Origin of the sequence: Paenibacillus sp. N3/727, from assembly GCF_022637315.1 — a bacterium.
Classification (GTDB): Bacteria; Bacillota; Bacilli; order Paenibacillales; family Paenibacillaceae; genus Paenibacillus_AQ; species Paenibacillus_AQ uliginis.
Genome location: NZ_CP093336.1, coordinates 4,032,672 through 4,090,342 on the forward strand (window position 1 = coordinate 4,032,672; position 57,671 = coordinate 4,090,342).

At 43.9% G+C, this 57,671-nt stretch carries 61 protein-coding genes, 2 pseudogenes and 1 riboswitch (2 of these 64 cut by a window edge); of the genes and pseudogenes, 10 read left to right on the plus strand and 53 right to left on the minus strand.

All coding sequences use genetic code 11. The annotated features are described in order from the left end of the window. The 4 genes from MNQ98_RS18460 to MNQ98_RS18475 all read right to left on the minus strand — a co-directional run. Positions 1 to 1,358 carry the 5' portion of an amidase family protein gene (locus MNQ98_RS18460; protein WP_241929574.1) on the minus strand. The gene continues 133 nt to the left of window position 1, outside the view, so 1,358 of the gene's 1,491 nt are visible here — the first part of the coding sequence; its start codon is at positions 1,356 to 1,358; its stop codon lies off the left edge, out of view. A 245-nt stretch (positions 1,359 to 1,603) separates the two neighbouring features. Beyond that, positions 1,604 to 3,394, minus strand: coding sequence for a DUF4091 domain-containing protein (locus MNQ98_RS18465; protein WP_241929575.1), 1,791 nt, complete (start codon positions 3,392 to 3,394; stop codon positions 1,604 to 1,606). 290 nt (positions 3,395 to 3,684) lie between these two features. Beyond that, positions 3,685 to 4,095 carry a DUF4183 domain-containing protein gene (locus MNQ98_RS18470; protein ID WP_241929576.1) on the minus strand — a complete coding sequence of 137 codons (411 nt, stop codon included), beginning with the start codon at positions 4,093 to 4,095 and terminating at the stop codon, positions 3,685 to 3,687. 349 nt (positions 4,096 to 4,444) lie between these two features. Further along, positions 4,445 to 4,987 (minus strand): hypothetical protein, encoded by a 543-nt coding sequence (locus tag MNQ98_RS18475; protein WP_241929577.1) that lies wholly within the window; start codon positions 4,985 to 4,987, stop codon positions 4,445 to 4,447. Between the two features lie 44 nt (positions 4,988 to 5,031). On the opposite strand from MNQ98_RS18475, the gene MNQ98_RS18480 reads away from it, so the two are divergent. After that, positions 5,032 to 5,349 carry a DUF4183 domain-containing protein gene (locus tag MNQ98_RS18480; RefSeq protein ID WP_241929578.1) on the plus strand — a complete coding sequence of 106 codons (318 nt, stop codon included), beginning with the start codon at positions 5,032 to 5,034 and terminating at the stop codon, positions 5,347 to 5,349. A 220-nt stretch (positions 5,350 to 5,569) separates the two neighbouring features. On the opposite strand, the pseudogene MNQ98_RS18485 reads toward MNQ98_RS18480, so the two are convergent. The 7 genes and pseudogenes from MNQ98_RS18485 to MNQ98_RS18510 form a co-directional block, all read right to left on the minus strand. Further along, positions 5,570 to 5,807, minus strand: a pseudogene (locus MNQ98_RS18485) (IS5/IS1182 family transposase); the annotation flags it as partial. Between the two features lie 181 nt (positions 5,808 to 5,988). After that, positions 5,989 to 6,387, minus strand: coding sequence for a VOC family protein (locus MNQ98_RS18490; RefSeq protein ID WP_208919258.1), 399 nt, complete (start codon positions 6,385 to 6,387; stop codon positions 5,989 to 5,991). Positions 6,388 to 6,474: 87 nt separating this feature from the next. Continuing rightward, complete coding sequence (locus MNQ98_RS29770) at positions 6,475 to 6,591, minus strand: hypothetical protein (protein ID WP_347272220.1); 117 nt, start codon at positions 6,589 to 6,591, stop codon at positions 6,475 to 6,477. 252 nt (positions 6,592 to 6,843) lie between these two features. Next, positions 6,844 to 6,963, minus strand: a pseudogene (locus tag MNQ98_RS18495) (RbsD/FucU domain-containing protein); the annotation flags it as partial. A gap of 14 nt (positions 6,964 to 6,977) precedes the next feature. After that, positions 6,978 to 8,486 (minus strand): rhamnulokinase, encoded by a 1,509-nt coding sequence (locus tag MNQ98_RS18500; protein WP_241929579.1) that lies wholly within the window; start codon positions 8,484 to 8,486, stop codon positions 6,978 to 6,980. 26 nt (positions 8,487 to 8,512) lie between these two features. Next, the gene (locus tag MNQ98_RS18505) at positions 8,513 to 9,172 is read right to left on the minus strand and encodes a class II aldolase/adducin family protein (protein WP_241929580.1); all 660 of its coding nucleotides are present in this window, start codon (positions 9,170 to 9,172) and stop codon (positions 8,513 to 8,515) included. 27 nt (positions 9,173 to 9,199) lie between these two features. Beyond that, positions 9,200 to 10,990, minus strand: coding sequence for an L-fucose isomerase (locus tag MNQ98_RS18510; RefSeq protein WP_241929581.1), 1,791 nt, complete (start codon positions 10,988 to 10,990; stop codon positions 9,200 to 9,202). Between the two features lie 156 nt (positions 10,991 to 11,146). Here MNQ98_RS18510 and MNQ98_RS18515 point away from each other — a divergent pair, with 156 nt between their 5' ends. After that, a complete protein-coding gene (locus tag MNQ98_RS18515; RefSeq protein WP_241929582.1) occupies positions 11,147 to 12,010 on the plus strand; it encodes an AraC family transcriptional regulator in 864 nt (287 codons plus the stop codon). A 254-nt stretch (positions 12,011 to 12,264) separates the two neighbouring features. Here the strand turns inward: MNQ98_RS18515 and MNQ98_RS18520 are convergent, their stop codons facing one another. The 5 genes from MNQ98_RS18520 to MNQ98_RS18540 form a co-directional block, all read right to left on the minus strand. After that, on the minus strand, positions 12,265 to 12,675 hold the full coding sequence (locus tag MNQ98_RS18520) for a VOC family protein (RefSeq protein ID WP_241929583.1): 411 nt from the start codon (positions 12,673 to 12,675) through the stop codon (positions 12,265 to 12,267). Positions 12,676 to 12,971: 296 nt separating this feature from the next. After that, positions 12,972 to 13,364 carry a 2Fe-2S iron-sulfur cluster-binding protein gene (locus tag MNQ98_RS18525; RefSeq protein WP_347272221.1) on the minus strand — a complete coding sequence of 131 codons (393 nt, stop codon included), beginning with the start codon at positions 13,362 to 13,364 and terminating at the stop codon, positions 12,972 to 12,974. Positions 13,365 to 13,395: 31 nt separating this feature from the next. After that, a complete protein-coding gene (locus MNQ98_RS18530; RefSeq protein ID WP_241929584.1) occupies positions 13,396 to 14,343 on the minus strand; it encodes a phosphotransferase family protein in 948 nt (315 codons plus the stop codon). A 123-nt stretch (positions 14,344 to 14,466) separates the two neighbouring features. Further along, entirely contained in the window at positions 14,467 to 14,940 is a 474-nt protein-coding gene (locus MNQ98_RS18535; protein WP_241929585.1) for a C40 family peptidase, read from the minus strand. A gap of 4 nt (positions 14,941 to 14,944) precedes the next feature. Continuing rightward, positions 14,945 to 15,076, minus strand: a riboswitch (cyclic di-AMP (ydaO/yuaA leader). Positions 15,077 to 15,229: 153 nt separating this feature from the next. Next, complete coding sequence (locus tag MNQ98_RS18540; RefSeq protein WP_241929586.1) at positions 15,230 to 15,688, minus strand: hypothetical protein; 459 nt, start codon at positions 15,686 to 15,688, stop codon at positions 15,230 to 15,232. Between the two features lie 267 nt (positions 15,689 to 15,955). Between MNQ98_RS18540 and MNQ98_RS18545 the strand changes: the two genes are divergently transcribed. Then, complete coding sequence (locus MNQ98_RS18545) at positions 15,956 to 17,023, plus strand: Mrp/NBP35 family ATP-binding protein (RefSeq protein WP_241929587.1); 1,068 nt, start codon at positions 15,956 to 15,958, stop codon at positions 17,021 to 17,023. 79 nt (positions 17,024 to 17,102) lie between these two features. Here the strand turns inward: MNQ98_RS18545 and MNQ98_RS18550 are convergent, their stop codons facing one another. Together MNQ98_RS18550 and cdaS are read right to left on the minus strand one after the other, a co-directional pair. Further along, entirely contained in the window at positions 17,103 to 17,342 is a 240-nt protein-coding gene (locus MNQ98_RS18550; protein ID WP_208919247.1) for a ferredoxin family protein, read from the minus strand. Positions 17,343 to 17,637: 295 nt separating this feature from the next. Further along, positions 17,638 to 18,258: a sporulation-specific diadenylate cyclase CdaS gene (gene cdaS, locus MNQ98_RS18555; protein WP_241929588.1), complete on the minus strand. Its 621-nt coding sequence runs from the start codon at positions 18,256 to 18,258 to the stop codon at positions 17,638 to 17,640. A gap of 144 nt (positions 18,259 to 18,402) precedes the next feature. Here cdaS and MNQ98_RS18560 point away from each other — a divergent pair, with 144 nt between their 5' ends. Further along, a complete protein-coding gene (locus tag MNQ98_RS18560) occupies positions 18,403 to 19,257 on the plus strand; it encodes an SDR family oxidoreductase (protein WP_241929589.1) in 855 nt (284 codons plus the stop codon). A 137-nt stretch (positions 19,258 to 19,394) separates the two neighbouring features. Here MNQ98_RS18560 and MNQ98_RS18565 read toward each other — a convergent pair whose 3' ends face one another. The 19 genes from MNQ98_RS18565 to MNQ98_RS18655 form a co-directional block, all read right to left on the minus strand. Then, a complete protein-coding gene (locus tag MNQ98_RS18565) occupies positions 19,395 to 20,132 on the minus strand; it encodes a LutC/YkgG family protein (protein ID WP_241929590.1) in 738 nt (245 codons plus the stop codon). Next, entirely contained in the window at positions 20,129 to 21,637 is a 1,509-nt protein-coding gene (locus MNQ98_RS18570) for a LutB/LldF family L-lactate oxidation iron-sulfur protein (RefSeq protein ID WP_241929591.1), read from the minus strand. Before MNQ98_RS18570 ends, MNQ98_RS18565 begins: the two co-directional genes overlap by 4 nt. Further along, positions 21,634 to 22,362, minus strand: coding sequence for a (Fe-S)-binding protein (locus MNQ98_RS18575; protein ID WP_241929592.1), 729 nt, complete (start codon positions 22,360 to 22,362; stop codon positions 21,634 to 21,636). The genes MNQ98_RS18570 and MNQ98_RS18575 overlap by 4 nt, the downstream gene beginning before the upstream one ends. A 142-nt stretch (positions 22,363 to 22,504) precedes the next feature. Then, the gene (locus MNQ98_RS18580) at positions 22,505 to 23,281 is read right to left on the minus strand and encodes a DeoR/GlpR family DNA-binding transcription regulator (RefSeq protein WP_241929593.1); all 777 of its coding nucleotides are present in this window, start codon (positions 23,279 to 23,281) and stop codon (positions 22,505 to 22,507) included. Positions 23,282 to 23,555: 274 nt separating this feature from the next. After that, on the minus strand, positions 23,556 to 25,625 hold the full coding sequence (locus MNQ98_RS18585; RefSeq protein ID WP_241929594.1) for a bifunctional aldolase/short-chain dehydrogenase: 2,070 nt from the start codon (positions 25,623 to 25,625) through the stop codon (positions 23,556 to 23,558). Between the two features lie 179 nt (positions 25,626 to 25,804). Beyond that, positions 25,805 to 27,082 carry a class II aldolase/adducin family protein gene (locus tag MNQ98_RS18590; protein ID WP_481856652.1) on the minus strand — a complete coding sequence of 426 codons (1,278 nt, stop codon included), beginning with the start codon at positions 27,080 to 27,082 and terminating at the stop codon, positions 25,805 to 25,807. Positions 27,083 to 27,288: 206 nt separating this feature from the next. Next, the gene (locus MNQ98_RS18595; RefSeq protein ID WP_241929596.1) at positions 27,289 to 27,579 is read right to left on the minus strand and encodes a DUF4176 domain-containing protein; all 291 of its coding nucleotides are present in this window, start codon (positions 27,577 to 27,579) and stop codon (positions 27,289 to 27,291) included. Positions 27,580 to 27,585: 6 nt separating this feature from the next. Further along, on the minus strand, positions 27,586 to 27,786 hold the full coding sequence (locus MNQ98_RS18600; RefSeq protein WP_241929597.1) for a hypothetical protein: 201 nt from the start codon (positions 27,784 to 27,786) through the stop codon (positions 27,586 to 27,588). A gap of 32 nt (positions 27,787 to 27,818) precedes the next feature. Then, positions 27,819 to 28,694: a WXG100 family type VII secretion target gene (locus MNQ98_RS18605; RefSeq protein ID WP_241929598.1), complete on the minus strand. Its 876-nt coding sequence runs from the start codon at positions 28,692 to 28,694 to the stop codon at positions 27,819 to 27,821. A 236-nt stretch (positions 28,695 to 28,930) separates the two neighbouring features. Continuing rightward, on the minus strand, positions 28,931 to 29,281 hold the full coding sequence (locus MNQ98_RS18610) for an LSm family protein (protein ID WP_241929599.1): 351 nt from the start codon (positions 29,279 to 29,281) through the stop codon (positions 28,931 to 28,933). A gap of 105 nt (positions 29,282 to 29,386) precedes the next feature. Further along, positions 29,387 to 29,956, minus strand: a complete 570-nt coding sequence (locus MNQ98_RS18615; RefSeq protein ID WP_241929600.1) for a peroxiredoxin family protein — start codon at positions 29,954 to 29,956, stop codon at positions 29,387 to 29,389. A 21-nt stretch (positions 29,957 to 29,977) separates the two neighbouring features. After that, positions 29,978 to 30,658, minus strand: coding sequence for a hypothetical protein (locus MNQ98_RS18620; protein ID WP_241929601.1), 681 nt, complete (start codon positions 30,656 to 30,658; stop codon positions 29,978 to 29,980). Positions 30,659 to 30,762: 104 nt separating this feature from the next. Further along, positions 30,763 to 30,918, minus strand: coding sequence for a hypothetical protein (locus MNQ98_RS18625; protein ID WP_241929602.1), 156 nt, complete (start codon positions 30,916 to 30,918; stop codon positions 30,763 to 30,765). A gap of 214 nt (positions 30,919 to 31,132) precedes the next feature. Continuing rightward, the gene (locus tag MNQ98_RS18630; protein WP_241929603.1) at positions 31,133 to 31,777 is read right to left on the minus strand and encodes an alpha/beta family hydrolase; all 645 of its coding nucleotides are present in this window, start codon (positions 31,775 to 31,777) and stop codon (positions 31,133 to 31,135) included. Between the two features lie 61 nt (positions 31,778 to 31,838). Continuing rightward, positions 31,839 to 32,594 (minus strand): class I SAM-dependent methyltransferase, encoded by a 756-nt coding sequence (locus tag MNQ98_RS18635; protein WP_241929604.1) that lies wholly within the window; start codon positions 32,592 to 32,594, stop codon positions 31,839 to 31,841. Positions 32,595 to 32,606: 12 nt separating this feature from the next. Beyond that, complete coding sequence (locus tag MNQ98_RS18640) at positions 32,607 to 33,134, minus strand: GNAT family N-acetyltransferase (RefSeq protein ID WP_241929605.1); 528 nt, start codon at positions 33,132 to 33,134, stop codon at positions 32,607 to 32,609. 452 nt (positions 33,135 to 33,586) lie between these two features. After that, the gene (locus tag MNQ98_RS18645; RefSeq protein WP_241929606.1) at positions 33,587 to 34,438 is read right to left on the minus strand and encodes a hypothetical protein; all 852 of its coding nucleotides are present in this window, start codon (positions 34,436 to 34,438) and stop codon (positions 33,587 to 33,589) included. A gap of 424 nt (positions 34,439 to 34,862) precedes the next feature. Next, positions 34,863 to 35,816 (minus strand): phosphotransferase enzyme family protein, encoded by a 954-nt coding sequence (locus MNQ98_RS18650; RefSeq protein WP_241929607.1) that lies wholly within the window; start codon positions 35,814 to 35,816, stop codon positions 34,863 to 34,865. A gap of 395 nt (positions 35,817 to 36,211) precedes the next feature. Beyond that, positions 36,212 to 36,589 carry a YmaF family protein gene (locus MNQ98_RS18655; protein ID WP_241929608.1) on the minus strand — a complete coding sequence of 126 codons (378 nt, stop codon included), beginning with the start codon at positions 36,587 to 36,589 and terminating at the stop codon, positions 36,212 to 36,214. 335 nt (positions 36,590 to 36,924) lie between these two features. Between MNQ98_RS18655 and MNQ98_RS18660 the strand changes: the two genes are divergently transcribed. Beyond that, entirely contained in the window at positions 36,925 to 37,314 is a 390-nt protein-coding gene (locus MNQ98_RS18660; protein WP_241929609.1) for a DoxX family protein, read from the plus strand. A 76-nt stretch (positions 37,315 to 37,390) separates the two neighbouring features. Here MNQ98_RS18660 and MNQ98_RS18665 read toward each other — a convergent pair whose 3' ends face one another. The 4 genes from MNQ98_RS18665 to MNQ98_RS18680 form a co-directional block, all read right to left on the minus strand. Then, positions 37,391 to 37,591, minus strand: a complete 201-nt coding sequence (locus tag MNQ98_RS18665; RefSeq protein ID WP_241929610.1) for a hypothetical protein — start codon at positions 37,589 to 37,591, stop codon at positions 37,391 to 37,393. Between the two features lie 245 nt (positions 37,592 to 37,836). Continuing rightward, entirely contained in the window at positions 37,837 to 38,580 is a 744-nt protein-coding gene (locus tag MNQ98_RS18670; RefSeq protein ID WP_277883668.1) for an amino acid ABC transporter ATP-binding protein, read from the minus strand. A gap of 16 nt (positions 38,581 to 38,596) precedes the next feature. Continuing rightward, the gene (locus MNQ98_RS18675; RefSeq protein ID WP_241929611.1) at positions 38,597 to 39,256 is read right to left on the minus strand and encodes an amino acid ABC transporter permease; all 660 of its coding nucleotides are present in this window, start codon (positions 39,254 to 39,256) and stop codon (positions 38,597 to 38,599) included. A 75-nt stretch (positions 39,257 to 39,331) separates the two neighbouring features. Continuing rightward, complete coding sequence (locus MNQ98_RS18680) at positions 39,332 to 40,099, minus strand: amino acid ABC transporter substrate-binding protein (RefSeq protein ID WP_241929612.1); 768 nt, start codon at positions 40,097 to 40,099, stop codon at positions 39,332 to 39,334. A gap of 255 nt (positions 40,100 to 40,354) precedes the next feature. Between MNQ98_RS18680 and MNQ98_RS18685 the strand changes: the two genes are divergently transcribed. Further along, complete coding sequence (locus tag MNQ98_RS18685) at positions 40,355 to 41,092, plus strand: DUF1707 domain-containing protein (protein WP_241929613.1); 738 nt, start codon at positions 40,355 to 40,357, stop codon at positions 41,090 to 41,092. A gap of 97 nt (positions 41,093 to 41,189) precedes the next feature. Here the strand turns inward: MNQ98_RS18685 and MNQ98_RS18690 are convergent, their stop codons facing one another. From MNQ98_RS18690 to MNQ98_RS18730, 9 genes are all read right to left on the minus strand, one after another. After that, positions 41,190 to 41,708: a hypothetical protein gene (locus MNQ98_RS18690; protein WP_241929614.1), complete on the minus strand. Its 519-nt coding sequence runs from the start codon at positions 41,706 to 41,708 to the stop codon at positions 41,190 to 41,192. A gap of 288 nt (positions 41,709 to 41,996) precedes the next feature. Continuing rightward, on the minus strand, positions 41,997 to 42,926 hold the full coding sequence (locus MNQ98_RS18695; protein ID WP_241929615.1) for a manganese-dependent inorganic pyrophosphatase: 930 nt from the start codon (positions 42,924 to 42,926) through the stop codon (positions 41,997 to 41,999). Between the two features lie 125 nt (positions 42,927 to 43,051). After that, positions 43,052 to 44,074, minus strand: a complete 1,023-nt coding sequence (locus tag MNQ98_RS18700) for a UDP-N-acetylmuramate dehydrogenase (protein ID WP_241929616.1) — start codon at positions 44,072 to 44,074, stop codon at positions 43,052 to 43,054. Between the two features lie 363 nt (positions 44,075 to 44,437). Continuing rightward, the gene (gene rpoD / locus MNQ98_RS18705) at positions 44,438 to 45,388 is read right to left on the minus strand and encodes an RNA polymerase sigma factor RpoD (RefSeq protein ID WP_208919196.1); all 951 of its coding nucleotides are present in this window, start codon (positions 45,386 to 45,388) and stop codon (positions 44,438 to 44,440) included. Positions 45,389 to 45,697: 309 nt separating this feature from the next. Next, positions 45,698 to 47,005 (minus strand): beta-N-acetylhexosaminidase, encoded by a 1,308-nt coding sequence (gene nagZ / locus MNQ98_RS18710; protein ID WP_241929617.1) that lies wholly within the window; start codon positions 47,003 to 47,005, stop codon positions 45,698 to 45,700. 109 nt (positions 47,006 to 47,114) lie between these two features. Next, entirely contained in the window at positions 47,115 to 47,270 is a 156-nt protein-coding gene (locus MNQ98_RS18715; protein WP_241929618.1) for a hypothetical protein, read from the minus strand. Positions 47,271 to 47,485: 215 nt separating this feature from the next. Continuing rightward, positions 47,486 to 48,334 carry a DegV family protein gene (locus MNQ98_RS18720; protein WP_241929619.1) on the minus strand — a complete coding sequence of 283 codons (849 nt, stop codon included), beginning with the start codon at positions 48,332 to 48,334 and terminating at the stop codon, positions 47,486 to 47,488. A 338-nt stretch (positions 48,335 to 48,672) separates the two neighbouring features. Continuing rightward, positions 48,673 to 49,029 carry a GIY-YIG nuclease family protein gene (locus MNQ98_RS18725; RefSeq protein ID WP_241929620.1) on the minus strand — a complete coding sequence of 119 codons (357 nt, stop codon included), beginning with the start codon at positions 49,027 to 49,029 and terminating at the stop codon, positions 48,673 to 48,675. A 29-nt stretch (positions 49,030 to 49,058) separates the two neighbouring features. Further along, entirely contained in the window at positions 49,059 to 49,814 is a 756-nt protein-coding gene (locus MNQ98_RS18730; RefSeq protein ID WP_241929621.1) for a DUF2087 domain-containing protein, read from the minus strand. 202 nt (positions 49,815 to 50,016) lie between these two features. Here MNQ98_RS18730 and MNQ98_RS18735 point away from each other — a divergent pair, with 202 nt between their 5' ends. Continuing rightward, complete coding sequence (locus tag MNQ98_RS18735; RefSeq protein WP_241929622.1) at positions 50,017 to 51,291, plus strand: MFS transporter; 1,275 nt, start codon at positions 50,017 to 50,019, stop codon at positions 51,289 to 51,291. 154 nt (positions 51,292 to 51,445) lie between these two features. On the opposite strand, the gene MNQ98_RS18740 is transcribed toward MNQ98_RS18735, so the two are convergent. Further along, positions 51,446 to 53,194 (minus strand): M28 family peptidase, encoded by a 1,749-nt coding sequence (locus MNQ98_RS18740; RefSeq protein ID WP_241929623.1) that lies wholly within the window; start codon positions 53,192 to 53,194, stop codon positions 51,446 to 51,448. Positions 53,195 to 53,463: 269 nt separating this feature from the next. Here MNQ98_RS18740 and MNQ98_RS18745 point away from each other — a divergent pair, with 269 nt between their 5' ends. The 3 genes from MNQ98_RS18745 to MNQ98_RS18755 are packed head-to-tail and all read left to right on the plus strand — an operon-like array spanning position 53,464 to position 56,788. After that, positions 53,464 to 54,177: a polyphosphate polymerase domain-containing protein gene (locus tag MNQ98_RS18745; protein ID WP_241929624.1), complete on the plus strand. Its 714-nt coding sequence runs from the start codon at positions 53,464 to 53,466 to the stop codon at positions 54,175 to 54,177. A gap of 3 nt (positions 54,178 to 54,180) precedes the next feature. Further along, complete coding sequence (locus tag MNQ98_RS18750) at positions 54,181 to 54,882, plus strand: DUF4956 domain-containing protein (protein ID WP_241929625.1); 702 nt, start codon at positions 54,181 to 54,183, stop codon at positions 54,880 to 54,882. A gap of 19 nt (positions 54,883 to 54,901) precedes the next feature. Continuing rightward, positions 54,902 to 56,788 (plus strand): CotH kinase family protein, encoded by a 1,887-nt coding sequence (locus MNQ98_RS18755; RefSeq protein ID WP_241929626.1) that lies wholly within the window; start codon positions 54,902 to 54,904, stop codon positions 56,786 to 56,788. A 409-nt stretch (positions 56,789 to 57,197) separates the two neighbouring features. Here MNQ98_RS18755 and MNQ98_RS18760 read toward each other — a convergent pair whose 3' ends face one another. Both MNQ98_RS18760 and MNQ98_RS18765 read right to left on the minus strand, forming a co-directional pair. Further along, a complete protein-coding gene (locus MNQ98_RS18760) occupies positions 57,198 to 57,521 on the minus strand; it encodes a hypothetical protein (RefSeq protein ID WP_241929627.1) in 324 nt (107 codons plus the stop codon). 32 nt (positions 57,522 to 57,553) lie between these two features. Further along, positions 57,554 to 57,671, minus strand: the 3' portion of a protein-coding gene (locus MNQ98_RS18765; protein ID WP_241929628.1) for a TVP38/TMEM64 family protein. 497 nt of this gene lie beyond the right edge of the window; only the last 118 of its 615 coding nucleotides appear in the window; its start codon lies beyond the right edge, outside the window; its stop codon occupies positions 57,554 to 57,556.

Below are 57,671 nucleotides of genomic sequence, written 5' to 3' on the forward strand. Positions count from 1 at the left end.
TAACCTTCAGATGCAATAACTCCTTCCTGCGCATAACCGCCGGGAACGGTGATAGCAGGATAACCCATTTGAGCAGCAAGATCGTTGCAGTCTTCATCTCCCAGAAACATAATCGCATCTAACTGGTATTCTCTTAAAACAAAATCGATCCCTTGTTCACCTGCAAGCTCCAAATTCTGCTTGATACTGTCCAAATACTCCTGCTCTGTAAGTGTACCGTTCGTTTCTTCACACATTATCATGAGATTTTGCCCATATTTCAGAGCTTTGTCAGCATGCTCTTCATTAAAAGCGATCACGTCCGCCAATGAATGCACAGGAATGGATTTTTCCAGTTTGCCTAAATAATCATTGAGGTACTTTTTAAATTCATACTTAAGCACGACCGAATCCCATTGTGTTTCTTGGCTTGGAAGGTCTACCGGATCAATGATGGTTGCCCCCTGCTCCTTCAATACCTCTATGGCTGCCTCAATGACCTCGAGTCTGTCCTTGTCCAAATCCTTGTAATAGTGGCGGGGGATTCCTATTCGTGCCTGCTTCAAATAGTCTTCATCCAAATACGCCGTATAGTCCTGATTCACATGCACCGCACTTGCCAGCGTCTTCTCATCACGGTCATCCACGCCTGTTAATGCACTAAGGATAATGGCCGCATCGCTAACCGTTCTCGTCATCGGTCCAGGAGAGTCCTGAGTGTATGTAATCGGAATGATACCGGTACGGCTGACTAAACCAACCGTTGGCTTGATTCCGACAAGGCAAGTCTGACTAGCCGGACTAATGATGGAGCCGGATGTTTCGGTACCTATGGCAGCTGCGCACAAGTTAGCCGCCGCTGCCGCTGCTGGGCCCGAGCTTGACCCGCCAATGAATAAATCCCCGGGACCATACGGATTTAACACCAGTCCTCCACGCGAACTGTAGCCTGCCCACATGGTCGTTGACATAAAATTGGCCCATTCGGTCATATTGGCCTTTCCGAGCAGTACTGCCCCAGCAGACCTGAGCTTAGCGGCAACAAAAGAATCCTCAGAAGCATATGAATCAGCTAATGCAAGCGACCCAGCGCTCGTATGCATCCGGTCACCTGTATCGATATTATCTTTTAACACGATAGGTATTCCGTGCAGCTTGCCCCGGCTTCCTTTTTCCCGGCGTTCCATATCAAGGCTTCTGGCAATCTCGGCAGCATCCGGGTTAACCTCAAGGATGGAACGGAGCTTCGGATCATACTGGGTAATGCGGTCTATGTATAACTGAACTATTTCTTCTGAAGTGATCCAGCCATTCCCCATCGCCTGCTGCATATCGGTGATGGTTGCTTCAACAATCCAAGTCTCTTTATCTAGTAGCATATATTTGACCTCCTGATTATACGATTCATAAGATTTATCATGACAAATTAACGTTTCATAATTTCAACGCCATTAACAGATTATGTTACGGATTCGAGAACAGAGGACAAAAACCCTCTAAACCGTTAAAAAAGAATGAACTAAGAGGACAGAAGAAACAAACGGACCACCCGAGGATACATTCTCGGATGGCCCGTTATAATCTCATGATCTGAAGCCTCTTGCTTTCCAACCGAATCCTCAGGCTAATGAACTGCACCGATCAACTGTTTGGATGCGTCATCCAAAACAGCCTTCAACCGGTTTACCGTTTGGGGAATATTAACCTTGCCCGGATCTTTTACACCATTATAAGGATCAACTGCGAAACCGACGGCTTCCATCTTCCAAATCTCCTTTTCAATGGCTTCACCCAAAGCACTATCTTGTTCTGTGATGTAATTCACCTTAATAGCATCCCGGATTCCTTCCTTCATCCGTTCAAATCTAACAGTGCTTAATACCCCCGGATACACCTGGGCTGAATCCCCTGATTCCCATGTTTTAAAGTCGGTCGTTTCGAACGGATTCTCAACAAAGGAGTCGAAGGCCCACCTCAGATAACCATCTGTTTTGTGGCGCATTGTATACCACATAACCCATACCGATTCTGCAGGATTAGAACGGATAAAGCTGTTCGGATAATGTCCTACACAGTTATAGATGGTAGTGATTAACCCGAGTGATCTCCGGTGTTCGGATACCGAATATAATTGTTTACTGTCGTGTTCAATGTAGATAAGTCCTACAGAAATATTATGAATGCGATCCAGTCTCGGATCGTTTAGATTATTGTAGTTCATGGCGGCCGACATTTTCAATCTGCCTCCGGACACTTCCTCAATTAAATCCGCGGCCTTGATCATTTCGTCTAGCGAGCGTTCATCATTCGCCATGTACGTAATATCCAACCATCCTTTTTCCTCCAGATGGGGCACGAATGCTTCCAGGAAAGTTCGCCATATACCGGACCAGCTGGGATCGGTGACCGATACGATTTCAGTGATTTCTTGATTCTGTAATTCATCATAATATTTAATTTTACTTGCCCATGACACCATGCTGTAGGCATCAATCTGTTTATTGATTCCCAGATCCATCATGAACTGAACCCACTTATCGAATATATCAAAATCAAACTCATAAGTGCCGTCAGCTTTTTTTGTCCATTTCACCATCGTGTCATAGATATCATACGTTTGTGCATTCCAGGGATCATAGGTTACGGTGGTTGTAATTACTTTTTGACCGGCTGCAGCTAACATTTCATAATGCGGTTTCATGGCATCAAAATGGGCTTTTATCCACAGCTGATCTGACGATATATTGTTCACCCTGGCTACGGCATACGGATTTTGCCATAAATCAAGAAAAAAGACCCAATCCTTTATATCTGGCAAGGTCAAATCAAGCACTTCCAGCTCACAGTTGAAGGTCACGCTGTCACCGGATGCCGAGGTTGCTGTTACATGACCCTTGTACCATCCAGCAGCTGTGTCTTTTGGTACATCAATGGAAATCCAAATAGGCTGTACGCTGAAGGGTTCGATGTTTACAGGATCTGTAGAACCCAGAATATCCGGTATGATCTCCTGCGGATTCCCCTGGGAGGGATTTCCTCTTGCCGCTTTGGTCGTTTTCACACAGTGAACAGACATTCGGGAGCCGTCAATATTATGATTGTTCTCCCCTTTCAAATCTCCTGCGGATAAGGTAACTTGCTCCTGTCCTTGGTTAGTCGACCATAATACCAGCTGTGCATTTGCACGGTCACCCTTCCATGCATTTCCTCTCCATGTTTTCTCCGCCATCTGAACAATCTCGTTATAATCGACTCTCTTATAATCATCAAATAAGTTCTCTACTACATAATGCATATCCGTCGATCCTACAGCGCCTTTCAAGGACTCTCTACCTTCTGTGGCTTCGATTTCCCGAACCGATTCGCTACTTCCATCTTCCGACATTGCCGTAACGCTTAATCGCTCGCTGTTCAAATTTTTTATCCTCCTCTCTTGTCAATTCGAGCCAAGGTCGTAATCGTAATGACTAATGAATCGTGTCAATCTCTTCCTTCGTAACAGACAGTTTACGATGCCTATTAGAAAGATCTTTCTTTCCTTCAATAGCATTTTCCTGCTCCGCTTTACCCAATAATTTTTTATGTCACAAACTATCTCTCTAGCCCTTTATGTAAACGCAACAGACATAAGTTCATTCTTTTGAAAAAATGCAAGGGCTGTCTCCATTGTCGATGAATCATATACTTATGGAACAGCCCTTACGCTTAACTAATAGTAATAATTGGTGCAGAAATCGTCGGCTGTGTTGTTATTGTTGATGTTGTGTCCGCAAAACTAGAAATTTCCACAAGAATCGGAACACCTGCTGGAACTTCTGTTGTATCCAGAACTAAATCGGCAGTCGTAAGTGTTGAGAGAGAGCTTTGCTGCAGCACTCCATTGATATAAACATTGGAATAATCGGACCCTGTTAAGGCTGGAAATGCGGTAATCGCTGCATTTGCATCATCTACAAAGCTGGTTGCAGGCATCGTTGTTGAAACCGCACCTATCATATCAGCAGTGATTGAAGCAAAGTAACGTGTTACTTCAGGCGTCACCGAAGTGCTAATTGTTCCTCCAGTTGCTACGGGAGCAGAGGCAACTGCAGTATATACCGGTTTGATCACTGGCATATTTCTCACTCCTTTCTTTTGTTTTTTTAATCAATGGCAGAAACGATAGCCAATAATAGTAAATGATTAGTATTTTTAATTTGCTTCCGACATAATTACTTTTATTTTCAACTTCATCGATCTGTTGAACATAAACATAGTTACATTCCCTCCATAAGACAGGTAGATGTCCACTCATCTAAACGTTCAACCACATATGTTAAATGAACGTATACTGAGGAGGTGATTACACGGATGAAATCCATTACCTCAAGAAAAAAAAGAACTAAAAATAAATGTAGCAGAAAATCTTATACCATTAAAAGAAGGAGAAAGTGTCGCCCTCCAAGAAGAGTTAGGCTATTCTGTTTTACTCGAACTTTAAAGCCTCAAGTGCTGCAAGGACCCCAAGGTCCTCAGGGTTCACAAGGTGCTCGTGGTCCAGATGGGCCGCAAGGGCTGCAGGGGCCTCAAGGTTCACAAGGTCCAGAAGGACCAAAAGGTCCTCGGGGTCCAGAAGGACCGAAGGGTTCTCGGGGTCCAGAAGGACCGAAAGGTTCTCGGGGTTCAGAAGGACCGAAAGGTTCTCAGGGTCCAGAAGGACCGAAAGGTTCTCAGGGTCCAGAAGGACCGAAAGGTTCTCAGGGTCCAGAAGGACCGAAAGGTTCTCGGGGTCCAGAAGGACCGAAAGGTTCTCGGGGTCCAGAAGGACCGAAAGGTTCTCGGGGTCCAGAAGGACCGAAAGGTTCTCGGGGTTCAGAAGGACAGCAAGGACCCCAAGGTTTAGAAGGAACGCCGGGTCTCCCAGGGACCCCAGGTCCGCAGGGACTCCAGGGTCTACAAGGAGATCAAGGACCTCGGGGACTACGGGGCCCACAAGGAGATCAAGGACCTCAGGGACTTCAGGGCCCACAAGGAGATCAAGGACCTCGAGGGCCTAGAGGTAAACCGGGAGTTGTGATTATCCCCTCTATATTTATCTTACCGGACGTACAAAGATTTTTTTATGAGCTTGACTCGGATATCGTTTTAGATGCTCCCCTCGTTATTAACGCTGATCAATTTACGGATGATAATGGAAACGCCGCAGTATCCTTAACGGACTCTGGTCCGAACAGTTATACCAATCTATTCATTAACGGCATGATCCAGGAAGGCCGTATATACAAGGTTAATTCTCAGGCTATGATCATTGAATCTCCAGGTGATTATATCCATGCAGGTACTCCTATTATTTTGGAAACTCATCGCTTCACTGCGCAAATCGTATCATGATGTTTACCGATGTACCTCAAGAAGACTTACCGCACTTAGCGGTAGTTTTTCTTACGGGATAAAGTTACAGTTTACTCCGATGTTTATACTTTATTATCTCTTCAAAAAAACCACTGATTTCATGAGGCCACTGAAGAACTTGTAGTTTTTCGGAGCAGTTAAGAGGCAAACATAAAAAGACGACCTTCATTCCCAGTTTTTTGGGGTGAGGGGCGTCTTTTCATTTTCTAAGCAGGCCTGTTTGCAGCTTCAATATTCGCTTTAGATTAACCGTAAATATAAGCCATATCGCCTTGGAGCTCCATCCCTAATAAATCCGAGGATGTGGCTATATCATACCCGTGCCTGTGCTTGAGTTCGCTGTTCTTTGCTTCAATTTTGTAGCGTTCCTTTGCTTTTACTTTGAAGTACTCACTTTCTTGGAACATCATTTGTTCCGTATGCTCGTTTAATTTTAAGACCTTAAACATGTATAACCCCGTCCTAAAATTAGGACAGGGTTATAATAATGTTGTTTAATTTTTGATAAAAAACACTTCACCGAACTTAAAACATATCAATAAAGTAGTTTAAAAATCTAGGTTTTATTCCATAATAGCGCCCGATAGTGAAATACCCCACACTCCATTTGCAACTAGATTACTCTGGTAGGTTCAACTGCCAAGATACGCCAAACTGATCATTCAGCCATCCGAATTTTTTGCTGAACCCATAGTTATCTATAGGCATAAGTGCTGTACCATTTTGCATCATTTTCTTATAAAGGCTGTCGATTTCCTCTTCGGTATCACACGTAAGATAGATAGAAAAAGATGGGGTAAACGTAAATTCGTGGTCAATGTAACTGTCGATACACATGAACTCCTGCCCCTTTAACGAGAATACAGCTTGTATAACTGTACCTTCTTTACCGGGTCCTTCAGCCCCGTATCGAGTAATGCTTTTAATTTCTGAATCCTCAATAAGTGATGTGTAGTATTTCATAGCTTCTTCTGCAATTCCGCCTTGAAACATTAAAAATGGCGTTACGTTCTTCATATTTAACTTCCCTTTCTTCACATAAATTTTGTTGTTGTCTCTCTGTTTCAACTAACTCTTTAAGTCCCAAAAACATAAATGTAAACCCTAGTGTTCTTCCTTTTTCGCTTTCAATAACTCATTCATTCTTCCATTTACACTCCTATCAATTAATTTTGCCCTTTCCAGAACTTTTATATGCTCTGAAATAGCAACCAAAGACATATCAAAAGGCTCTGCTAATTCAGAAACTGTTTGGCCCGATTGTTGAATAGCATGGCTGGCGTTTTTTAAACAACATTATTATTTTTCAAACGACTTTATTGTAAATTAAACAACTTTAGTTGTTACTTAACAAATTATACAGAAAAATAGGTACAGTCTCCTCAAAATTTTGGGAAACTGCACCTATTTAGCATAAAGTGAACTTTTTCAGTGGCCTCGATTTCATCAGCGGGTTTTTAAAATACGAGAATATTATTCTACAACGACACCTTTCTTCAGAATCACGTTGGCATACAGCGCTTTTTCTCCCGCTGAAACAATGGCATACACTTTTTTCGCACGTTCATAAAAAGCAAATCGTTCAACCACTTTTAACAATTACATAATTAGCCTGAACGCAGACCGCGGGTGATTCCGCTGTATTTGGCAAATGCTTCATTCCATTGTTCTGTACTGTATGGATCAAAAGACACTATCGGGAAAGATTTCTTGACAAGCTCTATGCCCTCTTCCCGGCTTTTAAGTGTACCGTTCGCAATAAATTGGACAAGCATGTTACCGATGGCGCTGGCCTCGACCGGACCCGCCCATACTGGGCGTCCCAGAGCATTGGCCGTAAATTGACAGAGAAGTTCATTTTGGATACCGCCGCCAACCATATGAAGCCCTGCATACTGATTTCCGGTGAGCTGCTCGATTCTTTCCAATACCTCACGGTATCTAAGTGCAAGGCTCTCCAATATACAACGCACAATGTCGCCCTTGCTGTGCGGAACCGGCTGTTCCGTCTCGCGGCAATAGTTCTGGATGGCTGCCGTCATATCCGGAGGATTCATGAATCGCAGATCATCCGGATCAATGAAGCTACGGAAATGCTGAGCCCCTTCGGCCAGTTCTACAAGATCACCGAACGTGTAACCTTCCCCTTCACGGTCCCATTGACGTTTGCATTCCTGCAGAATCCACAGCCCCATGATGTTCTTCAGCAGCTGAAAAGTTCCGTAAGCTCCACCTTCATTAGAGAACCCAAGCTCCAGTACATCCGGGTGGATCAGAGGCTCACTTAGTTCCGTACCGAGAAGGGACCATGTTCCGCATACCAAATATGCAAAAACTGGGGAGTCAGCAGGTACGGCTACTACAGCAGATGCCGTATCGTGAGAAGCAACAGCGATCGCATGAATAGCTGGAACATCAAGCTCCTGGCACACGGAGTCCTGAATTTGCCCGATGATCGTCCCTGGTTCCACAGGATCTATGAACAGAGACGGATCAAGTCCCAGTTCTTCGATAAGCTGCGTGTTCCATCTTCTGTCCTTCACGTGATACAACTGTGTCGTTGTTGCCATAGTAAACTCACATATCTGCTGTCCCGTCAGAAAATAATGAAGCAGATCCGGCGTTAACAACAGCTTATCAGCAATATCCAGCTTCGGAGAACTTGCCTCCACCATCGCATGTAGTTGATAAATCGTGTTAAACGGCATGAACGCCAGGCCACTCTCATCAAATAAACGCTCCCTACCAACCTGCGCACATGTCTTCTCCACCATCCCGATCGTTTGCGTATCCCGGTAATGATAAGGAATGCCTACGAGCTCTCCATTTCTGTCGATAAGTCCAAAGTCCACGCCCCATGTGTCCATGCCATAACTTTCCGGTGTGTACCCGGATTGAAAGGCCTTCTGGATGCCATTCTTCACTTCCTGAAAAAGCGCAGCTATATTCCAGTGCAGGTAATTTCCGAATTGGACCGGAGTATTGGGGAAACGGTGAATCTCAGTAATTTTGAGCAGCCCCGGCTCTCCCTTTTCCTGCTGGATGATTTCTCCGATTAACGCCCGGCCGCTGCTTGCCCCCATATCAAATGCCAGTACCGCAGATGTATCGTTCATCAAAAGTACCACCCTTCAAGAAAAGATTACTTCATCTTTTGCAACAGCTGAATACGGTAATCCTCACTCTCAAGCGCCGCAATATCATCCACTTCCTGATCACTTAACGGCTTAGGCGTACCGGCTGCACGGGCGCTCAAATAAATTTTCGCGCTTTCTTCAACGACTTGGGTACGGTAGTAAGCCTCCCGAAGATTACGCCCAGTTGTCACCAAGCCATGGTTTCCGAGCAGGATCGAGCTTGCTTCGGTCACTTTCTCAGCTACTGCATCGGCCAGCAAATCTGTTGTCGGAATGATATATGGGATGTAGGAAGTTCTGCCGACAAGTGCCGCCTGATCAGGAAACATAATTGGAAGTTCCTGCTCAATCAGTGTAAAAGCGATACAATGCGATGGGTGGGTGTGAACCATAGCTCCCATATCCGGTTTCGCCCGGTAACCATACAGATGCATAAGAACTTCAGAAGATGGTCGTAGACCAATATCTGTAATAGCTCCTGTTGGAATATCTACTTCAATCCACTGCTCCGGTTCGATTTCCTCTAACGCGAAGCCGCTCGGAGATAAGTACATCTTATCTCCGGCTCTTGCACTGATATTTCCACCTGGTCCAACAACCAATCCGTTATCCACGATTTTACGGGCATATTTGCAGAGCTCGTTTCGTGTATCTATGTTTTGCATAAGGTTTCTCCCTTCGTCAACTCCAGCTTAGTTATAAAGCGGACCGAAATTTTGACATGCACGGAAATCTGCGCTTTCCGAGTGTTCTGTTCCGAACATGCCCCATGCTCTTGGACGGAACACCTTATCAGCAGGGACATTGTGCATGTTGACCGGAATTCGGAGAATAGACGCAAGCGTAATAAGGTCAGCTCCGATGTGTCCGTAACTGATCACACCATGGTTCGCTCCCCAGTTATTCATCACTTCATATACACTTGTAAATGCACCTGTACCTGTCAAATTCGGTACGAACCAGGTGGTCGGCCATGTCGGGTCCGTCCGCTGATCGAGTGTATCATGCACATGCTCAGGCAGATCAACGGAATACCCCTCTGCAATTTGCAGCACCGGACCGAGTCCCTTCACCAGATTCAGCCGGGACATGGTCATAGGCATACCACCACGGGTTAAGTAGTCGGTCGAGAAGCCTCCGCCTCTGAAATACTCCAGAGATGCCGGTCTCCATTGTGATGCTTTCAACGTTCTTTCAACTTCCTCGTCCGTAATTTCCCAGAAAGGTTTCATGGCAGGCTTGCCATCCCGCTCCTGTTCACCCGTACCGTCTAAAGCCGCAGAACCGGAGTTAATCAGATGAAGAATTCCTCCCTCTGCTTTCCCTTCCAGCTTGTGTCCCGTAACACGTTCCACCGAAGCCGGACTCCAGTATGTTCTGACATCCGCAAAGATTTGCGCAGTGTTCGTCAGCAAGTAACCGAACAGCATATTCACACCATTCAAGCTGTCGTTCTCGGTAGCAACAATGTACGGAGAGCGCTTACCATTCCAATCAAATGATGAATTCAGCATCGTCTCTAGGAAATCACCATTTGGTGAATGATCCGTCCATTGTCTCTGCCCTTGGAAGCCGGAGGCAATAGCTCCATGGCCCTGCGCTTCTTCCCCGAAACCGAGTTCTGCCAGACGAGGGTTTCCGATCATCAGATCGCGAGTAATTAGCGTCATTTTGACGACTGTTTCCCATTCCAGGTCTTTTCTCTCGCGGCTGCTCTGCAGATGCTCTGGATTGTTGTCCTTGCCTTCCTTACAGCTTTCCTTCACCCATTTCAGTGCCGCCTCATATTCCTCCGGATCATAGATCCCTTCTTCCAGTCGGCGAGTAAACTCACTCATATCAACATATTCGTTGCGCATGCCAAGATACTCTTGAAAGAACGAGTCGTTCACGATAGAACCGGCAATACCCATCGAAACGGAACCCATCGATAAATAAGATTTTCCACGGATGTAAGCTGCGGAAAGCCCACTTCTTGCAAAACGAAGCAGCTTCTCCTGAACGTCATCCGGAATGACGCTATCTCCTTCATCCTGTACGTCCTCACCGTAAATGCCGAACGCAGGAAGACCTTTCTGTGCATGAGCTGACAACACCGCTGCCAAATAAACTGCTCCTGGTCTGCCGGTTCCGTTAAACCCCCATACCGCCTTCGGAAGTGTCGGATCCGTATCCATCGTTTCTGTACCATAACACCAGCAAGGAGTGACGGTAATGGTCAGACCTACTTCGGAGTTCTTGAATTTTTTTGCTGCCGCTGCTGCTTCCGCTACACCACCGATACAAGTATCTGCGATCACACACTCCACCGGTTCGCCATTCGAATACCGCAAGCTATCGGATAACAGCTTCGCAACCGACTTTGCTAAATTCATCGTTTGGTCTTCAAGTGATTCGCGAACCCCTTTTCTTCTGCCGTCAATCGTCGGCCGTATGCCAATCTTCGGAAATCCATCTCTCCATCTGTAATCGCTTTCAATCATGATTAATACCTCCTGGTATTTTACTTATGGATCTATTGTAATAAGGTTTGAGACAGGCGATAACCCACTATATTGTTGTTTCCTGACAACAAGACAGCAATAAAAGTGAACATTATTATATAATGAGTTTATATTGGATTTTTGGAGGGACTTAGGTTGCCTAAAATCGAAATACCATACAGCAAGAGTGACCAATTCAGCTTTAAACGTAACCCGGAGCTCCTTTTTGCTGGTCAGGTTGTAGATGAATTTTTCTACGGGCCTCCGCAAATCCACGATTATTGTGAAATCATTTATATTGTCGAAGGAAGCGGAGAGTTTATTATCGGCGGCAAAACCTATGAGCTGCATCAAGGGGATGTAGCCATATATAATCCGGGAGTACCTCATGAAGAGCGTTCCAGAGCATCGGGACCTTTTAAGGTCATATACTGTGGTGTGGACAACCTTCATATCGATGGCGTTCCGCAGGGGATGCTACTTCCCCCTTATGTCGATCCGGTCATTTCATGTGAGAAATATGCCTATAAAGTGGAAAGCTATCTATCCGAAATACTTCAGGAGTGTGATTCACAGGTACTGGGATATGAGACGCTAAGTACAAACCTGCTTATGTCTCTCATTACGGTCATCTACCGCATTGTAGATGTGAAGCATCAATTCCAGTCACTTAAAGGGAAGAACGAAATCGCCCTTCGAACTAAACATTTTATCGATAAAAATTACACACAGAGCATTAGTCTAAAGGACATAGCCGATACACTGTATGTGAGTCAGCACTATTTGTCCCATCTGTTCAAAAAAGAGCTCGGCGACTCTCCCTTCAACTACCTTATATCTCGTAGAATCGAAGAAGCCAAACGCCTGCTGGCAAACTCCGACAGCCCTGTGCACGAAGTGGCCTCCCTTGTCGGCTACGGGAACGAGAAATACTTTTCCATTCTGTTCAAGAAAGTCACGGGACAAACACCGAGTTCATTCCGGGACCAGGAACGCAATGATCAATCGAACAAAAACTAAATAACAGACAAGGAGTCAGCTTGAAGGGTCTAATTCAGACCTTTCAAGCGCCCCCGTCATACTGCCGTTTTTAATCGCGTCGATTTGTTGTTTACCCGAGTCAAACCCGATGACAGTAATGCCTCTTGAATTTAAACGGCCTGCTGCGCACATTCAAAAACGTCGTAACCCGTTAAAATATAATAAAGCTGTCCCCAGATCAATACTCAAGGTGACAGCTTTTTCCAGGTATAAACAGCTCTTTTTAGAATCAACTAATCCTTGCAAACCATCAGTAAATTGCCATCTGGGTCCTTAATCACAAACCAATGCTCGTGTTCAATATCCGTTACCAGGTTTACACTAGTCACTTTGGCGTAATTGTAGGATGCTTCCAGATCATTAGTCAGCAGCATAAAAGCAGGCGTTGAAATATGGAGCGCTCCGCCCGGCTCCTCTCCGCCCCACAGGGGCATCGTATCGAGAATGACCCCAGTACCTTGCATTGGAAGTGGACACAGATGACCGTTCATAATGCTGCAACTTTCTGGATCGATACCAAGAAGAGTGCAGTACCATTCACGTGATTTCTCAATGTCTCGTACAGGAACAAAAACACTGCCAACCTTGTTTTGAATCGGACTTTCTGGCGCAGCTGTTTTGATATCGTTCTCATTACTCTTCATATGTACCCCTCCAAATAGCTTTTTGGCAGCCTAATAAGTCCCAGTTATGAACATCATAGCAAACATTAAAAGTGAAATGTGCTATTTTTTATCAAATCCATCCGTTATTTCAACTGCCTCTGATAGCATAAGAAAAACGTCTATCGACGTACTCCAAAGAAGACAGACCGCATTTTAGCGGTAGTTTTTCTTGCGAGATAAAGATGCTGATACTCCGAAGTTTATACTTTCTTATCTCTTGAAAAAACCGGATGACCTGTTACTCAGGCCTCCGGCTGTAATTGAATAATAATCTATTAAAAATAAGGTGCATGTTTAATGGATATGGCACCTATTCTCTCCAGTTTTGTCTGGCAGCCCAGACGGTATCCCTCATCAATCTCCTCTGGATCAAGCCGTTTCTTCTCCGCTTCATTTGGAGGGGATAGATATTCCAACCCTTCACTGACATGACATCGGCAACGAGCACATGTCCCTCTTTTGCAGAAAGAATTCCAGTCCACTTCATTCTTCTCCGCCAGATCCAATACCGTCAAACCAATCACGGGCGCAACGAATCGTTGAATATTTCTGCCTTTTAGTTCTACGATTTGCTCTTCTGTTTCTTCGTGCATGTTATTCCCGATCGCAGCAGAACTCTCCGAAACCGAGTTATTCTTTCCCTCCCGGCCTTTCCAAAATTTAAACACGCTTCATTCCCCCTCAATGAGTTCATTAAGCTTATGTACACTTGAAGTCAGGCATCAGATGGGTATGAATCAACTCCTTAAATTCAGAAATATTAGACATTTCCCCGATACCTTTGCCTGTATGTTTTTCATAAATGGATTTTACAAAGTTCGCACCAAAGTCATGCAGCAGCGTCCCTGCAAATAGCAGGTCAATAAACTCACTGTATTTCAGATTCCTACACTTTATAAACTCATGAACAGTTTCTACATCACTTTGAAACAACTCAAACACAATCCCAGGATACTCATATTCTACCGGTGCAACGGAGCTGTCAGCAAAATCAATAATATAAACTTGATCCTTCGAATCAATTAATACATTGTCACCCGTAAGATCTCCATGAACATGTATGCAAGTACCGAGCTCATAATGGTTCAGAAAATGCTCAATCTGTTTTCTTAACTCAGGAGACACAACCTTCCAGCGATCATTATGGATTGCTCTCTCAATGATCACATCACGACTCACTTCTTCGTCCGGCAGCGTGTTCAACTTTACCATATCCTCCTGCAACTTACCTACGAAATCACGCTTTTGCTCAACCGTAAATCCATTTATGGCGTCACCGGCACTTTGGCCTTCGATAAAATCCATAATGATATACTTGAATTCATATTTATCATTAATTTTGGACGCAGCTACAATATTCGGTGTGCGTACGCCTTGGTCAATCGCTCGTTGCATCGCCGACCGTTCAGCTTTATAGTCCTGATCCGTATTCATTCCAGACGAAGTCGGTGCAAATATTTTGATCACGTAAGATCCTGCTTTGAAGACGGCATTTGTTCCCGGTGTTAAATGAGATATATCTTCCGCTCCCATTAATCGTTCCCTTACAAATATCTCCTGAATCAGAGGTCTAAAATCCTCGATGGATTGATAAACAGCTCCCCAGCTGTTCCAATCATTAATTTCTTTAGTAAACAAATACGACATTTCGTAATCAAACCTCCAGTTGAATCTCATACAATTAGATCAACACTCTTTACCTACTTATAGTAACATCATACAACAAAAAGCCCGCGAAATTCATCGCGGACTTCTATTCATTGCGAAATATTAATTCATACTACCTACCATCTGAACATAATCCTCTTGGCTGATGACACGACGAGCTGTTACATAACGGTTCTTATAGTAAGATTCCGAGAGCTTGCTGATTCTAACTCCTCTGCTAGTGGATGCATGAGCAAACTCATCATTTCCAATATAAATTCCTGCATGCGAGATACCGCGGCCACTTGTATTGAAGAAGACCAAATCTCCCAACCGAAGATCATCTTGATCTACGTAAATACCAGCTTCTGCTTGTGATACCGAAGTTCGCGGCAAATTTAGATTATATTGATCAAATATGTACAAAATAAATCCGGAGCAATCGAATCCGCTTACAGTTGTTCCTCCCCATTTATAAGGAGTTCCTACTAGTTGTGTAACTTCACTCTGAAGCTTCGTCTGATCAGCATATGCCGTAAAGGCGCCAGAGGAAAAAATAAGTGCAGACCCTAGTAAAGATAATACGACTTTCTTCAAATACACTTTCTCCCTTCGGTGCCTACGGAGTTAGCTAAGGGTTCGGTTGAAGGTCTCCTATATTCCCTTGACTTCAAGAATAATTCACCCAGATCGGTTCCCCCGTTTTCAAAACGAAATTCGGCAAATTCATTAAAGTTTTGTAACTCTATCATAGAGTAGTATATTTTGAGGTGATATGTCAATCGTATTCAGTAACAAAATTGTAATTTTATTCTGCAAATCTCGCTAATCACCCGTCATGCTCTGCAGTGATGTCAACTAACAGCAGATTGACCCGTTTTTGTATTTATCGCTCGTATTTTCGTTGGACTCTCGGAAGTAATGTAACTGCTTGGATAATTAATCCCAACGCAATATAAATAAAATGTACAATGGAGAAACCGTTTATGATATAGATTTGAATGGTGATCCAGATGATGATAGCAAAACCTATGTATAGAGAAAAAGTCCATGACCAGTGTTTATTCGAGAACATGTTGAGTTTCTCAGCAGTTATACATTTCCATTGACGTGTTAAACCCGATGCAACAAAACAGGGTATAACACCAAAGACGAAAAATAAAAGGATACCAGGAATAAGAAAGTTCGAAAAAATAGAACCTTTGATCATAGATACTGGCATGTCAATTAAATCACCACTTGGATCCAGAATTAAGGCACCGCCACCGAACAATGCACCTATACCCATAAAAATTTGTAGGCAGACTAGAATAATCGATTTCTCTTGCTTTTTATCATGATCCACGATTAATAAACCTACTTTCTGTTCTTATTTATTACAGTTTACTAAATATTTCACAAGTTGAAAGTGATATATAATGATCACTGCCTGAAGATCTTTGCCGTCATATACCATCGCTGCGTACTGAACACCTTTGTTGACTACCCCTTTCTCTTTCTTTAAACTGAACTTGATTATCAGTTTTAAGGAGGGACTTACGAATGTTGGCTTACCAGAACTCTTTATCAACTTGCAGATATCCGCATTGTCATAGTTTTGCACAGGTGACTTATGAATAGAGAAGTATTTGATCGTGAAATGACGAAGATACTCGACTCCGAATTGAAGCTTCCCTTGATTCAAATCGGATTAATCCGTGATGTCATGCTGAAAGAAGACAAAGCAGCGATGACTCTAATAACCACAGAGCTAGAACAGGAGCAAGGCATAACAGAAATACGCTGTAAACAGATTGAAGAGCTATTGCGCACAATGGGAATGACAGATATACATATTAGGATCAAGCAAGTTTCTGCCGAGGAGAAGCATAGCATAACTGTTCGAGCACAGGAGATGAAACCTTCTGGCCAACAGCCTGCCAATAGAGGGGGGGCACAGGGTTCTTTTCCAGTAAGTCCTTTGGTTAAAGCGGGTGTCCAATTTATAGCGGTAGCCAGCGGAAAAGGCGGCGTCGGAAAATCGACCGTTACACTGAATCTGGCTCTATCATTACAGAAGGCCGGAAAGAAAGTTGGAATCATTGACGCTGATATTTACGGTTTCAGTATACCGGATATGATGGGAATACATGAGAAGCCGGAACCTACGAATAGCCGCCCCACACCGATAGAAAGAGACGGTGTTCAAGTCATATCAACCGGATTCTTTGTTAAGGGTAACGACCCTGTCCTGTGGCGGGGACCCAGACTAGGAAGAATGCTGTCCAGTTTTTTGAATGATGTGATGTGGGGGCCACTGGACTATATGCTCATTGATCTCCCGCCTGGGACAGGTGATATCGCTCTGGCTGTTCATCAGATGATACCTGAATGTTCTGAAATTATTGTCACTACACCACAGTCCACAGCAACAGTCGTTGCAGAGCGTGCGGGACTAATGGCCCTTCAGACCAAACACCGTATTCTCGGCGTTGTGGAGAACATGTCTTATTATGAAGATCCTTCAGGCACCAAGCATTATATCTTTGGCAAGGGTGGCGGGGAAAAGCTGGCAAACCAGCTGAATACGTCCCTACTCACCCAGATTCCAATTGTTCCGGATGAAATGGAATCGACTAAGCCGAATCTGCTCAGCTCCATTTACAATGACCTAGCTCATCATATTATTCAATCTTCATAAATGCATGACAAAAACACCCTTCCAATATGGTGACCGGATCGCTCCGCACCTGCTTGGGAGGGTGTTGCTTTCGTATGATTTAATTTTTGTTTTTGTAGTATTCCACAGCCTTCTCATAGTAAGGCTTTTCTTCTTCCGGCAAATCATCGATATAGAATACTGCTGTCACAGGACAAGCCGCTTCACAAGCACCGCAAGAAATACAAATATCCGGGTCAATATAGAACTGGTCCTCTCCTTCTTCAATGCAATCAACAGGACATACGTCAACGCATTCTCCCGCTTTCTCGTCTATGCAGGCTGAACCTATAACATACATGTGATTACTCCCCTCTCCATTGTACTAATCTAGCTTTCTTTTAATCATACATCATAAATAGGAATAATAGGACAAAAAAATCTAGACTCAGTACTTTTTAAACATAAACATATAATAATTATGTGGATCATTGATAATTTTGTCAATACTACCCTACAGCCATATAAATAAATGATATGCCAGCCAACGCTAAGTGTTGACTGGCATATCATTTACGTATACGAATCGAACTCTTTTCCATTTTTATTCCCTGAGGTAGCCGTAGTATATAATCAGCACTTTGATAGTGTAATTTCTATTGAGGCTCATGAGTAGTAATTGGATACAGGTTTCCGTTTAGGGCAAATGAAACTTTACCTGTTTCCTCCGATACTACTAGTACGAGGGCATCACTTCGTTCAGTTAAACCTAAAGCAGCACGATGCCGTGTGCCAAGTTTTTGATCACCTGTAGATCTGTCTGAAAGTGGAAGAACATTGGCTGCCGAAACGATCTGATTAAGACTTACAATGACAGCACCATCATGGAGTGGATTGCCGGGGAAAAAAATGGATTCTAACAAAGAATGGGTCAACTCTGCTCCTATCGAAATACCTGGTCTAATCAATGATTCAAGAGAATCTTCCCGTTGGATCACAATTAAACCACCGTGTCTCGATTTCGACATATTTTGTATACAAATTGATAATTCAGGGTATTTGTCTGTAAATGGAGACAAATAACAGTTTAAATAAAATGTAGCAGCTTTCAACTCGATATTCACAAATTTTTCTTTCACTTTTTCAAAATTTCCAAGAACACACTGTGCTTCATTATCCAGTGCATCTACATTATTCTGTAATTCCGTAATTAATTGGTGAATATCCTTTTTTAAAGCTTGCTTTATTGGAGAAAAATCGCAATTTTCCTGATCCATAGACACACCTCCCTTCATTATGTTTGTCTGCACAGGAATTATTTATGCAAACACTACTCACTATTCCATTCCAGACTTTTACATGTTACGCTCGGATATATCGGTATTTTGGCAATTTAACCAGTTCTGAAGGAGTGTGGAGCAATGGGACCATTTGCTAAGGATTTGTTGAAGGACAAGGTTGTACTGATTACAGGTGGGGCCACAGGGCTAGGACGGGCTATGGGCGAGAAATTTCTGAAGCTGGGTGCGAAGCTCGCCATTTGCGGTCGGCGTGAAGACGTACTGAAAACTGCTGCAGAGGAAATGAGCAGTTACGGGCATGCCGTATATTTCAAAAGCTGCGATGTTCGCGATCCGGCCCAGGTGCATGAACTGGTGGAAGAGGTAGAGCAGCATTACGGGGTCATCGACGTGCTGGTCAATAACGCAGCTGGCAATTTCATCAGTCCTACGGAACGCCTCTCTCCCAGAGCTGTAGATGCCGTGCTCAACATCGTGCTTCACGGCACATTTTACACTACGTTGGAAGTTGGCAAACGATGGATTGAGCAAGGGATCTCCGGAACGATGTTAAATATCGTCACAACCTATGCCTCTACAGGATCCGGTTATGTTGTCCCTTCGGCGGCTGCAAAAGCTGGAGTATTGGCATTAACCCGTTCTCTCGCTGTAGAATGGGCACCTTACGGCATTCGCCAGGTGGCAATTGCACCCGGTCCGTTTCCAACAGAAGGAGCTTGGTCCAGACTGTCTCCTACTCCGGAATTTGAGCAAAAGATGATTGACCGCATCCCGCTCGCACGCGTGGGAGACAAAGAAGAGCTCAGCAATCTTGCTGCTTATCTTATTTCAGACTACGCCGGATACATAAATGGTGACGTTATTACGATAGATGGCGGTGAATGGCTTCAAGGCGCCGGTCAGTTTAATGAACTGGCTGAAGTAACTGAAGAACAGTGGGATGAACTCGCCAAACTGACGCGACACGGCAAATGACCCTGCTCTAATTGATCTGACATTTCGCTTTCTTTTCATAAAAAAGCCCCATTCTCACACCTGAACATTGCAGGGTAAAGAAAGGGGCTTTCACAAATAAAAAAACGGTTAACGGCAATCTTAATTATTCATTCTGTTTACATATGATCCACAATGAGTGCGTACACAATACCCGGTCCATGAACCCCGATGGTCAGATCGTTCTCAATGTCAGCCGACCTGCTCGGTCCTGAGATAAAATGAATGCCTGCCGGAAGATTTCCCCTTCCATCCATGTCGAAATTCACCAGTATCTCTCCAAGCCGCGTCTTAAGGCGCTCCACAGGTATAATGGCAATTAGGACCGTCGGCAGCAAGCTGACCGCTCGGCCTTTATCCTTCGAAGACAATACAACCATAGAACCCGTATAGGCAGCCGCATAATCCGCGAGGACGATTCCAAAATCAGCTTCAGCCGCCTTTGAACGCCAATCGGTTTCACGATTCTCATTCCAGACCGAAATATCCGTATCAGGGAGAGCGCTCCCCAGATCAAGTTGATCGAGCATTTCCTGATTTTGCCGCAGAATCCTTCCCGCGCTCATCTCTCCTGCTTTTTCTGTGATAAACTGTTTAACCTGCTCCATATTGGACAGATGAACGACATGCCCACCCGCAGCTTCAAAATTCACTGTGAACTGATGAATCCGGTTATCCAGAGACCAGCTAAATTCATTCCAGAAATCTGGAGCCCCTCTATTGGGGTGATCAGGTTTTTCCCGTACACGAGCTCTGTTCAGCTTGGCGGCAATACCGTTTATAAATGATTCCTGTTTTTTTCTGGACTGTGCTTCCAGTTGTGCAAGCCACTCTTGATCACTTTGCTGTTTGCTCATGATGTCTCCCCGCCCTTTCGGTCGTTCATGATCTGCTTCAACCTGTTCTCTATTTCGGAATCCATTTCCCTGACCCCTTGGGAAATTTCCTGCTCAAGAGTCGGCCATCTGTCACGGAACGATTCCTTAGGTAGGCTTGGTGTAACTCGGTATGAGTTCCATCCTTTTAACGGACCAACTTTCGTACGGATTTCACCGCCACGGGCCACCAGCTTCTGTCCGAGCTTTCCGATCCGGATCACGGTGCGATAGCGCTTGGAATTCCCCATCACGGCAGCAAAGCCCTTCATACCCACACCCTCAGCCTTATTCCCTCGTCCGGCTTCGATCTTGCGCCGGCGCAAGGATACAAGCATGTCATGCAGCGGAATTTTCACTGGACAAGCTTCATAACAAGCACCGCATAAACTTGAAGCATTAGCGATATCGTCCCACTCCGCTACATTCTTCTTCAGGGCAGGCGTAAGAACGGCTCCAATCGGACCGCTGTATGTACCACCATAAGCGTGGCCACCGATCTGCCTATAGACCGGACAAGCGTTAAGGCAAGCGCCACAGCGAATGCAGTTAAGCAGCTCCTGGAACTCCGGATCGCCAAGCTGTAGTGCTCGGCCATTGTCTATAATAATGATATGCATTTCTTCCGGACCATCACCATCATGTTCTCTCCGAGGTCCTGTAATGCCCGACATGTAAACTGTCAGCTTCTGACCGGTTGCTGAACGCGGCAGCAGTGTCGCCATCACTTCAAGATCAGACCATGAAGGAATAATTCGTTCCATTCCCATTAACGTGATCTGTGTCTTCGGAAGCGTCGTCACCATACGGGCGTTGCCCTCATTCTCGAACAGGACCATGGAGCCCGTTTCGGCAATGGCAAAATTACATCCGGTCATACCGATGTCGGCATCCAGAAATTTCTCTCTTAGTTTGTTCCTCACAAATCCAGCCAGAATTGATGTATCCGGCGGAAGCGTCTCCCCAGCCTCCTTGGATAACAGATCTGCGATCTGATAACGGTTCTTGTGAATCGCAGGGATAATAATATGTGAGGGTGTTTCATCCGCAAGCTGAATAATATATTCGCCTAGATCCGTTTCTACCGCTTCAACGCCGATGGATTCTAAAGCTTTGTTCAAGTGCAGCTCCTCGGAAACCATAGATTTTGATTTCACAACCGATTTAGCCGATTTCCGCTGGGCAATCTGAAGAGATATGCCCACCGCTTCCTCTGCTGTATCAGCAAAATGAACATGCACTCCGTTGGCACGGGCATTATCGGCAAATAAATTTAAGTAATAATCCAAATTAGCTATCGTATGCAGCCGGATTTGTCTTCCTCGTTCCCGCCACGTATCCCAATCTCCATGATCAGCAGAGGCTTGCAGTTTCCCATTCCGTAACCGCTCCGTCGTAAAACGGACCGCGCTGCGGAGAAAATCGTTATTGAGTGCCAGTCGGGAGCGCTGGTTCACGCTCATTTTTTTCGATTCAGACGTACTCATGCCCCCTTCACCCCTTCATGTAGAAGCTCGGCTAAATGCATTACTTTGACCTTCTCCCCTCGGTAACGGAGGTTCCCGGCTATATTCATTAAACAGGCCATATCAAGACCCACAAGTACCGATGCCTCGGTCTCAATAACATGATCCACTTTCTCGGTCACCATGGCTCCTGAAATGTCCGCCATTTTGACTGCGAACGTTCCACCGAAGCCACAGCAGTCCTCAGCAAATGGCAGCGGTACGAACTCCAGACCCTTCACCTGCTTCAAAAGTTCCATCGGTTCGTCCTTTACACCAAGTAGCCGGCTGCCGTGACAGGATGGATGATATGTCACCTTGCCTGGGAAAGTAGCGCCAATGTCTGTTACACCGAGTACTTTGACGAGAAATTGCGAGAATTCATACGTTTTCTTTTGTAAATCTTCAGCCTTTTTCAAATAAACCGGGTCACTTTTAAACAAGTTCGAATAATGATGAACCATATAAGTACAGGAGCCCGAAGGTGAAACGACAAAGTCGCTGTCTTCAAAGGCATCCAGAATGGTCTTCGCGCTTGTCCGGGCTTCATCCCAATAGCCACTGTTGTAGGCAGGTTGCCCACAGCACGTCTGTACATCAGGAAACTCCAGTTTGACGCCGTAACGGGCAAGCAGCCGGACCATCGCTTCGGATACCCGTGGGAATAATGCATCGCTTAAGCATGTTACAAATAAGGATATTTTCATTGTGCACCCCGCTTACCACTCAAATTGTAAGTCTCTATTTACAAGAAGAAACGGATTCACCTTCCCCATCAGGGCGGCTTTCGTTTCTGTTAACGTTTACATCATTATCATTTAAAGAACCCCCGTGATCGGGGGTTGTGGTTTACACTGAAATGATATGGATTCCGCGGTCCGTAAAAGGCGTTGCATCATGTGCAGGCAGACGTCTGTCAGTAATAATCGTATCAACGCGCTGCAAATCTGCGACCTGTGTAAACGCCTGAATACCGAATTTGCTTGCATCCGCTAGCAGGATCACCTGATCTGCCATTCCAATCATTTTATGTTTAATTCTAGCCTGAAGTTCATTGGATTCGCTTAGCCCTCTCTCCAAATGAACTCCTTTAAAAGAAAGAAAAGCTTTATCCACGTGATAGGATTCCAAAGAGCGCTCAGCTAACGGGCCTACAAAAGACAAAGAGCGATGAGCCATGATTCCACCGGTAGAGATGACTTCAATCTTCTCTTTTCCGCCTAGCTCAGCCGCTGCCTTGATCGAATTGGTCAGTACCGTTAGTGGAAAATCGGGAATAAGCCTCGCCATATACCATGCTGTGGAGCTTGCATCCAACAAGATCCGCTGATTCGGCTCGATGAGCTTTACCGCTTCCTCTGCGATTCGCTGCTTCTCCTCGGCATGCATAATTTCACGTTCTGTAAAAGGGATTTCGGGTTGAGAACGCCAAGGAATGGGTTGATCTTTAACACTGACCGCACCACCATGGGAACGGCGAAGACGTCCCGAATCTTCTAATCGGTCCAAGTCTCGGCGGATGGTTTCCTCCGTTACCCCGCAAAGCTGACTCAGCTCGGTAACCCGGATACTTCCTCTTTCATTGACCAACTGTACAATCTTCTCATAACGTTCTGCAACCAACATAAATCACTTCATCCTTACTGTTTTATTTTATGAGTCAAATCTACGATTTGACGAAATTTACTATATGTTCTTCCCACGATACCTCTTGTTCGGGTTCATATACCTACTCCCATATGAGTAAAGGATCAGCTAAGAACTTATCATCATCCGGGTCGATAAAACATCTGAACGCCGAAGTTCCTTCAGCCATCTTAACCAATTCGGGAAATGAATACAAAAGTCCTTTTTTCCTCAAACACGGCGGCTTTCCTGCAACATGAATACTCTTCAACTACTACCGGGTAAATGCCGCCGGTACTCCACCGTCAATCGTAAGCATGCAGCCTGTCGTTTTCTCAGATCGGGATGATGCGAAGAACGCAATTCCTTCAGCAATATCTCTCGGATAAATATTTACAAGCAGCGTTGTACGTTTGCGGTAATATTCTTCAAGCTCATCCGGTTCAATACCATAAGCCGCTGCCCGTTCATTGCGCCAATTGGAATTCCATATCGCAGATCCTTGAAGGATCGCGTCCGGAAGAACCGTGTTGACACGAATCCCGTACTGACCACCCTCGGCCGCAATGCATCGAGCCAAATGCGCTTCCAGTGCTTTTGCAGAGCTATATGCGGATGCATTCTTGCCGGCATACACGGAGTTTTTCGAACCCACAAACACCATGCTGCCACCGATACTTTGCTGCCTCATGATTTTGAATGCTTCACGCGCTACCAGGAAATATCCTGTTCCGAGCACGTTCATATTTAGATTCCATTCTTTCAATGATGTTTCCTCGAAAGGACTTGATGTTGCCAGACCCGCATTGTTAACAATGATATCGACACCACCGTAAAAAATAGAAGAAGCTTGATATGCTGCGAAAACCGCATCTTCGTCCGTTACATCCATTTTAACGGCAATCGCCCGGTTTTCTCCGTATTTCTCGTTTATATCTCCGGATACCTTCTCTGCTCCTTCAAGGTTCAGGTCCGCAAGCACCACATGCGCCCCTTCAGATACGAGCCGTCTTGCCGTTTCACTCCCGATTCCGCCTGCTCCGCCAGTAATAAAAGCAATCTGACGTGAGAATTCAGCTTCCTTCGGTGCAAGTGTCAGTTTATACAACTCCAGCGGCCAGTACTCCACATTATAAGACTCGTTCTCGCTCAGGGACACGAAATCACCAAGAGTTGTTGCACCGCGCATAACTGCAATCGCCCGATGATACAATGCTCCGCTAACTTTTGAGTTCGACCAGCTCTTGCCAGAGTTGACCATCCCCACTCCCGGAATCAGTATGACACGCGGAGCAGCTTCGAACATGACATCGCCTTCGTGCTTGTTCCGGTTGAAATAGTCTTCATATTGTTCTTTATATGATGAGATACCTTCAATAAGCTTAGCTTTGAGCCCTTCAATATCATCGGCATCAGGTGTCCAGTCGATGAAGAGAGGGACCATTTTGGTATGTACCAGATGATCCGGGCAAGCTGCACCAATCTGAGAGAGTTCGGAGGAATTTTCCCCACCAACAAAAGCCAGTACCTCATCCTCATCATCAAAAGACAGAATCATTTTCTTGACGTCACTTACCGCACCACGGATCGTAGGCATCACCTCTGCAGCAATTCGGCGACGAACTTCGGCTGGCAGCGGACGATGCTTCACACCACCAAACAATTGCTCCTGCTCAAATTTTGCTTCAATAAAGGCTTCGGCTTCACTAATGATTTTGATCGTCTGGGCATAACATTCTTCTGAGGTATCGCCCCATGTCACAAGTCCGTGTTTCTCCATCAGAACAAGCTCTGCATTTGGGTTGGCCAGAACACCTTCAGCAATCATCTTGGATAATGTAAAGCCCGGTCTTACATAAGGAACCCATACAAACCTGTCGCCAAAAATTTCTTTTGCCAGTTCTTTACCGTTATCGGCACAACAGAGACTGATGATGGCATCGGGATGTGTATGATCCACATGTTTGAATGGAAGAAATGCGTGCAGCAGGGTTTCAATTGAGGCTCTCGGATGTTTGGCATCGATCATGCAGTGAGCCAAGTAAGCTACCATTTCTTCATCTGGCATGGAATCACGTTCGAATAGCGGTTTAATGTCATCCATTCGCAATCCGGTAAAATTACCTGCTTTCATCGATGCCAGATCCGACCCGCTTCCCTTGACGTACATTACTTCAACATCACGTCCACGGAAATCCTTCACTGTGGTTTTGCTGGAGGTGTTACCTCCGCCCCAATTGCACACTCGTCGGTCTGTACCGATCATATTGGAACGATAAACGAGTTCATCTAACGTGTTTTTTGCCTGATCTGCCTTTGATTTGTCCCACAAGCTTTGAACCATGAAGTAATCTCCCTCCGAATACGATTAATTTTAGATATAAACGGAATGCCTTATAAGTTGGCACCGTTTTCAATGTATTGATAACATAATATCATGCCCGTTTATATTTGAATAGGTTATATTCAAATATAAACGGGCAAAAATGCGAGGGATTTTTATTGTTTACATTGAAATAATGTCTAGTCCAGGTTAAAAGCTTCTTTAAGATCTTCGATTTTGGAACCATCGATATGTTGAACCGGACCTAGAATAAAGGTATCTATGAAGGCCTTGGCGCTGTATTCAGCCACTTCAAGCCGGTCAAAAGCATTCAGCAATGAGGAACCCGTGACGATAATACAGTCGTTCTCGGCAATAGCGAGTGGTGTATTCTTTTTGAAACGTGCTGCTGCTTCTTCAGCCTGATGAACAACCATCCCAAACGGAAGCTTTGGCATATCCCTGAGCAGAATATAGCTTTCCGGAATCGTCCTTGAATCAAATCCCGTATCTGTTACGGCGAATGCCATGATATTCGGCGGGTGGGCAATAATAATCGATTCCACATGCGGTTGAGTCTGATAAATAAGCTCGTGGAACTGGACGGAACGGCTCGGCATCTTGCCGGCTTCGTGCTTCCCTTCTTTCACACGGACCAAATCACCAGGCTGCAAATACTTACGGTCATCACCGTAAGGGGTAATTACGAAAGAGCCATCAGACAGGCGCTGTGAGAACGTTCCTTGTGTACTTGTAAACAATCTCTGGTCATAAGCTCTTGAGATCAGTTTGCACATTTCTCTGCGTACTTCCCGTTCTTCGGTTGTGTAAGGCTCTGCCTGTAATTCCTCTAGCAACAGCTGCGGCTTGTCACGGTTTACAGACTGAAGTGTAATCGGTTTGCCGATCCGGTTGGCGTTAATTTCAAGCCTTGCGCAGTACTCCAACGTCTCAAAGGCACGAAAAGCCTCAAACAGATTGTTCCCTCCGACAACCACTCCATGATTCTCAAGCATAACGCTGTTAAGTCCTTTAGCAAAAACAGCCGCAATATTCTCACCGAGCTTTTCGCTCCCAGGCAGTGCATATTCCGCCATCCCCACATCACCAACAATAAGCTCCTCGTTCGGAAGCAGCTTCGTATTCGGAATTTTCCTTACAATACTGAATGAAACCAACGCCGGCGGATGCGCATGAACTACAGCTTTCAGGTCCGGACGTGTACGGTAAATCAAACGGTGGAAGGGGTACTCACTTGATGGTCTATGATGACCAACCACAGCACCATCACCTTTGACACAAACGATATCATTTCGTGTTAATGCACCCTTGTCTACTCCCGCTGGTGTAATCCATATGTCGCCGTTCTCATCTTTAATGGATAAATTACCACCGGATGTGGTAGTCATTCCATAGTCATAAATTCGTTCCATCATCATTAATATTTGGTCCGCAGGATGAAGCAGTTCTGTTTGCAAATTCATCGCCTCCGAGATGAACAAAAGCATTCAAATCAAAATATCTTTGTTTGCTTTTGTTTTTTTGTTTTTAAGTTTACTTTATGTTCGTTCATTCGGCAATGATTTATTGCACGCATGGAAAAAAGCTGTCTCTGCAACAGAACACTCTGCTTCAAAGACAGCTTTTATGATGCCAAAATGATAAAACCCGGTTAGATCAACTTTTAGTTAGCCTGCTCAACTTTTGCAATTCCTTTGACCAATGCGTCACGAAACGCAATTTCCTCTTCGTTGACATATCCCTTGAATACAATCTCCGATATATCCTTATGATTAAAAAAGATATTTGAGTCATTTGTTAAGTTACCGTGAGGATAAAAGCATGCAACATAATCCCATCTTTTCAGCGTCTTGGAATCATTCTGCATTCTTCCATATATCATAAGAGTCTGATCCCAATCTTTAAATTTCACAACCGATCCGATCGGCAAAAGCTCTTCTTGAATTGGTTCCATAAGTCATCAACCTTTCATTAGTTTCTTGCCTACAAAGTACAGAGCCGTAACGAGAAGCGGAATACATACCAAAAATGTTATACATATCACTGCCTTTTCTGCTACAGGTAAACTGGAATCCATGAGATTCGGTATAACGGTGCCCAGAACACCAATGATGGCAATGGCGATCATAATCTGTTTGAATTTGGTTTGCTTATCGCTCAATGACTTCATACTCCTCTCTGATTGTACGAGATCTATTCTACGGTTATTTCTCCGCCGATACCAACCAAACTTGCGCCCGGTCCAAGCGGAATGTGGAATTTCAAGCCGGTCTTTCCCACTTCAGCCGAGGCACCGACCACGCCAAGAGAAGCTGATCCGCCGATGATCAATTCATTGTCGGTAAAAGGTATAGGAATCTTAATACCGCCTTCGTATTTATTTAATGTAGCTTCCGCCCCAAGGCTAAGCGTACCATCTTTAATCGAAGCCTCTACTTCCGCTTTACCAACACTGACGGACCCTTTTACATAATCATTCTCATAACCCGCTTCCACAATGCCAACTTCAGCAGAGGCACCATTTATTAGGCTGGCTTCGGCGCTTCCGGATATAGCTTTAGTGAACCATCCGCCTTCTTTGTTCTCGATCATGCTGCCCTCTACTTTAGCAACGTCAATCATTTTATCCAACAGGCTTGTATCAACAGCCCCCTTGGCTGTTCCGCCGACACCTGCCGTACCGATAGACCCGGCTCCCCCGGCCACACCAACTGCCCCAGCTCCAACCGCCATACCTCCAATACCAGCTCCTGCTGCAGCAGTACCCGTCATCGACGCATCTACCACCTGACCGGAATTGGATTCATCCGCAGTACGAAATTTAACAGAAATTTGATTCAGTTCGGTAGATACCGTATGTAAACATTCTATGAACTTATTCATGGTAATCCGCGCCTGTTGGTATTCTCCGTAAAATCGTTCGCGGGTAATCCCTTCCCATTGTCCCTCCATCTGCTGTATGCTCTGCTGAAGCCGCTGTACAATGTCGCTGCTCTGCTGGCCTGACTGAGAAAATTGCGACGACACTTGATTCAGTTGCTCCGGAGTTACCAAAATACGATTAGACATAGACTAAACGCTCCTTCTTCTGCGTCTCCTAAAATTATCCTGTTCACAGGACATATAACCACATTTTTCTATTTTAAATTTGGATTGAGTTTATAACAATGAATCTCTGGGTCCAATTCGCATCGCCCTCCTGAGACCAGGAATCGGTGCTTTAGTCACAAATTCATCTAACAATAGAATAAACATCATTAAAAAAGCAGCCCTGTATAGGGCTGCACCATATCATCATTTCTATTTTATATAAATAAGAACGGTAATAAGAATAACAGCGCGATGGAACTGAGTGCCAATGCGCCCGCAAAAGGAGTACCAAAACCTCCAAAACCAAATCCTGGTCTAAAACCGAATCCCGGTCCAAAAGCAGAAGTTTCTGCTTTCTGTTTCATGGAATTCAACTGTTTTTTGGCCTTATCCGGCTTTGTGGACAATATATTGGCACTCCGAAATGCCTCGTCAAAAAGCAAACCTTTTTCATCGATACCTCTCAGTGTTCCTGTTATATGTCTTCCATCATGAAGTACAGCGCAAACCTGACGGCCTATAAAAGGTCTGCAAGAATCTTCTGAAATTGGACTGATAATATGCACCACTCATCCTCCTCACCCGTCGAATTGATTCATTCTATTCTACAGGGTGAAATGCTGTCAGATACAAACGTCCACTTTTGAAGATTACTTTATGATTTTACGGCATTATCGTGATTTTTCGTAGGCTTTAACCATGAGATTGTGATCAATGGCTCCCTGGTAACGGTCCGAAATTACACCTTGAGTATTCAGAATATAGGTTGTCGGATACGCAACGATCTGATACTGCTCCGTCACCTGCCCTTTCTGATCATACATCGTTGGGAACGTAACACCTACTTCATCAAGGAATGATTTCACATCGTCCGAATTATTTTCCAAATGCGTCATGTTCACTGCTAACACAACGACATCCTTGTCCTTGTATTCTTCATAAAAATCTTGCATATAAGGCATTTCAACTTTACATGGCGGACACCAGGATGCCCAAAAGTTCAACAGAACCGTTTTACCGCGATAATCGGAAAGGTTGATAGTTTCTCCATCTTCAGTCTGAAGTGCGAAGTTAGGTGCACGATTTCCGACCTTAATCCCTATCGGTATCGTTTCATCCGTTTCAACTGTGTTCCCGCTTCCTTGAGTTTGATCCGTCGCTTGCTTATTTAAATAATCAAATATGCCCCAGGCAACCAGACCTACAAGAATCACAATGGCGATCCAGTTTTTTCTCATCATAGTCACCTCTCTCACACGTTGTTATCGGTGATCAGCCGTTTTATTCTGTTGTTTGGTAAATAACATGTCAAAGATTAATATGGCGAATGCAAGAACGCCAAAGGCTATCTGAACTGAGGTAAAACCAGCCACTACTGTATTACGACCTTCATCAAAGAAAGGAATCAGCACAGAGCCGATACTGTACCACAAGGCGATAGAACCGAATATTCGAATGGAAGCATCGTACTTGATCCATGCCCATACAGCCAACACTCCATGAAGAAGAGCATACATAAGCGCCATTTCACCCAAGGATTCATCCCAAAACCATAAAAAGACATGTCTTGCGAAGCCGCCTGTCAAGAAAGCCAGCATTGCTGCCTTCACTAAGAGAACAACAAGAGACCGCTTCTTGTTCAATCGGACACCCACATACGCAAGTGCCAGCGCGGTTCCAAGCCATATTCCTTGATCTCCGCCGGTAAAGTACAGCAGAGACGACGGATGCTGTATCGTCCGAATCGGATCGAATACTATCATGCTGAATTTCCATACGACAAATCCGATAATCAACGCATTCACATAGGTATCCAGCATCCAGCCGGACTCTTCCCGGCCGCGAAGACGAACTTTTAGAACGAGAAAACCCATGACAGCAGATATCAGAAAAACTAAAATATCCGCCCGGATCATCAGTGGACCCAGAGCTATCGTACTCAATTCATTTCCTCCTTAATAAAGGATACCATCCTCATTACCCACTGGGGTATATAAAGATAATAAATAGTTTAGGATAGCATGTCAAATTATCTCTGTACGGTAATTTATCTTTTCTCCGAGATTACAAGAATGAATGTTGCTAACGGTCCCAACAGTAACGAAAGCAAAAACCAGTTTAAGCCACTTCTATTTTTACCTTGAGCAAGCCCTGCATTAATTAGAGCGAGTGTACCCCAGCCTACAAAATATCCATTTTCCATTATATATCCCTCCAATCAGCAGTACATTCCATCATCAACTTTTACGTTTGAAGAAACAGTTCGTTTCAACTCTAACTCTAACTCTATAATCATATGGCTGAGAAATATCATATATTAATGTAAAAAGGCCGGCATCTGCCGACCTTTTACAAAGAATAACCTTCATATACAATTCCCCAACTCCAAATCCTTATCCGACCATATTCATGGGCAGTTAAAGTTTAGATTCAAAACTCAACACATGCTTTTTAAAAAATGCTTCATATACTCCAATAACATCCGCCATAACCTTTATGTTATCATGTGCATTCCCCACCTCAAGAGAATGTGATCCTCTATTTACTGCGTGTACTTCACTATTCTGAAGTCCTTCAAGTGCTTTGACGCTCTTTTCACTAAAGAGATCGTCCGCTGTACCATAAATGACAGAATTAACTGTGTTTTGAATGTACGGAACCGTTGAATCAAGAGGTGTCAGAAATAGTTGAACGATAGGAGAGCTGGCGTCGACCTCTTCTGCTGCTATCCCTGCTACTACAGTGCCCAAGCTTTTACTCACAAATATAATCTGTTTATATTGATCTTTAATCTGATGAATGGCCTTGACCGATTCCTCTACCAAAAGGTGAAGACGTTCGGTTTGAAGCTCGGTTCTTGCACTTTGATAACCATACTCCAACTGAAGAACATCACATTGGTGCTGGAGTGCACCTTGAGTAGCATAATAGAGCAGCGGGAGTTCGCAGGAGTAGTTTTTCCCTGGAAATAAAACGACAAGTGTGGATGAACTCTGGGAGAACAGCCTGTGCTGCACATCTCTCCCCCATACCGATGGTAATGTGATGTATTGGATTTTCATCTTGGTTCCTCCTATACGAACACCAATTCATGACGAAAGCGATATCATTGAAAAATTCTCCTCACATTTTTACTGCTTCAAAAGTGCACATTTGTTCACCATGTATTGGCTCTTCACCATATTTATAATCGGCAGAAATGGTGATTTGGCTGAATCCGATCTTCTCTAGTAAAAGTACAAACTCGTATCGACCATACCAGCTGAGCGGAAATCTCTGCAGCTCGGATTGAATGAATCGGCCTTCCTTCCACTTTTCATACTTTAATAGCGATACCATCCGCTGTTCCAGATGATTGACTTCTATAACTTTTTCTTCCAATGTAATCACTTCACCTGCTTCTGTATCCCATGTTCTTGTTGACACAGCATTAGTATCCCAATTGGTAGGAATAAACAGATCCAATATAAGTCTACCACCCGGCGCAAGATGTTGATAAAAATTGTTAAGAGCTTCAACCGCCGTTTCCCGACCTTCCAGCAGCTGAAAAGAACCAGCGGGAATGATTATGGCCCCATAAGATTGTTCCAGCTGAAAATTATGCATTTCATCCTTATACAATAGCGGCGTTAGTCCCTGATCAGCACATCTGCTGCGGCATGAATCAAGCATTTCTCCAGAATTATCCAGACCGTCAACCAAGTTTCCAGACCGTAACAGTGGAATTAGCACACGACCGGAACCACAGCCGACTTCCAGAATTCTACCCTGTATTTCTTTTAGACGTTCCCCATAATACTCCACGTCTCCAAAAGAGTGCCCTAACGGTTTACTAAGATCATACACCTCTGTGCAGAGACTTCCATAATGATGCTGCATATCCTCATTCCTTTACGATATAATATCTTTCAGATTAAGACTGTCCCACTTGAGCGCCAATTCTTGATGAAGTTCTCCAGCAATCTCAATTTCTTTCTGGCGAACCCTCTTCCCTCCCAAGGCTTTATAAAAGTGTATCGCGGGATTGCCTTCCAGCACCCAGACTAACAATGAGGTGTAACCCATCGATTTCATCACCTCAAGCATCTGTATGAATAGCTGTCTGCCCCAGCCCTTCCCTTGTGCCTCTTGTAATAAATATACCGCGTACAGCTCACCCTCACTGTTCCGTTTCTGCTCTCTTTCCGGACCGAAGTTCATAAATCCGACAATTCGGCCCACGGGGTCTTCCAGCACTAATATTTCTATATCTGCCGAGGGGTTTTCCAATCTCCACTTCCAGCCCTCCAGCCGGCTTTCTACTGTTAGGGCATCTAAATAGTCTTCTGATACGATTCTTTTATACGTCGATTTCCAACTGTTCACATGAACTTGTGCAATTCCCTCTGCATCCGCTACCGTTGCTTGTCTTATTTTCACTCCTGATCCTCCCAAAAGCTTATTATTCTATGAGTTTAGTTCAAGCGGTTACGATACCTATAAAAGTTAAATTTAAGATTCTTAGTCTGAGCATCACTACGGCAGCGGATTATTCTTACAATCGCTGTTGCCCCCAGATTTCTTTTATGTATTTATACAATCGTTGAAATCCGGGGACAGCTTATGCTTTCGATGCGAGCTTTCCTTTGGAAAGCTTTCGGGCGACCACTTCGTTTCTCCAGAATAATTCCGCCTTCTCCGTTGAAGTACTCTATTTCTTTAGTTCAATCTATATAGTTGTATAATTTAGCATCATAACAGAATAAAAACCTCTACGGATCATAAAGATGATCTTTAGAGGATAAAGGAATTAGAATATGAATACGCTATACGCCACTTTTTATGCTTGTTATGTGATGTTAATCCATTTTCATAGTTCAATACTTCTATAATCAGACAGACTTCTGCAGTACCATCCACCACTTCGCATCAAATCCCGGCACCTGCACCTCCTGCAGTCCGAGATCTGCTTCGTTAATCCATTCTCTGGCAAGCTGAATATAGTTGCTGTGAAACTCAGAACTGTATCCTATTTTTTCATACCCTGCATAGGTACAATTGTCGAAAATGATGATGCCCTCTTCCTTCAATAACTGATGACAGGTTTCAATGATACTGATAAACTCGCTGTAAACCGCCTGCTTTAGCTCTCCCCGGTTATGATAATCCATAACCGCTTGCAGCATCTGGGGCTCTACACTCCACCAGTCACTATTAATTGTATCAATTCCTTCATGCTGTGCGATCATGGTCTGTACGATATCATTCAAGGCATGATGAAAAACGATCACATCCATAGATCCCTGTCCACAGTAGTTCAGTATGCGGGCGCCATTGTCCTCTATGACCTGGATCTCAATGCTTAACTCCGCAGTTTTATCCCTGAACCCTTCGGTCAAATCCTGGTTTAAATTTGCGGTTACGTACTTCGCCCCTTCCTCACCATGAGTGTCCAGCGCTTTAGGAATAAAAATCGTATCTCCTGCAGCAATTTCAAACAGCTTGGCATCCTTCGGAACGTTCAAGAACTCCATCAAATGAACGTAGGAGGAAGTATAATACAGTTGAAGCATTTCAGGGTCCGAACGTTCTGCCAATGTAATAGGAGGAGTTATCATTCCGTCTAATCTTCGGTGCAGTTCATCATCAGACAAGCTTGCAATCAGCTCTTTCGTCTCCGCTGAAAACCCTCTTGAAAGCTGGTTAATTTTGCTTCGATACATATTAGATTCCGTCAGATGCATACCAAAATTCCTCCCTTTGTGTGGACGCAAATTACATTAGTGTGTTAGGAAACACCGTTTTATCTGCTATCTTATTGGATATTTCCAAATATCAAGAAGATAAGACCCATGTATGTGATCCATCTATGTATTAATTCATTTCATTTGTATTCAGACCTTCATGGGTTACTACAATATACGTTTATAAAGGACCCATTAGACTTATCATTCCTGACACATACTACTCTGAAGCATTTCATGTATCCGCTATCAAGTTATTATTTTAAGTAACCCACTCCTTGGTGAAGATGGTATATTTGCGAAATAATATACCATAACATGAATGAGGTGTCACAAATGATCTATGAAATTATTGAATTGAACCTCTCCTGGTTATAGCCATGAGATTCCTAAGTAACGAAAAGACCTATCGGTTTCTAATGGATTACGCCAAGAACACCTTGCATCCCGAGCCCAAAAATGAAGAGTCACGAACCAAGGATACCCGCATGTTCTCGAGGTACATTCGTTGTTGATCCGTCAGCTTATCGATGTCTGAGAAAAGAGTATGATAGATATAGGAATACAAATGTCTGAAATCCAGGAAAAAATCGACCAAGTGCATCCCTGAAGTATCCCCTTTACCTTGTGCGTAACCCTCCATAAAACAATCTGTAAATCTTTTAGCGAATTCCCGCCTGCTCTCACCAGCCTCAACCGAGTGTACAGCATGATATATTGCTACAGCAGCATCATAGGCAAACCAGTTATACTCACTGTCACCGAAATCCAGAACAGTCAGCTGATGCTGCGGGTCAAGTAACAAATTATGCTGATGTAGATCTCCGTGAATCAATCCAAATTCCTTGTCTGTCGCCGACAGAGTATGCATATGTAAATGATATTCCTTCCAGCGCTCTTGAAGTGTAAGGTCCAGCAGCCCCAAATCGCGGTGGTATATTTCATGCTCATGCCATTGACCGCGCGAATGTTTGGGGGTATATCCTACTGCCAGAGCATGCAGAGTTCCCATAGCATGACCCCACTGACGGAATAACTGTGAATTCCACACTTCCGGATCTCTCAATTGAATATGCCGCCCCTCGGCTTTTTCATAGGTTACAAAAAAAAGACCGTTCGAGATATCATTCACATACGTCCCTTTGACTTCGACGGGTCTCACAACGTTCATGTTATGCTGTGACAAATAAAGCATCCATTCCATTTCAGACATAATCTGTTCTTGTGAAATTGAGGCGCGGTCAAGGATTTTTACTACTATTGGGTTATCCGGATTGACTTCATACACATTGTTATTGTATCCGCCAAGACACTTTCCCCCTTCCACCGGACACTGTAAAAAACCACATATTTCCTGTATCACAATAGAATCTAGCATATAGAGATCACTCCTCCTCATCGACATATACTCAGAAACCTCCTAAATTATTGTATAATAGATGGGTTGCTGTCAAATCATCACGAAAGAAGCGAACGCCATGTCGATTTTTTCCGGGACGATGATCGGTTCTTATATCTGACCAAGTTTACGTCGCGTGCTCCAAAGGAACTCCTGAGATTCTCCATGATCGCTATGCCGATTTTGGGCGGAGCTATTTTGCTGTTAGGATAAATTGACCAACCGGGCTCCAAGTCATATGTACATAAAAAAACGTCATGAACATGAACTGTTCCGACGTTTAATATACCAAGCCTTACCGATAATTCGACTATTCAACAATGCTTGGCACAGTCTAAATTTTCTCCTCAGTCTGACTCACTCATCTCGCTTTTTTACTTTACACGCTTCCGTTTAATACTCTCAATGATCAATCTGTGTCCGAGTCTGCCTCCAAGCCGAATGACGCCCGTTGTTCTGCCGGAAATGATGTGGCGGTGTCCATCGGCGACATTCGTTTGGATTCTAAACCGGTGGAAGTGGTTCGTACCGGTGCCGATGTTGAGTCCGGTTTGGCCCGAATAGGAATGACGATGTCCATCAGCGGTTGTCGTGATTCCCTGGAATGTGTGACGGTGCCTTCCATCCTCGGGAATGAATAAATCCGTCAAATTGCCGAAGGAATGTCTGTGTCCTTGCACCAGCGTAGTCAAGCCCTCCATTCGATGCCTGAATTGTACGGGCCCACCGCTTCCTTGTTGATTTCTCACCATTTAACATCATCCTTTCGAAAGAGATGATACTAAGATATGTATGTTAACTCCAATTTGATTGTATAAATGGCATACTCTCTCTTATTTGGGCTTTATCACCCCAAATCTACTTACTTTTTGATCGTGAAATAGTTTCTGTACTTTGGGGGAAGATAATGATTGGTATATAAGAAATGCATGATTGTTATTATCTCCAAGCTAATTTATAGTTAGTTACTTGACAATGATTAGTATAATCGTTATTATACTAACACGAAGTTAGTGATGGTCTATAAGTTAGCTCTGCCTTACATCATCATTACCAAATTTAAATATAAGTCAGGAGTCGGTTATAAGTGAAAAGTTATTCATCAATAGGACAAGTTATTCTTAGAGTGGTGTTAGGTATTGTTTTTCTAGCTCACGGTCTGGACAAATTTCAAAGCGGGATCAGTAATATTTCTGGTTTCTTCGAGAGTATCGGTATTCCGGGGTACATGGCTGCCATCGTAGCGGTAATTGAAACTGCGGGAGGTATTGCTCTTATCCTTGGGGCAGGAACCAGAATTGTGTCTATGGTGTTGGCGTTTGTTCTTCTTGTTGCAATTTTCACCGCGAAGATTAGTATGGGCTTCCTGGGTGGATACGAACTGGATGTTGCTCTTTTAGCAATTGCCGTATCGCTGGTCTTCACAGGCAGTAATCTGTGGTCTATCGACTCGCTATTCCGAGCTAATAAAAAATAACACAAACGTTTAAAAGCTGAACATGAAACGTATTTCATACGTTTTGCGTTCAGCTTATTAATTAAAAAGGTTCTGGCTATTCCATATTTCCGTCACTTTCATTAATGACGATGTCTGCACTTTCTTCAAACACATTGGGACACGGAACATTAGTTACTTCCTCGGACTGCCGGACCCAATGACCGATATTACGGTACAATGCTTCATACGATTGATCCAGCACGTCTTCCGGGATATGCTCTGCACTCACAAAGTTGTCCGGTTCCGGTAATTTCATGGTAACTTTCCTCCTGGCAAGTTGGATAATGACTGTTCATAACATCTGTAAAATTGCTGTCCGTTTAGTTAATATTGTTGATGCCCCCTACTTTTATACAGTCTTTCTAATACGAAGAGCCCTAATGTACCCTAACCTCAAGACTTCAAGAACCATTTCGATCATTCACATGTCATTTTCCCGATATATAAAAAACGGAAGAGGCAGCATTGTATAATGCCACCTCTTCCGCCTTATATTTATTACTACAACGAACGGTTCAAAAAAGCACGCGTCCGCTCCACTTTCGGATTATTGAATATTTGATCCGGTGTACCGGACTCAATCACTTCACCATTGTCCATAAAAATGACCCGGTCAGCCACATCTCTCGCGAACCCCATTTCATGGGTTACGATCACCATCGTCATATGTTCTTCTGCAATCTGTTTAATAACCTGCAACACCTCTCCAGTGAGCTCGGGATCCAGAGCCGAGGTCGGTTCATCAAAAAGCAAAATGTCAGGATTCATCATTAATGCCCGGGCTATGGCTACTCGCTGCTTCTGGCCTCCAGAGAGCTTGCCGGGAAGGGCGTCAGCCTTGTCGGCAAGACCTACTTTTTTGAGCAATGCAGCACTCTTTTGACGGACGACCTCAGCGGACTCTTTTTTGACATATTTCGGTGCCAATTCAAGATTTCGCTGAACCGAGAGATGCGGGAATAAATTAAAGTGCTGAAACACCATCCCCATTCGGGAGGTGATCTGTTTCAACTGCTTGCTGCCGGAATAAACGCCATTTTGAACGAGATATTCATCCTGTACACGAATGGTACCCCCATTGACCTCTTCTAGATAAACCAGACTGCGGAGCATGGTGCTTTTACCTGATCCTGAAGGACCGATAATCGCGATAACTTCGTTTTTATTTACTTCAAAAGATACATTTTTCAATACATTCAGATCGCCGAATGATTTTTTCAAATTGGATACTTCGATGATAGCCATTTCTTCGACAGTCCTTCTATTCAAATTTGAACTTGCGTTCAAGGTATTTAAACAATAACGTCAACACTAATGTCATCAGTAAATAAATAACGCCTGCCACAAAGAAAGGCAACAGTTTGAAATCCCGGTTGACAGCCGTTTGAGCGAAATGCAAGATCTCCGGAACAGCGACTGCATAAAGTAGCGCCGTATCCTTCACCAACGTAATCGATTCATTCGACACTGACGGGAGGGCAACACGGAACATTTGCGGTAGAATAATCCGAGTCGTCGTCTGCCAGCGGCTGAGTCCCAGCACCTGTGACGCTTCGTATTGCCCTTTATCGATAGCAAGCAGACCGCCGCGGAATATTTCTGCGAAATAAGCAGCGTAGTTTAACACAAACGCCAGACTAGCCGCTACAAAGCGATCCATAACCAGATACTCTCCTATAACCGGTAGAATCGGCAGCCCATAAACAAAAAACAACAATTGCAGCAAAAGCGGCGTTCCCCGCATGACGTAGATATAAGCATTGGCAAACCATACGAGTGGCTTGATAGCACTCTTCACCATTAAAGTCAGTCCGAAGCCAAGCGGGATAGACGCAAGAATCGCGATGATAAACAGTAAAATCGTAATCCTTGCTCCTTCGAGCATAGGGATCGTGATGTCTATAAGATAATTTATGTCCATTATTTCGATGCTCCCATTACTAAAACATTTATCTGCATACCTCAAAGAAGACAGACCGCACCCTAGCGGTGACGTCTATTTCAATACTTTATCCTCACCAAACCATTTTTCAGAAATTTTAGCTGCAGTCCCATCTGCATTAATTTCATCTAAAGCTTTTTGAAGCTCATTCAAGAGTTCTTCTCTTCCATTCTTGACTCCGATACCATATTCTTCAGGAGCAAGTGACTCTTCGAGCAATGTATAGGTTCCTTCTTCTTTCGCCATATAATACTTCAAGACAACCTCATCGATAACAACGGCATCCAGACGGCCATTCTTCAAATCACTTAGCGCCAGAACGTTATCTGAGAACTCCGAAATATTACTGATTTGAGATTTGATCTCATTGGCAGCCAGCGCGTCAGCAGCTGAGGAAAGCGACTGAAGTCCTACATTTTTACCTGCCAAATCGCTGATTCCTTTAATATCTGAATCCGCCATAACCGCTACAACCTGACTGTTTTTTAAGTATGGCTTCGTGAACAACACTTTTTCTTTACGTTCATCGGTAATTGTGTAACCGTTCCAGATCAAATCAATCCGGCCGCTGCTTAACTCCGATTCTTTTGTCTTCCAGTCGATCGGCTGGAATTTAATCTTGTACCCCATCTTCTCAACTGCAGCACGGGCATAATCGATATCAAACCCGACAATTTCATTCTTCTCGTCCCGGAACCCCATCGGCGCGAATTTATCGTCGATGCCGACAATCAGCTCTTTATCTCCGCTCGCGGAGCTTGCACATCCTACGATGGATAATAACAATACTAGACTCATGAATAACAATGATAGCTTTCTCATTGCAAATACCCCCTATACACTTAACCAGATCTCATTTGGATTACAGCCTCTTTCTTTCTCGCTTTAATACGTTATCAGAGCTTCATGATACCATATTAGCACAGAAGAGTCGATACCTTCAGAAAATGAGGGCGCTTTCTCTATAATTTCATTCTATTTTAAGGAAAAATTAAGGATGATTTCAGCATACCCGGAAACAATGAGGGGTAGAACCACAACACAATACCATACAACGAAGAAAGGCGGTATATGAATTTGAGAACACAGAACCTATGGATCAAGAGGCTTCTTAGCCTCACCTTAACCCTGGTATTCGCCATGAGCTTCCAAGGAGTATCAAGTGCTGATTTGGCTAACGCTGAATCTGGTACAGCAAGCAACCAAACTTTCAAGCACGAGAGAGGAATGCTGAAAGAGCTTGCCACGTTCCTTAAGCTTGAACCAAAAATTATGCATGAAAAGTTACAGAGTGAGTCACTCTCTGATATTGCACAAGCGCAAGGTATCACCCGTGCTGAACTCAAAACCAAGGTAATTGAGCTTATGAAAGCACACGCGGCTTCTCGCCCTACACCTTTGGGAACCACCTTAGATTTCTCTGCTGCGGCTGAAAGGTTTATGGATGCCAAAGGCGGGTGGCATCACGGTGGAAAACGGCACCACAAGCGCTTGATGAATGTAGAGGAATTGGCCAAACTTCTGAACATGACGCCAGATCAACTTAAAGAATCTCTTCAATCCGGCAAAACGCTTGCCAAGCTGGCAGAGGAAAATGGAGTCAGTGTGCAGTCGGTCATCGATCAGCAGGTTAAAGCTGTCACGGGCCGGCTAGATCGCCATTTGGCAGAAGGAAAGCTTACGAAGGAGCAATACGATGATCGCAAAGCTAAAGTTAAACAATTTGTTACTGACTTCGTTAACGGTCGGATTATGAATCCGAAAGAAGATCACTTCAGACATCGCAGCATTTCCCAGAACACATTTGAAGATTAAGAGAATCCTTAAATAAGCCGTATGATTTTCGGCTCGAATAGCATGTGAGGACACAAAAAAACGGCCTGCATAAATGCAGGCCGTTATATGTTACATATTAAGGTGTGTATTGCTGAATAATTTTAACTACGACACCGTCCTCAACGGTAACGTGGTATGGGAACCAGCTCATATCAATAATATCGTTCTTATCATAAGCTGACAGGAATTTATTCAAGCTAACTGCTTCATTCCAAAAAATTTCAGCATCTTCCACTTGTCCTGTGTGGTCATATAACTGCAGCAGAACCTCGGCATCATCAGCAACTCGCAGAGTCACCTGCTCTTCCGTATCATTTACAATATAATAACCATTCGGAGCTTCTGTCATTTCAGGATCCTGTTCGCGTTCACGGAAGATCTCATTCGCTTCTTCTCCTTCATACCATTGAATCGGATCTACATTTAGATATATATATCCATCTTTCACTTCTATAGAATTAATGAATACGGCCTCTTGGTTTGAAGTTTTCTCAACCGGTTTGTAATCCTCATTACTCGAAGCCACCCCAACCGTCGTCATCATCATAAATACCAACAGCATTACGGACGCTAATTTCCAGACTCTTTTTTCCATAATTTCATCTCTCCCTTATGTACAGATTGGAGAACAGACATCTATATAATGATTACCCTTATGACTGGAACTTAAAACCAATTTCTAAGTATGGATCATATTTCTTTGTCGTTCTATATAGCTAGTATATGAAAAACAGAAACAAAAAGGGTTTCATTTCGTCTTTAATTCGTTACAATAATTCAATCTTCTGGACACAAATAACCCGTCTGTCTCTACACATAAGTGTTGAAACAGACGGGTTATTACTACAAAAACTATTAATCTTAATAGCTTAAGGCAATAATTTTACTTATTGAACGCTTCAGTCAATATGGGCACGATCTGGGATTTACGGGAAACGACACCTTTCAAAAATGCTTGGTTATTATTCAGTGTCACATTATAAGCCTTCTCCACTGCCTGGGATTCCTCTCCCAATGCAAGCGCGATAGAGTCGTTGTTCAAAATGTCCGTTACAACGAAAACAAACAAATCCAACTTCTTCTCAGCAATGATTGCGGAGATCGCTTCCTCTAGCTCCGTCTGAAGAGAAAGGACATCGTTCGTGTCAACCGCATTAACTTGGGCGATTTCTACCTTTGCTCCGCCCATCTGAAATTCTTTTGCATCCAGTGAGATGAGTTGAGCGATGCTCTTGTCGCTCAGATCGGCTCCGGCTTTCAGCATGTCCAATCCGTATGCATCCGCATCAACACCAGCAATTTCAGCCAATTCACGGGCTGCAGCCACATCTTCATCTGTGCAGGTAGGTGATTTAAAGAGCAGGGAATCCGAAATGATCGCGGACAGCATCAGACCAGCGATTTCTTTGGAGATTGCAACACCTTTTTCTTTGTAAATTTTGTTCAAAATCGTTGCTGTGCATCCAACCGGTTCAGCACGGTAATAAAGCGGATGGCTTGTCTCAAAATTAGCAATACGGTGATGGTCAATGACCTCTACAACGCGCACTTGATCGATATCGCTTACGCTTTGTTGACGCTCATTATGGTCTACCAGAATTACTTCTTTCGCTTCGTTAGCTACCGTCTCAACATACCGCGGAGCGTCCACCTTGAAATAATCAAGCGCGAATCGGGTTTCTCCGTTAATGTCTCCCAAGCGGACTGCTTCCGCTTTAAGACCAAGTTCTTTTTTCAGCTCGGCATACGCTATAGCAGAACAGATTGTATCCGTATCCGGATTTTTGTGTCCAAAGATCAAAGTATTTTCCATAATAATTGCCCTCCGTCGATTGTTATCTTGACTCATGAGAAACTTCTGCTGGTCAAACTCCTATCTGATTATATCGCTAAATTCTTCTTATTCCAATTAATTTACACTGAATTTCAAAAAATCCTTCAAACAAGAACGATTTCTGGCTCTGGTACAAAACCGAACTTCCGATGAATCGCTTCGGTTATCACTTCCATCAAATGCACAATATCAGAAGCCTTGGCCTGATTCTGGTTCAATATCATATTGCCATGATGAGGAGAGATAATCGCTCCCCCATGCTCTGTTCCTTTCAAATTCAGCTGATCGACCAGAGAGCCAGTGGCTACACCATAATCATAATTGTTCTTAAACACAGAGCCACATGACGGATAATCGAAATGGCGTTTGCCAGTCCGATATTTAATAATATCAAGCATAGATTCCGGTGTTGGAATGCCTTTTCCCGCAAGAGCATGAACTTCTCCCAGGAAAAAGGAAAAGAACTGCGGAAGTGATGACGGATGGTTCCCCCTCTCCTTCCAAGCCGGCGCCAGATTGGAGACATACTGGATTTGCTCTTCGGAATGAACAGGAATATTCAGATCAGCCCCGACAATAATCCATGGATGATGCTGGAAAATAGACTGTTTGTATGCAAAATCACACTCTGCTGAGGGAATGGATTGAACCGACATCGCTCGGGAAGATAAATCGATATAATAAACGGTATCAATAATATCGCAAATTTGGCGATGATTGTACTTTGCATTCATATAAATGCCTGCCCCAAGACAACCGGGAAGCAGGAACGTAAAGTCTAACAAATCTGTACCGCCACTAAGCCCCATTAAAGAGAGCAGTGACATCGGGGTTCCAGCAGATACAAACCATTTATCCCCCTTTGTTTTCAGCTCGGTAAATCTCTTGAGAGAGACAAAGACCATCTCCGGATCAGGCTGATCAGGAAATAAAATATTAGATCCCATGCCAAAGGTGTACCAAGGCAACCCTCGCTTCTTGCAATCCTGATACAACGCAGCCAGGTCTTCTGCCGTCTCGGGCAGCGCCACATAATTGGCCGCTCCTCCAATGCTATACGTAGAGAAGCTCGACAGCGGTATATTACGCAAGCATAACCGTTCAACAGCGGATGTATGTAAACTCATCGGTGTCATGTCACTCCTCTAAAAATATTTCGTCTTTGATACATCAAGGGTAATTACGATGATCTATCTAAATATATATTTATGTTTCATAATTATGATGGAAGCTCTTGACCCATGTCAATTCATTCACAGATAAGCTTCCCTTTAACAAACTAAACAGCCCCTTGAAAAGGGCAACAAGATGCCAACTTCCAAGGGACTGTGTTTCTAACTGTCAGGATCACTTCGGAGTGGATAGATCTCTCCACACCACAACAAACTCTTCTTGTTCCGCGCCCTCGTATTGACTATATTCCTCAAGTGCATTTCCGCATTCACAAGAAATCTGATCCGATCCATAGTTATCTGTACCGAAAACAAAGACTATTCAAGAAAATCTTTTAATCGTTTGCTTCGGCTAGGATGTCTTAGTTTACGAAGTGCTTTGGCCTCAATTTGACGGATACGCTCTCGGGTTACCCCAAATACCTGACCCACTTCCTCAAGCGTTCTCGTTCTGCCATCCTCAAGTCCGAACCGGAGACGTAGAACATTCTCCTCCCGCTCCGTCAGGGTATCAAGCACTTCTTCCAGCTGTTCTTTCAACAGTTCAAAAGCTGCTGCGTCTGCCGGAGCGAGCGCATCTTGGTCCTCTATAAAGTCGCCCAGATTCGAGTCGCTTTCTTCCCCTACCGGAGTTTCAAGAGAAACCGGTTCCTGAGAAACTTTAAGAATTTCCCGTACTTTTTCGGGGCTGATATCCATCTCTTTACCGATCTCCTCAGGAGTCGGCTCACGTCCAAGATCTTGAAGAAGCTGGCGCGAAATTCTTACAAGTTTATTGATCGTCTCAACCATGTGTACAGGAATACGAATCGTTCGTGCCTGATCGGCGATTGAACGGGTAATAGCCTGTCGAATCCACCATGTGGCATATGTGCTGAATTTAAATCCTTTAGAATAATCAAACTTCTCAACAGCTTTAATCAGACCCATATTACCTTCTTGAATGAGATCAAGGAATTGCATGCCTCGTCCCGCATAACGTCTTGCTATGCTGACGACCAGACGAAGGTTGGCTTCGGCCAATCGGCGCTTGGCTTCTTCATCACCATTATTAATTCTTTTTGCAAGTTCTATTTCCTCATCAGCTGAAAGAAGCGGAACACGTCCAATCTCTTTCAAATACATACGAACCGGATCGCTGATCTTGATGCCTGGAGGAAGCGTAAGATCATCGTGTACCGAAAAATCCTCTGTTGGAGAGCTCGCTGTTTTTTCCGGTTCCACAGCCTCACGTTCCATTGCGAAATCCGCACCGTGACGGTTTTCCATTCTATGCCCCCCTGTTGACATTTCTGATATTTTATGCTAATCTTATTGTAGATTATTATGACTTCAAGACAATAATTGTTTATCCGTCATTCTATCATATTAATACTATGTTTTCAACTTATAAATAATGTAAGGACAACCGATCTCATTCGAGATCGGTTTTTTTGTTGATAAATATGAACCTAAAATATATTAGAGCATATTGATACTTGAAAAAAGTATAACGTTATCCAAAAAAGCGGTCAATAACTTCTGAGATCACCGCACTTTTAATCGCTTACTGATATAGTCATTCATTCCTGTCATAAATCATTTGAGCTTGCTGATCAACTGCTTAGCTTCCGCATTCAACTGCTTCACATCAGGACCTGTTACCGGCTGATCATTGATGTTGTACTTCTGTTTTAGACGTAAAATGGTCAGTACTCGTTCATCCAATACTTTTTCAGTGATTCGCTTGCTTTTTACAGCTTGAATTAATGACTTGATTACAGCTTCTTCTTTATCGTACTCATGCCCCACCAGAACAATGTTAGTTCCCGCCAATACTGAACGGATGGCTACCTCGCCAATCTCAATCTTACCAGCTCCAGCAGCCCCCATCGTCATATCATCAGTAATGACAACTCCCTTAAATCCAAGCTGCTCACGTAGTACGCCTGTAATAACAGGCTTTGAGAATGAAGCAGGGGTTTCAGGATCGATCTTCGACATAAGCAGGTGGGAGACCATCACCACGTCAGCCCCGTTATCGATTGCATCCTTGAACGGAGCCAGTTCCAGGTTATTCAGACGTTCCAAGTCATGTTCAACTACAGGCAGTCCAAAATGAGAATCGACGGACGTGTCCCCATGGCCGGGAAAATGCTTCACTGCCGGAACAACACCTGTTTCTTGAATCCCTTTCATCGCAGCGATCCCAAGTCTACCAACCTGTTCGGCACTACTGCCAAAGGAACGATCTCCGATGACCGGATTATCCGGATTGCTGTTCACATCAAGCACAGGAGCAAAGGCCATGTTCAAACCGAATCCGAACAGCCTTTTCCCGATTTGACTGCCGATCTCTTGAGCTAGCGCGGGATCATTGTTCTCTCCGACTCTACCGCTCGAAGGCAGCTTTACAAACGGTTCGGGCATTCGAGAGACCCTTCCCCCCTCTTCATCAATACTCATCCAGAGCGGAATTGGATTACCGGCATTCGCTTTCTTTAAACTGTTAAAGAGCTGTACCGACTGACTTATACTTTCCATATTGTCCTTGAAAAAAATAAATCCACCAACATGATATGTATTCAGCAGTTTACGGGAGGAACTGTCCAACGTTGTACCTTCCATACCGACAATAACCAACTGACCTACTTTTTCTTCCAAGCTGAGTTCTTTCAGCTGTGTAAGCGCAGAATCATTTGAATCGTCAACAGGCTTGTTGGCAACAGGATCTTTCGTCTGTGATTTCTCCTCCTTCACTCCATTTGAAACTTTAGGGCCATCACTGGTTTCTGTCTTCGGCGGTATCTGTACTTCGTCCTTGGTTGTCTCCGAAATAGTACCACACCCGACGATCGCAAGAATTAGCAGACAAATTAACACACTAATATATGTACAACGCTTCATAATACACCTCCCTTTCATGTACCTCATTTGTTGTTCTACTTCTAGAAATATTCTTTGATGTCCTTCCTGACAAGAAGAAAAAACCGCAGCAGTGTACAGCTAGAACCTTCTATTTAATCAGCCCGAGCTCTCTTGCCTGGTCTTCTGTCAATATAAATTGTTCATTGTCCCAGGCTTCATCATCTTCTCCCAGTCCAAACATGACTATTATATCATCCCATACTTTCTTCTCCATCGCTTCAGTTTGACTGATGATGATCTTCATAAGATGAACTCCTTTGGATATAGATTACCATACTGTATTGTTGCCATTCATATCGCCTCCAAATACTTATACAACCGATATCATACGGTTAGAAACGATGAACTTATGACAGCGGCTCCAAAAAGATATTCGATGAAATCAACAAATTTTCATAATGAAAAACAGCCTGATAATGAAATTCAGGCTGCTGATTACTAACTAATATTCAACTATGATCAGGAAAAAGAGGGCTGATTTTTGATCCATGACATGGCAAGTGTTCCTTCGCCCGTATGAACACCGACAACAGGGATAAACGTCATAATCTCAGTTTTAAGAGACGGATGCAAACCACTCAATTCTTTTTCAATTTCTTTGGCTTCTTCCTCATTGTTTGCATGCATGATACATACCTTTTTAATTTTCTGAATGTCAAACTTAAGTGTTTCTACCATTTTCTGTTTGGCTTTCTTGAAGGTCCGGATTTTCTCTTCGACTACCACTTTGCCCTCCTCAAAACGAAGCAGCAAATGAATGCGCAACAGATTACTTAGCAGTAACTGAGTGCCTGACACTCGTCCGCTACTGTGCAGACGATGCAAATTTGCCGGGATAAGGTAGAAGGACGTATTTTGTACCATGGTCTCGATTTTTTCCTTAATTTCATGAATCGAATGCCCCAGTTTATGCCAGCTTATTCCCGCCATCACCATTTCACGCAGCGGAAACGCGCCGAATCTGGAATCGATCCCAACAGCAGGAACCTCAGCGATTTCTGCTGCCTGCATGGACGTATTTAGAGTACCGCTTAACTCCGAAGAACAGTGAATTGCGATTACATCATCATATTTCTCTTTCAATGACTCATAGAGCTCAATGAATTCGCCAATCGGTGGCTGTGAGCTGCTGACTTTCGATTCATGGCGCATTTTCTCATAGAAATCTTCTGCCGATATATCAATGCTCTCTTTATATATCTCTTGCCCAAGAATAAGGCGTAAAGGAACGATATAAATATTATTTTCTTTGGCAAATTCTGGATCTATGGTGCTTGTGCTGTCAGTTACCCATGCAATGGATCTCATTTCTGATCACGTCTCACTTTCGTGTATTTCAAACATAAGTGTGGCAAGCGGTTTATGTTGTTAATAAAAATAATATATCAACCTTACCCCCCATGCAAATGGAAGTAATTATCCAGCCACCGTTTCCCCGTGAATATGCATGTTTCTTCTCCTATCCCTGCAGTAACAAGCGCGATGTAACCGTGCCATCATCTCTTCCAGATGATCAAGTGCCTTATAAGCTTCTATCCGTCTCATAGGCCCAAATCAGAATAGTTGGAATGGGTGGATCATAAAAAATGAAGCTGACTCTATGGGTTAATCAAAAGACCCAAGCGCAGCTCCATTATCTGAACAATTTATATTTGTTTAACCGAATTATAACCGCGTTCACCAAAGGACTGCAGTTCCATAATCCAATGTTCTTCTCTCTTGTTAACAACATCCTTTAAGTTGTAGAACGGATCATTGTTTGGTTTAAACACCTCAAGAATTTCAAACACGAAGGCATCTTCCCCATACTCGTTCCATTCCTTCTGCATACTTTTGTTCATGCTTGTTCCCATTTGAAGTTCAAAACGTTTACCGTTAATCGTCTTAAGATTCGGTGTTCCGACTACAAGGATTTTACCGTTTTTCACATTCTTAATCGCATAAACACCGGCTTCAATCTTGATTTCCTTGTACATCTGTTGTAACTCTTCTCTCCGGTTCATAATTCTAATTTCCTCCTTATCATAAAGCTTTATGAAATGAGCCAATACTTGCTGCCGTCTGGTTCACGGTCTATAAACCCGTATTCAATCAAAAACCGCCGCACGGTAACATAATCGTCATAAACACCCTTTAAAATCTCATTAACTTCCGGTTCTGTATAGGTTTTCCCTAGCTGGAACCGGGTCGCTATTTCACGTAGAACAACGTAACGCTGCTTTTCCTTCAGGTTAAACTTCGTCAGCTTCCCGTCCGTACCTGACGGGAACAATCTAGTCAAAATTGCCACCCGCTCTTCTTCCGTTACATTGTATCTTTCATCCACCATTTTGGCACTTTTGTGCATAGGCACAAAAGAAGGCGAGTGAGCATCTTTTTCCTTTAACAGCTCCATTAATGTTAACAAAACTTTGGCTTGGCGTTCTTTCTCCTTCAACGCAAACCGGTGGTTCCGAATCGTTGATGCGCTTCCGATTCCTGTTTCCTTTTGGACCTCAGCATCACTTTTTCCCTGATAGAACAATTGCAGTAGACGACTTTGGTGATCTGTCAGGCCGGTCAGTTTCTTGTCTAGGCCGGTCAGATATTGAAACACAGAGCCATGTTCACGCTCCACATGCAAGGCAATATATCGCTTTGGCTCATAGAGCAGACCGTCGTCCGGATAAATGAGTCCCTTTTCAATCTCTCGGCCGCATAACAAACACACCCATCCATGATCTTCCTCAAAAAAACCTTGTTTTAATTCTTCAATTGTAGCATTCCAAAAACGATCTTGAAGTTCCATGTGACTGACACCTTCCTTCTCTGATGATAATTATATAGACAAAATGTGATTACGTCTATAACGATTCGCCCCAACACGATTGTAGTTTTTTAATATTTCGAGGCCTCTAATAAATATCCAACTTTTAGAAACATTATCCTTTCTGAGCAACATGTAACCTGATAGAATAGAGAAGTTGCTGCTGAGAATAGGAGGTACCTACATGCGAATAATACAACAGACGGCAAAAGAGTGGAGTGAATGGCCACGTAATATAAAACTCTTCTTTCTAGCCAACGTACTTTACCAGATCGGTACAGGCATGTTCGGCGTCCTATACAATCTATACATAAAAGGTTTAGGTTATGCGGATTCGATGAATGGAACCGTCGTGAGTGTCCAGTCTCTAGCGACCGCCCTCATGTTCATTCCAATAGGATTTTTAGGTGACCGCGGCAGCCGCAAAAAAATCCTGGTGATGGGAGCCTTATTAAGTGGTATCGGCCTTATGGCCAGGTCACTGTTGGAATCTGAATGGAGTTTGCTTAGTCTTGCAGTGTTTACAGGACTCTTTTCTTCCTTTTTTCAAGTATTGGCAATTCCATTTCTTGCCGAGAATACAGCAAAATCTGCCCGTATGCGTATATTCAGCTATCATGCTTCGCTCGTCCTCGCTGCGCAAGTGCTGGGAGGTATGGGCGGCGGTTTTTTAGCGGATTTTATACAGCTGTTCGGGGCAGATCATGTGCAAAGTCTAAAAATCGTGTTGATGATCGGGGGAGCTTGTACTTTTGCTGCCTTTATTCCACTGTTGTTTACGACCGATTCCAAATTACAAGAAACAGTTGTACCTGAGCCAGCTGTTATATCTGGGGAAACACAGCCAGGGAGTGCCCGTTCCGACTTCAAGATTATCGGACAGTTTGCATTCGCACAGCTTCTCATTGGATTAGGTTCAGGTCTGGTCGTTCCGTATCTGAATCTGTACTTCACGAACCGGTTCTCCGTATCCTTATCTGCCGTAGGGATTCTTATCTCACTCGGACAAGTTATGACTATCGTGTCTATGTTGATCGGTCCATTCCTTGTTAACAAGGTCGGTGCCGTACGGGCCGTAGTCAGCTTTCAGATTCTTTCCTTGCCGTTTCTGCTACTTACGGGTTTTACGAATATTTTTGGAGTCGCTGCCATCGGCTTCCTATTCCGTCAGGCGCTCATGAATGCTGCCAACCCGATTCAATCTTCCATTCTGATTGACCGGGTTCCTGACCATCGAAGAGGTATCGCTAATTCGTTTACACAGACAGCATTTATGCTCGGCTGGGCAACGATGGGGCCTGTACAAGCTATGCTGGTTACGAATTATGGGAGTTATTGGGGGTATGCCATTACATTTTGTATCACCGGTACACTCTATGTGGCCTCGTCACTGCTCTACTACCGGATGTTCCGGGAACGAAAGAAACGGGGCGTTTCTACGCTTCCATCAGCTCTTTAACTATAGGCAATAAGCGGAATGGTCTGGGCCATTCCGCTTATTTCGTCTGTCCGGTAGCAATACGGTGGACTTTAACCTCAAACTTTTTTCTCTCGCCAAGATCCAAATCGGTCGTTTTCATATCCTCATTTCGATCATTTTCTTCAACCTACCATCATCTTGCCGTGTATACCGGACGCTCCGGACTAGGCTCGGCTTGAACCCATCCAAAGGCAAGAAGCAGAACAATGGCTAGCATCGCTGCCGGCAGAACCAAGCGCCAAGATTGTGCTAACAACTTCATAGCAGGGTAAGAAAATGCAAGGATCAGAGACGCGATCGCCGAGCTGAACAGGCTAATGCTTGGAGGCATCATGATAAACAGGATATAGAAAAATGATGTAAACATGAGAACGGGGATAAGAAGCGTACCTAAGATAACTACCGGGTGATTTACGATTTCCATCGGTTTACGAGACCAAATTGCCCAAGTCAGCGCAATAAAATGAGCTAACAGCGGTATAGTGAATAAATAACTCGCACCCGGCAGCATCCATGTTGATCCGATAAGAAGCAGAAGGAACAGACACATACCACTAAGCATCATGTCCACCTCGTTGACTTTCCTGATCACCATGCGGAATAACACAACATTCACGATCAGAGCAACTAGTGCAAAACAAACATTATAAAGAATGGCATCATACGTTGCCCCAGAGAACATGGTCACTTTATGCGCCCAGCCCGCAAATATGAGCTGCCATAATCCGTAGGAAAGTCCAATAGAAAGCAGCATGGAACCGAGTGTTATCAGAAGTCCAAGCAACGATCCCTTCAAAGTAACCAGTGATTTACGTGCAAAATAAATAACAAAGAACAGCCATATCCCTGCAAAAATAACGGAAATAAGTACACTCCACGAAGCAGGGTAATGAATCAAAATCCCAAACATATTGAAATATATTCGGTTTTCGGATTCCAGATTGGACAAGTCTAAATTACCGAAGTGGTTGGCAACGGCCAACGCGTTCTCCCCTTGATGCTGCATCGTCTGTAAAGAGACATTATCAACATTGTCCATCGGTGTGTGATAAGCAACCCAACCATCTCCGTAGGCGAAATTCAATCCCGGCAGTCCATACTCCAGAGCAACCGTCAAATCTGTATCATTCGGTAGCTTCTTATAAAGATCCACCAGAAGTGAATTGCTAACCGGATTCGTAACAGCCTCACTATACCCTTCAATTAGACGACCGTTTCCTTCGCTGGTCTGAAACATGAAAGATGAGCCTTTTGAGCCTCTGGCCTCAAAGTTAGCGACCATTCCTATGTTCTCCAGGTGTCTCGGATCTTGAAAGAACACCTCCGCACCTAGCAGCCCCTTCTCTTCCCCATCCGTCAGCAATATCCATATGTCATTCTGAAGCTTAGGACCGGCTTGTAAAGCTCTCGCAGTCTCTAGAAGCGATGAAACACTCACAGAAGCATCGTTCGCTCCCGGACCCGTAGGTACAGAATCATAGTGCGACATGAGCAGTAGCGGTTTTCCGTTACCAGAGCCTTTTATCACTCCCAAGATGTTCGTAAGCTCAATATCTGCATCAAAATGTTTCGTCTTTAATCGGCCATTGAACTCCTGCAGTTCTGGATTCAATCCGAGCTGTTCCATTTGCTCCATTAAATACACTCTGACACCGTTAATGGCAAGAGTTCCCGCAGGGTGAGGGTACTGCGCGATATTTTCTACGTGACGCATCGCCCGCTCTGACGAGAAGACTAAATCAGAGGCTTCTTTACTCTTGGCTTGAGGCGGTCTCTCTGACCATAAAATCAGAAAAACTGCCAATATTAAAGTTCCAGCTACAATGAGTGTAAGAACAAATGGCCGACCTTTTCGTGGCTGTTTTCTCGTTATAATCTCCATTTCGGCACCCTACTTCCTATGTATGAAGTTACTTTCACCTAATGGTGTCAGCCCCCCATAGTTTAATTCCAGTTTTTACCTGCGTCAATATCCATAAATAAATATTTTATATTTGCATTGTTTTCGCTGTGTTAACTTTCAGTTTTCTTTCAGTTGTTCTTAAGAAAGGAATCAGGAATGGTTGGTAGTATGAGTTTCATACCCAGACACCAAGGTTCCGGCGGAGGAACCAATTGTGTAATTTTTTTTAGAAAAGAGGTGTGAATTGAATGAATTCAACGCTGAAATATCGACATGAGCTGAAATTTTTTGTGAACCAGCACCAGTATCAGATTATTTCTACACGGCTGAGAAATCTGGTATCTCGTGATGAGCATACAAGTCCTTCAGGCGAATATCATATCCGCAGCCTATATTTTGATGATATTAACAACAAGGCCCTTCATGAGAAGCTGGGCGGTATTAGAGACCGGGTGAAATATCGTATCCGAATCTACAATATTGAGGACACCACGATTCATTTCGAAAAGAAGATCAAGTTCAGAGACTATATTGCCAAGGTAAAAGAACCTCTTACGAGGGAAATGACCGATGAGATCATGGTAGGCCGGTTCGAAGGACTAAACGTTCCGGACAAGCCTCTCTTAATGGAGCTTTATCATGAAATGAAACATAATCTGCTGCGTCCAAAGGTCATTGTTGACTATGTTCGCGAACCGTATGTCTGTCATCACGGAAACGTGAGGATCACGTTCGATAAAGAACTGCGAAGTGGCCTGCACTCTACTGAACTGTTTAACAAGAATCTGGATCCTGTCCGGGCGATTGATGAGAATCTCATTATTATGGAAGTTAAATACGACGAATATATACCGGAATATATCAAAGCGGCACTTCAGCTGGAAGGCTTGAACAGACAATCCGCAAGCAAGTACGTCATGTGCCGTAAATTTCTAAAATATAACTCTTGGGAGGATTATTAATTCATGAACACCACAACGACCAATGAATCAACCAATTTCTCGGATATTATTAAAAAATCAGTTATGGAAAATTTCGTTTCCGACATCAGCATTTCCAAAATTCTAATTACACTTGGTATCGCTTTTGTTATAGCCCTCTTCATCTATCTTTTATATAAGCGGGTATTCAGCGGAGTTTTGTATTCTAAAAGCTTTAACGTTTCGTTGATCGGTATGACGATGATTACAGCCACGGTCATTATTGCAATCAACTCTAACCTCGTCTTGTCACTCGGTATGGTCGGCGCGTTATCCATTGTCCGGTTTAGAACACCGATCAAAGATCCAACTGACCTCATCTTTCTGTTCTGGGCTGCTGCGGCCGGCATTGTTACAGGCGCAGGTTTCTACACTTTGGCTGTATTAAGTTCTGTCATCATTGGGTTAATCCTGTTCTTCTTCATTAAGAAAGCAACTGTTGATACCCCGTACCTTCTCGTCATTAACTGTGACAATGATTCCAGTGAACAGGAGATTCATAAGACAATCACGAGCGTAGTCAAACGTTATAACGTGAAGCAAAAAACCGTATCCCCAGGAAATATTGAATTGACACTCGAAGTTCGTCTTCAAGACGAAGAAGGCCGGTTTGTGAATCAAATTTCTGAGATGCATGGCGTTAAGAATGCAGTGCTGATTAGCTATAACGGAGACTATGTATCCTAAGACAGGTGGTGTCAGGAAGATGAGATCAAAGCTTGAACCGATTCTCCTGTGCTTCTGTTGCCTGCTGCTTCTGTTTGGCGTAACAGGATGTGAGCTTACGAACAGCACTTCGGATACAGCGGAATCAACTGCAGATGGAACAACAAACACTCTTTCCGAGAAGGAACTTGTTGCTAAAGAGGAAGTGTTCCCGAAAGACAAAGTGATTGATGTGAAAATCACGCTGGATGAAGCTGATTTTCAGGACATGCTGGATCATGCCAGCGACGAGGAATTTAAAGAAGCATCCGTTAACTATAACGGTCAGCAGTTTGATCATGTCGGCATTCGTACCAAAGGTAATCTGAGCTTGCGAAGCGTCGTAAATTCAGACTCCGATCGATACAGCTTCAAGATTTCTTTTGACGAATATATTAATCAGCAATTGAATGGTATCAGCAAAATCAATCTGAACAACAACTACAGTGATGCTTCGTATATGCGTGAGTTCTTAACGTATGAACTAGCAGAGTCCGTTGGGCTCCCGACACCTGGTTTCTCCTATGTTAATGTATATGTAAATGACGAGCTCTGGGGATTTTATCTGGCGATCGAGCAGATTGATGAAGCTTATCTGGCCCGGAATTTCGAAACTACGACAGGTGCGCTGTACAAAGCTGAAATGACAGGTTCCGGCAGTGATCTAATGTGGCTTGGAAATGATCCTGACTCTTACACCGGGCTCGTCAAGAAATCCGAAAAATCCAATGATAAACTATTGATCAATATGCTGGATGAACTTAACAACGGATCGGACTATGAAAAAGTACTAAATGTAGATAATGTGCTGAAATATGTGGCACTCAACGTGGCAGCTTCCAATATGGACAGTTACCTGGGTTCCAATAAACAAAACTACTATTTGTATGAGGATAATGGAATTTTTAATGTCCTACCTTGGGATTACAACATGGCATTCGGTGGTTTGGGAGGCTCAAATCTGCTGATTGATGAACCCACACAAGGAGCTCTTGCCGAGCGACCGCTTATCGCCAAGCTGTTGGAAGTCGATGAGTACAAGGAAAAGTATCATCAGATTCTCAGTGATATGATGAATGGATATCTGAAGGAAGAAAATTTCACAGCCAGAGTAGAGGAACTTCAAGATCTGATCTCTACCCATGTGAAGAACGATCCCAGACCTTTCTTTTCCTACGAAGAGTATGAAAAATCTCTACCCACACTTACCTCCTTCGCAGCAACCAATGTGGAGAACATTACTAAACAATTGGATGGCACGAGCCCTTCTTCAGGTGACGGTAGCGGAAGCGGTGGCGGTATGGGACCTGGCGGTGGAGGAAACCGCGGCATGGGCCGAGAGAATGAGGGTAAAGATGCTGTCGGCAACACCAATACCAATGCGGAAGATGCTGCTGGCGCTGACGGTGAGTCAGTAATGAATGGAGCGCCCGATACTGCTAATGGACAGGCAACTCCTCCTACTCCACCAGCTGATATGCCTGAAGATATGCCAGCCAATGCTGCGCCACAGGTACCCGAAGGTAACAACACAAACAATGCTACACCGCAAATACCAGAAGGTAACAATACAAGCAATGATGCGGACAGCAATGTTGATCCAAATGCAGCGAATACACCTAATACTGCTGATACTCAAACTGAACCCCCTCAAAACGGACAACAGAACAATCGTCAAGGTGGATTTGACGGTGGAATGAATAACGGTCAAATGGGCGGACAGATGCCGGGAGGCCAAGGCGGCGGTGGCTTTAAACCGGATGGTTTCGGCCGCGAAGGAACTCAGCAGCAGGGCAGCGATCGTGAAGCACTTTATACAGGAATCGCAATTGTTATACTTCTTTTATCCTGTATGTTCGTCACGCTCTACAAACGCAAACGGCTATAATAGAGGTTGTTCAAAAAGTCCGCTTTTGATCACGAAGTGAATCAGGAAGTGACTCGGCATCGAATCTTGAATTCAGCCGGTCCTAAGCAAATGCTTACGAAGTATGTTTCCTCCGGAAACATCTCAGGTGCTCACGTACCCAAAACAGATGATGCTTCCGAAGACGTTTTCTACGAAAACGTGCAGCTCCGCTCCTCAGTCCCTAGCTTCATCCAACTGAAGCGTTTGAAAAAACGCACATCGGAAGCATAAGCTTCGGTGCTGAAAACCGACCTTTTTGAACACGCACTAATAGGATATGAAAATAATAAAAGAACCATCTCTCATACAGCTGTATGAGAGATGGTTCTTTGCTGTTTCCTGGCTCCAATCTGCCGAATCTAATAATACATTATGAATCTATTCATTACTATACAGTACGAATTCCTGATAAGACGACCGGTGTCAGAATCAATACGATTGCAACCGTTATACAGCCCCGGGTCACTTTACCAGACAGTTTTCGCTGTGTCTCTGATGAACGATACCAGCCATGAAATTGCAGTTTATTACGATATACAACGAAAAACAAAAGTAAATTCCCCGCAAGCAAAAAAAGTCCATAATAATCCTGCCACTGGGTCAACGTTGATATAATTCGCTGCTCTACTTCCCCGAGAAGCGCTACAACGATGAACATCATAATCATCATTCGCACCATTTCGAGAGACGCACTCCATAGTTTCGTCATCATTTGCTCCTTTCACATCGGAACAATTTGGGTCTTTAATCACTTGAAACCTCTGCAGTCTTGTGTAGTTCATCACTGCCTCTGAGTATATAAGCCTCCACTTTCCTGCTAAGCCATAGAAGCACGATTACAACGGCGAGTACACCGAGTAAC

Coding starts and splice junctions, on each gene's coding strand:
- MNQ98_RS18470 (WP_241929576.1), bottom strand. CDS start 4,095: ATGCCAGTGATCAAACCGGTATATACTGCAGTTGCCTCTGCTCCCGTA.
- MNQ98_RS18490 (WP_208919258.1), bottom strand. CDS start 6,387: ATGAAGAACGTAACGCCATTTTTAATGTTTCAAGGCGGAATTGCAGAA.
- MNQ98_RS29770 (WP_347272220.1), bottom strand. CDS start 6,591: ATGTCTTTGGTTGCTATTTCAGAGCATATAAAAGTTCTGGAAAGGGCA.
- MNQ98_RS18500 (WP_241929579.1), bottom strand. CDS start 8,486: ATGAACGATACATCTGCGGTACTGGCATTTGATATGGGGGCAAGCAGC.
- MNQ98_RS18505 (WP_241929580.1), bottom strand. CDS start 9,172: ATGCAAAACATAGATACACGAAACGAGCTCTGCAAATATGCCCGTAAA.
- MNQ98_RS18510 (WP_241929581.1), bottom strand. CDS start 10,990: ATGATTGAAAGCGATTACAGATGGAGAGATGGATTTCCGAAGATTGGC.
- MNQ98_RS18520 (WP_241929583.1), bottom strand. CDS start 12,675: ATGAAGAGTAATGAGAACGATATCAAAACAGCTGCGCCAGAAAGTCCG.
- MNQ98_RS18530 (WP_241929584.1), bottom strand. CDS start 14,343: ATGTCGTATTTGTTTACTAAAGAAATTAATGATTGGAACAGCTGGGGA.
- MNQ98_RS18545 (WP_241929587.1), top strand. CDS start 15,956: ATGAATAGAGAAGTATTTGATCGTGAAATGACGAAGATACTCGACTCC.
- MNQ98_RS18550 (WP_208919247.1), bottom strand. CDS start 17,342: ATGTATGTTATAGGTTCAGCCTGCATAGACGAGAAAGCGGGAGAATGC.
- cdaS (WP_241929588.1), bottom strand. CDS start 18,258: ATGGATCAGGAAAATTGCGATTTTTCTCCAATAAAGCAAGCTTTAAAA.
- MNQ98_RS18560 (WP_241929589.1), top strand. CDS start 18,403: ATGGGACCATTTGCTAAGGATTTGTTGAAGGACAAGGTTGTACTGATT.
- MNQ98_RS18565 (WP_241929590.1), bottom strand. CDS start 20,132: ATGAGCAAACAGCAAAGTGATCAAGAGTGGCTTGCACAACTGGAAGCA.
- MNQ98_RS18570 (WP_241929591.1), bottom strand. CDS start 21,637: ATGAGTACGTCTGAATCGAAAAAAATGAGCGTGAACCAGCGCTCCCGA.
- MNQ98_RS18575 (WP_241929592.1), bottom strand. CDS start 22,362: ATGAAAATATCCTTATTTGTAACATGCTTAAGCGATGCATTATTCCCA.
- MNQ98_RS18580 (WP_241929593.1), bottom strand. CDS start 23,281: ATGTTGGTTGCAGAACGTTATGAGAAGATTGTACAGTTGGTCAATGAA.
- MNQ98_RS18585 (WP_241929594.1), bottom strand. CDS start 25,625: ATGGTTCAAAGCTTGTGGGACAAATCAAAGGCAGATCAGGCAAAAAAC.
- MNQ98_RS18595 (WP_241929596.1), bottom strand. CDS start 27,579: ATGGAACCAATTCAAGAAGAGCTTTTGCCGATCGGATCGGTTGTGAAA.
- MNQ98_RS18605 (WP_241929598.1), bottom strand. CDS start 28,694: ATGTCTAATCGTATTTTGGTAACTCCGGAGCAACTGAATCAAGTGTCG.
- MNQ98_RS18615 (WP_241929600.1), bottom strand. CDS start 29,956: ATGATGAGAAAAAACTGGATCGCCATTGTGATTCTTGTAGGTCTGGTT.
- MNQ98_RS18625 (WP_241929602.1), bottom strand. CDS start 30,918: ATGGAAAATGGATATTTTGTAGGCTGGGGTACACTCGCTCTAATTAAT.
- MNQ98_RS18630 (WP_241929603.1), bottom strand. CDS start 31,777: ATGAAAATCCAATACATCACATTACCATCGGTATGGGGGAGAGATGTG.
- MNQ98_RS18635 (WP_241929604.1), bottom strand. CDS start 32,594: ATGCAGCATCATTATGGAAGTCTCTGCACAGAGGTGTATGATCTTAGT.
- MNQ98_RS18645 (WP_241929606.1), bottom strand. CDS start 34,438: ATGCATCTGACGGAATCTAATATGTATCGAAGCAAAATTAACCAGCTT.
- MNQ98_RS18650 (WP_241929607.1), bottom strand. CDS start 35,816: ATGCTAGATTCTATTGTGATACAGGAAATATGTGGTTTTTTACAGTGT.
- MNQ98_RS18655 (WP_241929608.1), bottom strand. CDS start 36,589: ATGGTGAGAAATCAACAAGGAAGCGGTGGGCCCGTACAATTCAGGCAT.
- MNQ98_RS18665 (WP_241929610.1), bottom strand. CDS start 37,591: ATGAAATTACCGGAACCGGACAACTTTGTGAGTGCAGAGCATATCCCG.
- MNQ98_RS18670 (WP_277883668.1), bottom strand. CDS start 38,580: ATGGCTATCATCGAAGTATCCAATTTGAAAAAATCATTCGGCGATCTG.
- MNQ98_RS18675 (WP_241929611.1), bottom strand. CDS start 39,256: ATGGACATAAATTATCTTATAGACATCACGATCCCTATGCTCGAAGGA.
- MNQ98_RS18680 (WP_241929612.1), bottom strand. CDS start 40,099: ATGAGAAAGCTATCATTGTTATTCATGAGTCTAGTATTGTTATTATCC.
- MNQ98_RS18690 (WP_241929614.1), bottom strand. CDS start 41,708: ATGGAAAAAAGAGTCTGGAAATTAGCGTCCGTAATGCTGTTGGTATTT.
- MNQ98_RS18695 (WP_241929615.1), bottom strand. CDS start 42,926: ATGGAAAATACTTTGATCTTTGGACACAAAAATCCGGATACGGATACA.
- MNQ98_RS18700 (WP_241929616.1), bottom strand. CDS start 44,074: ATGAGTTTACATACATCCGCTGTTGAACGGTTATGCTTGCGTAATATA.
- rpoD (WP_208919196.1), bottom strand. CDS start 45,388: ATGGAAAACCGTCACGGTGCGGATTTCGCAATGGAACGTGAGGCTGTG.
- nagZ (WP_241929617.1), bottom strand. CDS start 47,005: ATGAAGCGTTGTACATATATTAGTGTGTTAATTTGTCTGCTAATTCTT.
- MNQ98_RS18715 (WP_241929618.1), bottom strand. CDS start 47,270: ATGAAGATCATCATCAGTCAAACTGAAGCGATGGAGAAGAAAGTATGG.
- MNQ98_RS18720 (WP_241929619.1), bottom strand. CDS start 48,334: ATGAGATCCATTGCATGGGTAACTGACAGCACAAGCACCATAGATCCA.
- MNQ98_RS18725 (WP_241929620.1), bottom strand. CDS start 49,029: ATGAACCGGAGAGAAGAGTTACAACAGATGTACAAGGAAATCAAGATT.
- MNQ98_RS18730 (WP_241929621.1), bottom strand. CDS start 49,814: ATGGAACTTCAAGATCGTTTTTGGAATGCTACAATTGAAGAATTAAAA.
- MNQ98_RS18735 (WP_241929622.1), top strand. CDS start 50,017: ATGCGAATAATACAACAGACGGCAAAAGAGTGGAGTGAATGGCCACGT.
- MNQ98_RS18740 (WP_241929623.1), bottom strand. CDS start 53,194: ATGGAGATTATAACGAGAAAACAGCCACGAAAAGGTCGGCCATTTGTT.
- MNQ98_RS18745 (WP_241929624.1), top strand. CDS start 53,464: ATGAATTCAACGCTGAAATATCGACATGAGCTGAAATTTTTTGTGAAC.
- MNQ98_RS18750 (WP_241929625.1), top strand. CDS start 54,181: ATGAACACCACAACGACCAATGAATCAACCAATTTCTCGGATATTATT.
- MNQ98_RS18755 (WP_241929626.1), top strand. CDS start 54,902: ATGAGATCAAAGCTTGAACCGATTCTCCTGTGCTTCTGTTGCCTGCTG.
- MNQ98_RS18760 (WP_241929627.1), bottom strand. CDS start 57,521: ATGATGACGAAACTATGGAGTGCGTCTCTCGAAATGGTGCGAATGATG.